The sequence below is a fragment of the Fibrella aquatilis genome (genome assembly GCF_017353255.1).
In the GTDB taxonomy this organism is placed as follows: Bacteria; Bacteroidota; Bacteroidia; order Cytophagales; family Spirosomataceae; genus Fibrella; species Fibrella aquatilis.
On record NZ_JAFMYU010000001.1, the window covers coordinates 459,872 to 517,542 of the forward strand.

The 57,671-nt window shown below is 54.7% G+C and carries 52 protein-coding genes and 1 other RNA gene; 33 read left to right on the forward strand and 20 right to left on the reverse strand.

From position 1 onward, the window contains the following. The first annotated feature begins 53 nt into the window (after positions 1-53). Together J2I48_RS01965 and J2I48_RS01970 are read left to right on the forward strand one after the other, a co-directional pair. Entirely contained in the window at positions 54-971 is a 918-nt protein-coding gene (locus J2I48_RS01965) for an SMP-30/gluconolactonase/LRE family protein (protein WP_207333686.1), read from the forward strand. Positions 972-996: 25 nt separating this feature from the next. Continuing rightward, the gene (locus J2I48_RS01970) at positions 997-1,779 is read left to right on the forward strand and encodes a glycoside hydrolase family 16 protein (protein ID WP_207333687.1); all 783 of its coding nucleotides are present in this window, start codon (positions 997-999) and stop codon (positions 1,777-1,779) included. 159 nt (positions 1,780-1,938) lie between these two features. On the opposite strand, the gene J2I48_RS01975 is transcribed toward J2I48_RS01970, so the two are convergent. After that, positions 1,939-3,489, reverse strand: coding sequence for a S8/S53 family peptidase (locus tag J2I48_RS01975; RefSeq protein ID WP_207333688.1), 1,551 nt, complete (start codon positions 3,487-3,489; stop codon positions 1,939-1,941). A 92-nt stretch (positions 3,490-3,581) separates the two neighbouring features. Between J2I48_RS01975 and J2I48_RS01980 the strand changes: the two genes are divergently transcribed. The 5 genes from J2I48_RS01980 (at position 3,582) to J2I48_RS02000 (ending at position 7,637) form a co-directional block, all read left to right on the forward strand. Further along, a complete protein-coding gene (locus J2I48_RS01980; RefSeq protein ID WP_207333689.1) occupies positions 3,582-4,361 on the forward strand; it encodes a hypothetical protein in 780 nt (259 codons plus the stop codon). Positions 4,362-4,403: 42 nt separating this feature from the next. Continuing rightward, complete coding sequence (locus tag J2I48_RS01985; RefSeq protein WP_207333690.1) at positions 4,404-5,069, forward strand: hypothetical protein; 666 nt, start codon at positions 4,404-4,406, stop codon at positions 5,067-5,069. A 167-nt stretch (positions 5,070-5,236) separates the two neighbouring features. Continuing rightward, entirely contained in the window at positions 5,237-6,175 is a 939-nt protein-coding gene (locus J2I48_RS01990; protein WP_207333691.1) for a sensor histidine kinase, read from the forward strand. Positions 6,176-6,297: 122 nt separating this feature from the next. After that, positions 6,298-6,921, forward strand: a complete 624-nt coding sequence (locus tag J2I48_RS01995; RefSeq protein ID WP_207333692.1) for a response regulator — start codon at positions 6,298-6,300, stop codon at positions 6,919-6,921. A 116-nt stretch (positions 6,922-7,037) separates the two neighbouring features. Then, positions 7,038-7,637, forward strand: coding sequence for a DUF4082 domain-containing protein (locus tag J2I48_RS02000; RefSeq protein ID WP_229375720.1), 600 nt, complete (start codon positions 7,038-7,040; stop codon positions 7,635-7,637). 3 nt (positions 7,638-7,640) lie between these two features. Here J2I48_RS02000 and J2I48_RS02005 read toward each other — a convergent pair whose 3' ends face one another. From J2I48_RS02005 to J2I48_RS02015, 3 genes are all read right to left on the reverse strand, one after another. Next, positions 7,641-9,038, reverse strand: coding sequence for a sensor histidine kinase (locus tag J2I48_RS02005; protein ID WP_207333693.1), 1,398 nt, complete (start codon positions 9,036-9,038; stop codon positions 7,641-7,643). Between the two features lie 154 nt (positions 9,039-9,192). Continuing rightward, on the reverse strand, positions 9,193-9,819 hold the full coding sequence (locus tag J2I48_RS02010; protein WP_207333694.1) for a response regulator transcription factor: 627 nt from the start codon (positions 9,817-9,819) through the stop codon (positions 9,193-9,195). Between the two features lie 13 nt (positions 9,820-9,832). Beyond that, a complete protein-coding gene (locus tag J2I48_RS02015; RefSeq protein WP_207333695.1) occupies positions 9,833-11,749 on the reverse strand; it encodes a histidine kinase in 1,917 nt (638 codons plus the stop codon). Positions 11,750-11,971: 222 nt separating this feature from the next. Between J2I48_RS02015 and J2I48_RS02020 the strand changes: the two genes are divergently transcribed. From J2I48_RS02020 to J2I48_RS02060, 9 genes are all read left to right on the forward strand, one after another. Further along, entirely contained in the window at positions 11,972-12,616 is a 645-nt protein-coding gene (locus J2I48_RS02020; RefSeq protein ID WP_207333696.1) for a hypothetical protein, read from the forward strand. A gap of 14 nt (positions 12,617-12,630) precedes the next feature. After that, complete coding sequence (locus J2I48_RS02025) at positions 12,631-13,308, forward strand: hypothetical protein (protein ID WP_207333697.1); 678 nt, start codon at positions 12,631-12,633, stop codon at positions 13,306-13,308. Positions 13,309-13,352: 44 nt separating this feature from the next. Beyond that, positions 13,353-13,784: a hypothetical protein gene (locus tag J2I48_RS02030; RefSeq protein WP_207333698.1), complete on the forward strand. Its 432-nt coding sequence runs from the start codon at positions 13,353-13,355 to the stop codon at positions 13,782-13,784. Between the two features lie 27 nt (positions 13,785-13,811). Then, on the forward strand, positions 13,812-14,201 hold the full coding sequence (locus tag J2I48_RS02035; protein ID WP_207333699.1) for a hypothetical protein: 390 nt from the start codon (positions 13,812-13,814) through the stop codon (positions 14,199-14,201). Positions 14,202-14,235: 34 nt separating this feature from the next. Continuing rightward, a complete protein-coding gene (locus tag J2I48_RS02040; RefSeq protein ID WP_207333700.1) occupies positions 14,236-14,928 on the forward strand; it encodes a hypothetical protein in 693 nt (230 codons plus the stop codon). 39 nt (positions 14,929-14,967) lie between these two features. Continuing rightward, positions 14,968-15,669, forward strand: coding sequence for a hypothetical protein (locus tag J2I48_RS02045; protein ID WP_207333701.1), 702 nt, complete (start codon positions 14,968-14,970; stop codon positions 15,667-15,669). A gap of 5 nt (positions 15,670-15,674) precedes the next feature. Continuing rightward, positions 15,675-15,995, forward strand: coding sequence for a hypothetical protein (locus tag J2I48_RS02050; RefSeq protein WP_207333702.1), 321 nt, complete (start codon positions 15,675-15,677; stop codon positions 15,993-15,995). Between the two features lie 74 nt (positions 15,996-16,069). Beyond that, positions 16,070-16,789 (forward strand): hypothetical protein, encoded by a 720-nt coding sequence (locus J2I48_RS02055; protein ID WP_207333703.1) that lies wholly within the window; start codon positions 16,070-16,072, stop codon positions 16,787-16,789. Between the two features lie 144 nt (positions 16,790-16,933). After that, complete coding sequence (locus tag J2I48_RS02060; protein WP_207333704.1) at positions 16,934-17,443, forward strand: hypothetical protein; 510 nt, start codon at positions 16,934-16,936, stop codon at positions 17,441-17,443. Here the strand turns inward: J2I48_RS02060 and J2I48_RS02065 are convergent. From J2I48_RS02065 to J2I48_RS02105, 9 genes are all read right to left on the reverse strand, one after another. Continuing rightward, positions 17,438-18,487 (reverse strand): aldehyde dehydrogenase family protein, encoded by a 1,050-nt coding sequence (locus tag J2I48_RS02065; RefSeq protein ID WP_207333705.1) that lies wholly within the window; start codon positions 18,485-18,487, stop codon positions 17,438-17,440. The two genes, J2I48_RS02060 and J2I48_RS02065, sit on opposite strands and share 6 nt — an antisense overlap. A 78-nt stretch (positions 18,488-18,565) precedes the next feature. Beyond that, positions 18,566-19,243 (reverse strand): tRNA (guanosine(37)-N1)-methyltransferase TrmD, encoded by a 678-nt coding sequence (gene trmD / locus J2I48_RS02070; RefSeq protein ID WP_207333706.1) that lies wholly within the window; start codon positions 19,241-19,243, stop codon positions 18,566-18,568. An 81-nt stretch (positions 19,244-19,324) separates the two neighbouring features. Continuing rightward, a complete protein-coding gene (rimM, locus tag J2I48_RS02075; RefSeq protein WP_207333707.1) occupies positions 19,325-19,891 on the reverse strand; it encodes a ribosome maturation factor RimM in 567 nt (188 codons plus the stop codon). A 191-nt stretch (positions 19,892-20,082) separates the two neighbouring features. After that, entirely contained in the window at positions 20,083-20,844 is a 762-nt protein-coding gene (locus tag J2I48_RS02080) for a 30S ribosomal protein S16 (protein ID WP_207333708.1), read from the reverse strand. A gap of 97 nt (positions 20,845-20,941) precedes the next feature. After that, an RNA gene (gene rnpB / locus J2I48_RS02085) (RNase P RNA component class A) lies at positions 20,942-21,451 on the reverse strand. A gap of 141 nt (positions 21,452-21,592) precedes the next feature. Further along, the gene (locus tag J2I48_RS02090) at positions 21,593-22,387 is read right to left on the reverse strand and encodes an alpha/beta fold hydrolase (protein ID WP_207333709.1); all 795 of its coding nucleotides are present in this window, start codon (positions 22,385-22,387) and stop codon (positions 21,593-21,595) included. 122 nt (positions 22,388-22,509) lie between these two features. Continuing rightward, positions 22,510-24,075, reverse strand: coding sequence for a DUF4403 family protein (locus J2I48_RS02095; RefSeq protein ID WP_207333710.1), 1,566 nt, complete (start codon positions 24,073-24,075; stop codon positions 22,510-22,512). Beyond that, the gene (locus J2I48_RS02100; protein WP_207333711.1) at positions 24,023-25,018 is read right to left on the reverse strand and encodes a DUF2027 domain-containing protein; all 996 of its coding nucleotides are present in this window, start codon (positions 25,016-25,018) and stop codon (positions 24,023-24,025) included. The genes J2I48_RS02095 and J2I48_RS02100 overlap by 53 nt, the downstream gene beginning before the upstream one ends. An 85-nt stretch (positions 25,019-25,103) precedes the next feature. Next, positions 25,104-27,194, reverse strand: coding sequence for a TonB-dependent receptor (locus J2I48_RS02105; protein WP_207333712.1), 2,091 nt, complete (start codon positions 27,192-27,194; stop codon positions 25,104-25,106). Positions 27,195-27,314: 120 nt separating this feature from the next. Between J2I48_RS02105 and J2I48_RS02110 the strand changes: the two genes are divergently transcribed. Further along, a complete protein-coding gene (locus J2I48_RS02110) occupies positions 27,315-28,115 on the forward strand; it encodes a penicillin-binding transpeptidase domain-containing protein (protein ID WP_207333713.1) in 801 nt (266 codons plus the stop codon). Between the two features lie 178 nt (positions 28,116-28,293). Further along, complete coding sequence (locus tag J2I48_RS02115; RefSeq protein ID WP_229375724.1) at positions 28,294-29,445, forward strand: spore photoproduct lyase family protein; 1,152 nt, start codon at positions 28,294-28,296, stop codon at positions 29,443-29,445. Between the two features lie 98 nt (positions 29,446-29,543). On the opposite strand, the gene J2I48_RS02120 is transcribed toward J2I48_RS02115, so the two are convergent. Beyond that, complete coding sequence (locus J2I48_RS02120) at positions 29,544-30,308, reverse strand: hypothetical protein (protein ID WP_207333714.1); 765 nt, start codon at positions 30,306-30,308, stop codon at positions 29,544-29,546. A 118-nt stretch (positions 30,309-30,426) separates the two neighbouring features. Between J2I48_RS02120 and J2I48_RS02125 the strand changes: the two genes are divergently transcribed. The 4 genes from J2I48_RS02125 to J2I48_RS02140 all read left to right on the forward strand — a co-directional run bounded on the left by J2I48_RS02125 (position 30,427) and on the right by J2I48_RS02140 (position 34,198). Next, entirely contained in the window at positions 30,427-31,515 is a 1,089-nt protein-coding gene (locus tag J2I48_RS02125) for a hypothetical protein (RefSeq protein WP_229375725.1), read from the forward strand. A 131-nt stretch (positions 31,516-31,646) separates the two neighbouring features. Continuing rightward, complete coding sequence (locus tag J2I48_RS02130) at positions 31,647-32,144, forward strand: hypothetical protein (protein WP_207333716.1); 498 nt, start codon at positions 31,647-31,649, stop codon at positions 32,142-32,144. A gap of 30 nt (positions 32,145-32,174) precedes the next feature. Beyond that, positions 32,175-32,687 carry a VOC family protein gene (locus J2I48_RS02135; protein WP_207333717.1) on the forward strand — a complete coding sequence of 171 codons (513 nt, stop codon included), beginning with the start codon at positions 32,175-32,177 and terminating at the stop codon, positions 32,685-32,687. Positions 32,688-32,866: 179 nt separating this feature from the next. Continuing rightward, positions 32,867-34,198 (forward strand): sensor histidine kinase, encoded by a 1,332-nt coding sequence (locus J2I48_RS02140; protein ID WP_207333718.1) that lies wholly within the window; start codon positions 32,867-32,869, stop codon positions 34,196-34,198. Positions 34,199-34,273: 75 nt separating this feature from the next. Here the strand turns inward: J2I48_RS02140 and J2I48_RS02145 are convergent, their stop codons facing one another. The 6 genes from J2I48_RS02145 to J2I48_RS02170 form a co-directional block, all read right to left on the reverse strand. Then, positions 34,274-35,080, reverse strand: a complete 807-nt coding sequence (locus tag J2I48_RS02145) for a LytR/AlgR family response regulator transcription factor (RefSeq protein ID WP_207333772.1) — start codon at positions 35,078-35,080, stop codon at positions 34,274-34,276. Between the two features lie 145 nt (positions 35,081-35,225). After that, complete coding sequence (locus tag J2I48_RS02150) at positions 35,226-36,323, reverse strand: sensor histidine kinase (protein WP_229375728.1); 1,098 nt, start codon at positions 36,321-36,323, stop codon at positions 35,226-35,228. A gap of 113 nt (positions 36,324-36,436) precedes the next feature. Further along, on the reverse strand, positions 36,437-37,669 hold the full coding sequence (locus J2I48_RS02155) for an MDR family MFS transporter (protein WP_207333719.1): 1,233 nt from the start codon (positions 37,667-37,669) through the stop codon (positions 36,437-36,439). 119 nt (positions 37,670-37,788) lie between these two features. Further along, positions 37,789-38,367: a PD-(D/E)XK nuclease family protein gene (locus tag J2I48_RS02160; RefSeq protein ID WP_207333720.1), complete on the reverse strand. Its 579-nt coding sequence runs from the start codon at positions 38,365-38,367 to the stop codon at positions 37,789-37,791. A 31-nt stretch (positions 38,368-38,398) separates the two neighbouring features. After that, the gene (locus tag J2I48_RS02165) at positions 38,399-39,232 is read right to left on the reverse strand and encodes an anti-sigma factor (RefSeq protein WP_207333721.1); all 834 of its coding nucleotides are present in this window, start codon (positions 39,230-39,232) and stop codon (positions 38,399-38,401) included. After that, the gene (locus J2I48_RS02170) at positions 39,229-39,783 is read right to left on the reverse strand and encodes a sigma factor (protein ID WP_207333722.1); all 555 of its coding nucleotides are present in this window, start codon (positions 39,781-39,783) and stop codon (positions 39,229-39,231) included. The genes J2I48_RS02165 and J2I48_RS02170 overlap by 4 nt, the downstream gene beginning before the upstream one ends. 139 nt (positions 39,784-39,922) lie before the next feature. On the opposite strand from J2I48_RS02170, the gene lysA reads away from it, so the two are divergent. The 11 genes from lysA (at position 39,923) to J2I48_RS02225 (ending at position 57,562) form a co-directional block, all read left to right on the forward strand. Continuing rightward, positions 39,923-41,188, forward strand: a complete 1,266-nt coding sequence (gene lysA, locus J2I48_RS02175) for a diaminopimelate decarboxylase (protein WP_207333723.1) — start codon at positions 39,923-39,925, stop codon at positions 41,186-41,188. Between the two features lie 110 nt (positions 41,189-41,298). Continuing rightward, positions 41,299-42,012: a YebC/PmpR family DNA-binding transcriptional regulator gene (locus tag J2I48_RS02180; protein ID WP_207333724.1), complete on the forward strand. Its 714-nt coding sequence runs from the start codon at positions 41,299-41,301 to the stop codon at positions 42,010-42,012. Between the two features lie 575 nt (positions 42,013-42,587). Then, the gene (locus J2I48_RS02185; RefSeq protein WP_207333725.1) at positions 42,588-43,511 is read left to right on the forward strand and encodes a peptidase associated/transthyretin-like domain-containing protein; all 924 of its coding nucleotides are present in this window, start codon (positions 42,588-42,590) and stop codon (positions 43,509-43,511) included. Between the two features lie 307 nt (positions 43,512-43,818). Then, the gene (locus tag J2I48_RS02190; protein ID WP_207333726.1) at positions 43,819-44,538 is read left to right on the forward strand and encodes a hypothetical protein; all 720 of its coding nucleotides are present in this window, start codon (positions 43,819-43,821) and stop codon (positions 44,536-44,538) included. A 308-nt stretch (positions 44,539-44,846) separates the two neighbouring features. Next, positions 44,847-48,041: a SusC/RagA family TonB-linked outer membrane protein gene (locus J2I48_RS02195; protein WP_207333774.1), complete on the forward strand. Its 3,195-nt coding sequence runs from the start codon at positions 44,847-44,849 to the stop codon at positions 48,039-48,041. Positions 48,042-48,054: 13 nt separating this feature from the next. After that, positions 48,055-49,773: a RagB/SusD family nutrient uptake outer membrane protein gene (locus tag J2I48_RS02200; protein WP_207333727.1), complete on the forward strand. Its 1,719-nt coding sequence runs from the start codon at positions 48,055-48,057 to the stop codon at positions 49,771-49,773. A gap of 380 nt (positions 49,774-50,153) precedes the next feature. Beyond that, positions 50,154-53,018: a TonB-dependent receptor gene (locus J2I48_RS02205; protein WP_207333728.1), complete on the forward strand. Its 2,865-nt coding sequence runs from the start codon at positions 50,154-50,156 to the stop codon at positions 53,016-53,018. A 65-nt stretch (positions 53,019-53,083) separates the two neighbouring features. Beyond that, positions 53,084-54,511 (forward strand): glycoside hydrolase family 1 protein, encoded by a 1,428-nt coding sequence (locus tag J2I48_RS02210; RefSeq protein WP_207333729.1) that lies wholly within the window; start codon positions 53,084-53,086, stop codon positions 54,509-54,511. Positions 54,512-54,545: 34 nt separating this feature from the next. Continuing rightward, a complete protein-coding gene (locus J2I48_RS02215) occupies positions 54,546-55,787 on the forward strand; it encodes an MFS transporter (RefSeq protein ID WP_207333730.1) in 1,242 nt (413 codons plus the stop codon). Continuing rightward, positions 55,784-56,512 carry an SDR family NAD(P)-dependent oxidoreductase gene (locus J2I48_RS02220; protein ID WP_207333731.1) on the forward strand — a complete coding sequence of 243 codons (729 nt, stop codon included), beginning with the start codon at positions 55,784-55,786 and terminating at the stop codon, positions 56,510-56,512. Before J2I48_RS02215 ends, J2I48_RS02220 begins: the two co-directional genes overlap by 4 nt. 147 nt (positions 56,513-56,659) lie before the next feature. After that, a complete protein-coding gene (locus J2I48_RS02225; protein ID WP_207333732.1) occupies positions 56,660-57,562 on the forward strand; it encodes a helix-turn-helix domain-containing protein in 903 nt (300 codons plus the stop codon). The last annotated feature ends 109 nt before the right edge of the window (positions 57,563-57,671 follow it).

The window sequence follows — 57,671 nt, forward strand, 5'->3', positions numbered from 1 at the left end:
TAAAGTAGGTTGGGTTGATGCCTTTTCCTACAGGATAGTACATTAACCCTTATATGCACCACAACATCAGCTACGGCCTGGTAGCGGGCATCCTGCTCGTTCAATTGCTCGGCAGCCAGCCAATACACAGTCAGTCAATGGATTCAATCAGGACAGTAAAACCTGGTGCCGCGCTGGTGCAGGTGTCGAACCAATTCAAATTTACCGAAGGTCCCGCCGTTGATAAACAGGGCGTTATCTATTTCACCGACCAGCCCAACGACAAGATCTGGACCTACGGCACCGACGGTAAGCTGACCGTTTTCATGGACAAAACGGGCCGCTCGAATGGCTTGTTTTTCGACAAAAAAGGCACGCTCTACGCCTGTGCCGATGAGCAAAACGAGATCTGGGCCATCAGCCCCAAGGGCAACCACACGGTGGTGCTTTCGGCGGTGCAGGGGCGCAAACTCAACGGCCCCAACGACCTCTGGCTAGACAAAAAAGGTGGCATCTATTTCACCGACCCCTACTACCAGCGCGACTATTGGACCCGGAAAAAGCCGGAGATGGACGGGCAGAAGGTCTACTTCCTGCCCAACCGCAAACAGGAACCTATTGTCGTTGATGGCGACCTGAAACAGCCCAACGGCATTGTAGGCACGCCCGACGGCAAGTACCTCTACGTGGCCGACATTGGTGCCAGCAAAACCTACAAATACCAGATCAGCCCCGACGGCACGCTCACCAACCGGCAGCTGTTTGTGAACCAGGGTTCCGACGGCATGACGCTCGACAACCAGGGTAACGTGTATTTGACGGGGCGGGGCGTGACCATCTATGACCCGGCGGGCACCAAAATCGGGACCATCCCCGTGCCGTCGCGGTGGGTGGGCAACATCTGTTTTGGCGGCAAAGACCGCAACACCCTGTTCATAACGGCCTCTGAATCAGTCTACACATTACAAATGCAGGTAACGGGCGTTGAATGAACCTCTTTGCCTGTAGCTTTCCGTTATGAAACTCCTCCTCCCCTGCCTGCTGCTCTGCACCCTGGCCCACGCCCAGACCACCCCCACCCGCAAGCTCGTCTGGGCCGACGAGTTCACCAGGCCCGGCCTGCCCGACTCCACCAAGTGGGGCTACGACGTGGGCGGCAGCGGCTGGGGCAACCACGAGCTACAATTTTATACGAAAAGCCGCCCCGAAAATGCCCGCGTCGAAAACGGCTACCTCATTATCGAGGCCCGGAAAGAGACATACCAGAGCAGCCAGTATACCTCGGCGCGGCTCCTGACCAAAAATACCGCCACCTGGACCTACGGCCGGTTTGAAGCCCGCCTGAAACTCCCCGACGGGCGCGGCACCTGGCCCGCCTTCTGGATGCTGGGGCAGCAGGTAGCGCAGGTGGGCTGGCCCCTGGGTGGCGAAATCGACATCATGGAGCACGTTGGTTTCGATCAGGGCGTGGTGCACGGCACGATTCACAGCAAGGCCTACAACCACAGCATCGGCACCCAGAAGGGCAAGCAGACGCGGGTGCCCACCGCCTCCAGCGACTTCCATGTCTACGCCATCGACTGGACCGCTGACCGGATCGATTTCTACGTCGACGACCTGAAGTTCAACTCTGTCAACCGCACCGAATTGGGCAGCACCGAGGCGCAGTGGCCGTTTACCAAACCGTTTTTCCTGCTGCTAAACCTGGCCGTAGGTGGCGACTGGGGCGGCCAGAAAGGCGTAGACGAGACTATCTGGCCCCGCCGCCTGGAGGTAGACTACGTGCGGGTGTATCAGTAAGCAGCGGCGGGAATTGGTGGTGTGGCGTATCCCCCTTTTATGGGATGCACCGCCGGGGGTGATTGTTGCACCTTTGGCCCACAAAAATGCCCGACACTACCGGCTCCTCTGCGATGACAACCAGCCCCGTTCCCTGCCAGCAACAACCCGCCTACCAGCTTAGAGGCCCGTAGTGAGCAACTGATCTACCCGCAGCAGAAAGTTGGCCAGCGTTGGGGCCTGCCTAACGGCCTGTCCGCTACTGGTTAGGGCTGTCGTTGATTCCATTAGGCATTTCTTTAACTGCGGCGGTGTCAGCAACGGTTTAAGTCTGCTTTTCGCCCGTCGTTGTGCCGCCAGCATCAATCCGGCTACGTAGGCCGTGGCCCCCGAACTACCATCCAGTTGCGGGCTTGTGGCATCAGACGGCACGGCAACAGGTGGGGCATAGCACGACACGACAGCGCCAAAATTACTACTGAAGGTTGCCCCTGACGCAGCGAGTGTAACTCCCCCAATGAGCAAACCAGGCAGGGGAACATCAGCAGGAAGGAACTGGCCAACCAGACCGCTAGTGAGGTCAGTGGCTTCCCCTGCACTGCCGCCACCAGCCGAAAACAATACCAGCACCCCCCGCTTCTCCAGCCAGGTAGCCACACTGTGTACAGCCAAATCGAACAACACGGGCAGCTTGCGGCTCGTCCCCGACACCATAAAGTCGACGGACTGACTGATAAAAATGATGTCGCCCGAACGTAATGCCGTGATAACCGGACTGCCGAAGGCCATGCCGAACCGAAACGTACCACTGGTCAGTTTGGCCACGGGTGTCAGGAAAGGGTAAAAGCTGCTAACGTAGCGTAGCGTGGCCCCTGGCACAACCGACTGCACAACGTCCATCGATTTTTTACCGTGATCGTCGATATGATTGGCTGGTAAGTTGCTGAGGAAGTCGAATATCGGTTTGGTTTTCGTGTCGTTGACGGGTGGTGGAAGCACGGCCGTGGCCAGTTGGGTCAGGCTCTGGTTATCGGGCTTAGAAATATGCACCAATGTGGGTTGGGAAGCCAGGGTAGCAGCAGTAAAAGGCGTGGCTATGGGGAGCACAACGGGAGAAGGGGCGTTGGCGGGCGTAAAAAACCGGGCAGCGGGTACTTCCACACGCGACGACCCTATTGCCGTTAATCGCCTGGCAGAAAGGCCGTTGGGCAGAAAAACGTGCCTCAGTTGGATGACCTCACGAAGGGATCTCAACTCGGCAAGGCGGTTGGGTGCAACTAGCTGACTCAATTCAACCCGAATTAATTTGTCAACAATATCTAACGTGACTAATCGCAGCGACCAGTCAGTTTGCTCAAGCACTTCCGGTATGTCTATAAATGACTCCCGGTTGCCCGATCCCGATTTACCTATTTTCAAACGGACAGTTGGGTGAACACCGCCAGGCGTTGTAACGGAGGTCATGCCGGTACCGACAAAGATGAACAAACTCAAAAAAACGGACCGGTCGCCGGTCATGGTTAGTAATTCCGGCGCACGGTCGGTGAAGATCCACAGCAGCGAATTTAGCCCAAACCCAGTTGGCGCCGCTACGGGCGGCGCAGCAGGCGCGGGCAGCATCGTCTGCAAGGTGGTATCTGCCCTGATTGCCCCCTGTTGAAGCAAGGTCCGAACCTGTTGAAGATCATTTAAAAAAACAAGGTCGCTCTGGTTGATTTGAGTGGCTGGCATGGTACGGTTTGGTTGATTTTTTACCGTAAGCTAGCCCATTTAGTGTATCACTTACTTTCTTTTTACTTTACGTAGTCTAAACACACTCCCCCATGCAAGCCGTTGACAACCAGTTAGCCCAGGAGGCTTTCGACTTTTTCCTCAACTACCCCAACAACCCCGCCGCGCAGGCCAAAAAGATGGCCGAACTACAGCGCGGCCCTACCAACCTGACTGATTTTGAACAGCGGCTGATCGACTTTACGCAGGCGCGTTCTACCACCTTTACGCCACGGGTGCTGCCCAATGAGGAAAGATCAGTGGTGCAATATGTGGTCCCCAAAGCAACCATGCTCTGGATTGCCGATCATTTTGAGCAACTCCACTGCGTATGCCTGAAACTGTGTTTCGGACTAGATGCCAACCTCAACACCCACGTCATTGTGTCGGGGGGCTTCTATTGCCCCAATGGCAAGCCCACCATCGACCGGCTCGACGAACCCTACCGCCACCCCAGCGCATCGGGCAAGGGGCAGGGTGACTATTTTCTGGATTTCAACAAGCTGATCACACCTAAAGAAGCACAGGCGCAATTGGGCCGCTACCAGGAAACCGCCCCGCTGAGCGATCTGCACGGCTACGTAATGGACATTGTCACGTTCAAAAAGCTGCTTAACGATCCGGCAGTACTGGGTGGCAGTACACTAATCCGGCTTCGCTTCGGCATGAACAACACCGGCGACCACCCCGAAACGGCTATTTCGGGCCGGGCACAAAACCTGATGCTGGAACTTGCCCCCGCTGGTACGCCCATCTACTTCTGCTCCTCAGCCATCAAGAACGACGGCGACGCCTTCGATTGTCCACCTCGGCAACCCTGCAACGCACGATAATAGTTACGGTTGAACAAACATGATGATTAGCACGAATATGCTATGACTTTCTACGACGTCATCGATATTTTGTTCATGATTTTTTTTGGCGTAATCCTATGGCCAGTTGCTGTGGGGTTACGCCAATGGATGCATATAGGTAAAGCAAATCAGCTACTGACAATTTTTTTAGTGCTATTAATGTGTTTGGAAATCTACGCGTACGTTCTCGCAATATTTAAAATTCGCAACCATTATATTCATTATTTAAATACGCTTCTCATAATTTGGTTTACTGTTTTTTTCTATTCAATTGGCAAGAAGAATGTCTATCCATCATACCTATTAGCTGCAATTGTTAGTATATGTATTCCAGTGGAGATAATTGTCTTAGTTGGATACAATAATATTAATACAGTGACCGAGTTTGTAGCCCGAATGATACTAGTCGTCTATGCATTTAATGCTCTTAAATCTATAATAAAAGATTTGAACGACAGTCAAATACATCAAAACTCAAATCTATATATTCAACTTGGATTGTTCATTTATGGTTTCTTTTCGGCCATAACATCAATGTTTAAAAAATACTTCATTGAGACGGCCCTCGATCTTTATTTTTTCTGCGATACGCTTTCTTTTGTTATGGGGGCCGTAGCTTTTTGTCTGTTTGCTATAGGGCTGCGGCTCAGCACCAGTAAAAAAATTAATACATACGCCTCTTTATGAAACTGACGCTTTTTTTTGGCAGCTATCTATTTTGCTTAACGTTCTGCCAGGCACAGCGTATAGTTGTCAGTAGCATAGAGAGCAGACCACGGCTAAATGTAAATGAAAAAGCACTGCACTTTTCGCCACAGGATACCCTGATTAGGTTACCGTATAGGCAAAACAGTTTGCTCATTCACTTTAAATCACCCGGTAAATTGCCCGTATACGCCTACGGTGTTCGGTGGTTGCTAGCTGGCACAATCACTACACATGATAGTGTTCTGTTTCTACCAAACCTGCCCAACGGCGAGTTTATTATTAGCATAAGTGATCTGGCCAATCCGGCTGTTCAGTCGGCTCGGCTGCGTGTCATTGTAGAATCGCCATTATGGCTACGGTGGTGGTTTTTGCCGTTGATGTTCTTGTTCGGGTTGCTTTTTGTTAGTGCAGCGCTCTATCTTCTTTATCTGTACCGGCTGCGGCAGTTTCTACAGATGCAGCGGGTTAGAGACCGCATTGCCCGCGACCTGCACGACGACATGGGCAGCTACCTCAGCAGCATCAGCATCATGAGCCAGACCGCTCACCGCAATGCCCTCCGTAATCCCGAAAAAACACAACTGGCACTAGCCAGTATTGGTCAGACCGCCCGGCAGGTGATTGACCGCATGGGCGACATGGTCTGGAGTATCAACCCCGCCCACGACTCCATAAACGACGTGCTGACCCGCATGGCCGACGTGGGAAATAGCCTTTTCGGGACCACCGACGTGGTTTTCAATCTATCGGTAGCCGAGGCGGTGCGGCATGTGAGCCTGTCGGCCGAGGTGCGGCGCGAGTTTTTTCTGATTTATAAAGAGGCCGTCACTAACGTGGCTCGGTATGCCCAGGCCAGCAATGTTCGGGTAGCGGTTGAGGTCACGGGCAGCGGGCTGGTGCTCACCGTGCAGGACAACGGCTGTGGCTTCGACCCGGCCCAGCCCGACTATAAAAACCCCGGTGGGGGCAACGGCCTGCGCAACATGCAGGCCCGCGCCAAGCTCATCGGGGGTGAGCTGACCATCCAGTCAACAGCGGGTCAGGGCACTACTGTCAGGCTGATAGTTGGACAGGGAGGTGCATAGGCTGACGTATAGCCGCCCCGACCACTTACTCAACCGTTCGTTTATCCCATAAATATGGTAGTGTCAGACAGCCCAAAGCGGGTACCTTCGTTTACTAAACAACCAATAAAATTCACTTCACCATGGCCATCCGGGTAGCTATTTACGAAGACAATCAACCGTTGCGGGAGGCCCTCTCGGCCCTCATCACCGACGAAGACGACTACACTCTGGTAGGTGCCTTCGGCGACTGCCTTCATGCCAACGACCAGACCTACCGCCTTCAGCCCGACGTGATCCTGATGGACATCGACCTGCCGGGGCGCGACGGCATTCAGGCCGTAACGGGCCTCCACCGCGAGTTTCCCAACGTCGATATCCTTATGCTCACCGTTTTCGACGACGACGACCGTGTGTTTCGGGCACTTTGCGCCGGGGCTTCGGGCTACCTGCTCAAACAAACCACCCCCGACCAGATCCTGGAGGCCATCCAGTCGGTCTATGCCGGTGGCGCACCCATGACCCCCAGTATTGCCCGCAAGGTAATCCAGACTTTTCCTACCCGCATTGGCCATTCGGCCGACCTGGAACAACTCACCACCCGCGAAAGTCAGGTGCTCCAACACCTGGCCAAAGGCCTGAGCTACAAGCTGGTAGCCGCCGAACTGGGTATCAGCGTGGAGACCGTGCGGACCCATATCAAGCGCATTTACGAAAAGCTCCACGTCCACTCCGTTACCGAGGCCATTGCGAAGTATAGGGGCTGAGGGCAGGGAGCACGGAGCGGGGGTGGTTTTCACATCCCCTTTTTATGGGACGCGGCGGGGCAAAAAGCAGCGGAGCTTTACAGCGAATTAACTGGCTTTCCGCCGCTATCCCCATCATGAAAACCATCACTTCTTTCAGTAAGGCGCTTCAACTGAGTGTACTATCCCTCCTGATGCTGGCCTCGACAAGCTGCAAAAAAACCGCCGACGCCAACCCCGAAGAAACCCCCTTTACTAGTTTAGTTAAAGGCGATGCCACGCTGACATCCGGCGTCCGCACCTCAGGTCCGTGGGAGTTGGGCATCGTCTTCAACTCGTCGGTGGCAGGCAAGATTACCAAAGTGGGCAGCAAAATGCCCGAACCGGGTAGCTACCGCGTCATCATCTGGGACAACGACACCAAAGCGGTGCTACGCCAAAAGACAATCGAGCAGTCATCGCCCGACGTACTGACCATGGAGCCTATCGATGCCCTGACGGTTCCGGTAAACAAAAAGTACGTCATCAGCATCAATAGCCAGTCGGGCGGGACGAACAAGAAGTACGGCTATGTTTACAAGACGGGTGGCGGCGACTTCCTGCCTGTCAACAAGGGCAGTATTTTGGTGTTAAACTCGTGCTATCAGTCCGTCGCTACGGCCACGTTTCCCAGTGCTGCGCAGAATGTAAAGTACGAGTTCTACGGCTTTCCGGAATTTGCTTTTGTGGCTGACTAGTAATTAGTTAACACCCACAACTGATTGCTCCTGGTAGGCCTTCAGTTTAATGGGGCACGACAGCGTAAGCGTGGTGCCTTCGCCGGGGAAGGATCGGATGGACAGACTTCCGCCCAGATCGGCAGTCCGCTGGCGCAGGCTGGCCAGGCCATTGCTGCCTTCGGGTACTTCTTTTGGGTTGAACCCAACGCCGTCGTCGCTGACGGTGAGCCGCAGGTATTCGTCCAAGCAGGTCAGGCTAACCGACACGTGGCGGGCCGAGGCATGGCGGGCGGTGTTGTGCAGCATCTCTTTATAAATCAGATACACCGCCCGGTGCACTTCCGGGGCTAGTTCGGTGCAGGCATGGGCCGTGGGCAAGTCAAGCAGCAGTTCAACGGGCTGCCGGTCGAAAAGCGCGTAGGCGGTTTCGCGCAGGCGGTACACAAAATCTTCGCTGTTGGTGGGGCTGGCCGCCAGGCTCCAGACAATCTGCCGCATGGTAGACAGCACCTGCCGCGCCGATTCGCCAATGAGCCGGAGGGTGGCGCGGGCCTCGTCGGGCTGGCTCACCAACTGCCGGTCAGCCGCCTGACTCAGCATACTGATGCCGCTGAGGTCGCCGCCAATATCGTCGTGAAGGTCGCGGGCAATGTCGGCCCGGATGCGCTGAAGCTGCTGTTGTTTGCGTTCGTTTTCCTGCAACTGGGCAATCAGTTCGGCCTGCACAGCTACGCGCTCGCGCTCAGTTTGCCAGTTGCGCAACGACAGGCCCAGCGTGAAGCAAAGTACTTCCAGCACCACGCCAAGCTGCATAAAGCTGATGGGAAAGGTAAAGGCGCTATGCGGTTGTTTAGTAAACAGGGCAGGCACGTAATTACCCCAGAGAGCTATCAGGCAACCTGCCGTGAAGAAAAAAGACCCCACCACGAAGTAGATCATTACGGGTTGGCGCAACCGCAAAATGCGCGGCACTACCCACAAGGCAGCACTGGCCAGCACCAGCCGCGTGGCAATGTAAATGCCTGATCGTAACATCGGCGATCCGTTCATGAGGTATAATAGTGCCTCAATGATCATGTGACAACCCAGCAGCAGCAACATGGCCCGTAGCAGCCGGTCACTGGCGGGGTCGTTCTGTCGAAAGTCCATCAGGGCCATGGCAAACCGGATATACAGCGCAAAAGCAATACTTTCCGTCAAGGTGACCATATAACTGGCTCCGACCTGATAATCAGGATGTTCATACTCCAGATCGTCATACCTAAAGGTGATGGTCACACAGATGATATAGACGGCGTAATACGCGTAGACGGCCTTTTTTTGCTGCCAGTAGGACAGTGCTGCATAGACCGCCATCATCAGGAGCATCCCGTCGAAAAATAGCCGTAAGTGAGCGTACGTTACTGGCAAAATGGACATGGCATAGCGACGACCGGACGACGATTGGGTAGGGCACTTCGTTACAGAAACGGAAGATAGCTAACAACAGACTGCTAAACAAAAAATACCTAACTCGCGCAAGTATAAATACCTGTTTTCTTATGCGCTGTTGTAGCCTAAAACACGCTTCTGCTCAATACTTACCAAAAAATTTGTTTAGTGCCTCTACCTTATTATCGACGTGGAGTTTTTCATAGATATTGTAAATATGCTTTTTAAGCGTCTTCACGCTAATGAAAAGCTGATCGGCTACTTCATTGTAGGTCAGGCCCTTAGATAGCATCGTGAGCACGTCTACCTCACGGGGCGTGATGTGGTAGTCGGTGCGGGGCTGATCTTTGCGCTGCATCCGGGCCACAATCTTGCGGGCAATGTCGCTACTCATCGGCGACCCACCTTCAAACACCTCCCGGATGGCCGTCAGGAGCAGTTCGGGCTTGCTTTTCTTCAGTATGTACGAGTTGGCTCCGGCCTCCAGCGACTGAAATACTTTTTCATCTTCGTCGTAGATCGTGCACATGATAAACTCGACGTTGGGGCAGAGGGGCTTCAGTTTCCTGACGCAGTCGATGCCGCTGATATCGGGCAGGCCAATGTCCATCAACACCACGTCGGGCAGTAGTTCGGGAATTTTGCGCAGGGCTTCGCTACCCGTCGGGGCTACGCCTACGCAGGCATAGTCAGTGTCGCGGCTAACAATGGTTTGCAGCAGCAACTGAATATCGGGGTTGTCTTCAACGATGTATACGGTGATGGTCATTGGTCTTTGTGGCTTATATTCCCATCGGCGTCTGGATGCGCACCTGCGTGCCGTTGTCGGTGCTCCAGGTGATGCGGCCTTTGATGGCTTCGATGTTGCGGCGCATGTTGAGCAGGCCGTTGCTCCACTGGCGGGCAGGGGTACCCTCCATGCCTTTGCCGTTGTCGCGGATCAGGATGTGCAGTTCGTTCTCGACGGTAGCAATCACCAAATCTACCCGCGAGGCTCCGGCATGTTTCACCACGTTGTTAACGGCCTCTTTTACAGACTGGTACACGTTGCGTCGAATGATTCCCCTCAGTTCCCGCTGCGGTTCGGTGATGGTTTCGGTAAAGACCATCTGAATGCCCGCTTCGCCCAGAAACTCGGAACAGAATTTTCGGATATAGGCCACCAGGCTCTGCACGTTATCGTTGTTGACGTTGAGGCTCCAGACAATTTCGTTCATGCGCGTCGTCATCTCCGACGACGCTCTGGCGATGATCTGTACTTCGGCAGAATTGGGTTGGTCCTTCTGTTTCAGCAGTTCGCTGGCCAGCGAAATCGAGGTGAGAGCCGCCCCCAACTCGTCGTGAAGCTCCTGCGAAATTCGGCTGCGCTCTTCCTGCTGGGCTTCCATGCGGCCTTTCAGGGTGGCCCACTCGGCTTCCAGTGCCAATTTTGTCAGTTGCTCAGACGCCAGCATCTTGCGTTTTCGCCAGTACAGTACTCCTAACGTACCCAGCCCCGCCAGCAGCAGGCAGCCGGCAATCAGGGCGGCAATCAAGCTATTTTTCCGGTTGATAGCGTATTGATTATCAGCCAGTTGCTTCTCATGCGTCAGTTGCCTGACGCGTTCATGATAGGCCACCAGCTGCCGGTTTTTTTCGCCCTGATCAAACGCCAGCACGGCGGCGTTGTAACGTTCCAGGGCCGCCAGGGCTGCCGCCGGGCGGTTGGTTGCTTTCAGCAGGGCATACTGTGTCTGGTAAAATGACTGCCGCTCCAGCATCGGCAGCGAATCCGTATCGGTTAGTTTACTGGCAGCCACCAGATTACGCTCTGTTTCGGGTACGTTGCCCGCCTGCCAGTCGGTGCGGGCCAGCGAGATCAGGGGCATGGCGAGGTAGGCGGGCGGATACAGTTTTTTGGTCAGGTCATAGTAACGAACTACATATCGGCGGGCCTCGGCGGTCTGGTGTTTCGCCAGGAAATAGTCGCCCGCGTTTTTGAACAACTCCACCTGTTCCTGCCAGATTCGCGGTGGTTTACCAAGGGCCAGCCCTCTTCTGAGGTATGTGTAGGCCGTGGCGGTATCGCGCCGGGCCACTTCGTAACCGTACAGGTTCACATAGCCGCCAATGAGGTCGCCGGTGTCTCGGCGGGCCAGAGCGCGGCGCAATGATTTTAGCTGATAACTAACCGCCAGGTCATCGCGCTGCTGGTAGTGAAACAGGATGGCCAGGTTATTCTGGATCATCGGCAGGCGCGACGTGTCTTTTGTAAACGACTGATTGTCAATAGCTTTCAGATAATAGACAATGGCCGAATCGTTTTCTTCCTGGATCTGGTAGGCGATAGCCCGCGAAAAATACATTAGCATCCGAAACCGCTTTCGTGCAGGGTTCTGCACCAGGGCCAGCGCCGTGTCGCCCAGGCGATGAGCCAGCGCAAAATCACCTCGAAACGCAGCCCGGTTATACATTGCCTGGTTGTAGTAGTTAAACAATCCCTGCTCAAATCCAAGCTGCCGCGACAACTCACCCGCCTGCCGAATAAGCGCGTAGGCACTGTCGGGGCTGGTATTCTGCACTACATAGACCCGCTCAAACAGCCCGAACACCCGCGCCGAATCAGCTGCCGAGGTAACCTGCGCGGGGAAGTTGGGCTTCTCCCACTGGCAGGCGACCAAGCAACTGATGAGCAGGAGGAGACAGCTGAAGCGGTGCATAGGCAACACGTATAAACAGTTGTAAAAGTAAGCCTTCTGCCCTCGTCCCGGCTCGGTTGCTGCCTGCATATACTACAAAGGTAGTAGGCCCGTAAACCCACTGAGGATCAATATACTACTTTGGTAGTATGGTGACTGAGTAGACTACCGTTGACCTTTGTGCCGTACAAAAAAGAGCAACCCATGAAAAAAGTAGTCGGTCTTTTCGCTTCCATCCTCCTTATGAACACAGCCTCGCTTGCCCAGGACAACAAAGAACAGCTCGTCGACAAAATTGAGCAAAGCAACGTCTGGATGACCGGCTACGTGGTCGAGAAACTCTTTACCATCAACCTCTCCCCCACCATGTGGGAGGCCGTGCTGGCCGCACCCAGCCAGCCCCGTGGGCGCGACAGCTTCAAGCGCATGGCCCAGGCCATCGTCGATTTTTCGGACAAAGCAGGCTATACCTCGCTCGATGAGAAATGCGGTTTCAACGTGCAGACCGACAAAGCAAAGGAATACAAATCGACCTGTCAGGAACAGATTGACGGGCTGGCTAAGCGAATCACATTTAAGCTCGACGCCCCCAGCATTGCCAAAAACCCCGATTCGTTTAACCTCACCATGGGCTACCTGACCACCATTGCCGATTTCTTCGGATCGCGCAGTAAATACATTGCCGACGGCTGGCGGCCCAAAGGAGACAAACTCAACATCGTGCTGGCTCCCTTGGTCACGGCCACGGGCGTTAAGGTAGCCTGGAGCACCGACGGCCAAACCGTCACCGTGAGCGGCCCCGCCAACAAAGAAGTACCCGGCTGGAACGACGCCATCCTGAACGGATTAGCCAAGGGCGGGAAAGGCGGCGCGGCGGCGAAGAACTAACCAAATCTCACCCCATGAAAGTCAATTGGTTATTCCTATGCCTCGGTTTGGGGCTGCTGGCTTGCGGAAATGATACCACCAGCCGCACCGATACAACGGCGGAAGCAACGTCGGTCCAGGCAACGCCCGCCAACGAAGCTGAGGACACGGACAAGAACGTGTTGCACCAGATGCCGACCAGCAATCAGATCAACGAAGCCTACGAAGCCATTTTGGACAAAGCCGACGTGAAAGACCCCGAACTGATGGAGGTGCAGGTCAGCTTCAGCAAGAGCATCTCCAGTTCGGACCGGGACGATGCCAACCTGACCGTGAAAATGGTTTCCCCTCAGAACAAGAACAAGATTGTCTTTTATCGGTACGATTTCGACAAGCAGCAGGTTAGAGAACCCGTAGAGGTGACCCTCACAACGGGCATTGGCAGCACCGAAAAATTCATCGACACCTACGACGGCTTTAAGGCATCGCTCTTTAGAAAGTCGGACATTCTGGATTTCGACAAGGCCGACGATGTGTATAAGGATGCCATCGCTAAATCGGCGTATGGGGCCGATAAATGCTACGTAGATAATCTACAGTTCATGTACTTTCCCAATGGCCTTCACGGGCGCGTGGCGGTACAAAGCACCCGCAGTACTTCGGCCAGCAAGAGTTTCATCGTTGATAAAACCGGCCAAACCACACTTTACTAAGACAGCACATGAGTAGGCAGCGCATCATCATTACCGGGTTATTCATGGCCTTATTCAACGTATCAGGTTTCGCCCAGACAACCCAGAAAGAAACTCCCCGTCCGGAAATCGGCAAATATTGCAAGGTATACCGGGCGGGCGAAGGCCTGAAAGTGCTTTTGTTGCGGCTCGGTCCCGAAAGCAAAAACGAATCCATTGTGGCTCTCGACGGTTTTGACCACCCTTGGGATGGCAAATTTTTTAAAGCCAGCGTGGTCAAAGCCGACGGACGGCAGGAGTTTACGATCCAGAACAACGGGCGACCTTTTGTGGTCCTGGTGTTCCGCGAACGCTACGGGCAATCCACGCTTTTCGTGCCCAAATACGGCACCGAAGAAACCGAGCGGCCCATCGCCTATTCGGAAGATCTCTCGGCCGAATGCAAGCCCGACATTCTGCTGTCGCAGTATTTGAATCAGCAGGCGGGTAAAAAGTAATCGTCACCCATACATCAATCAACTCCCATGTTTGAGAACAAGTTACCAACCGCTGCCCTCTTGCTGACCCTGCTGGGTAGTACGCTTACTGGCTGTGGCACCAAAGACAAGACAACCACCACCACGCAGAAAACCACTGCCACCGCCGAGGGCCCCAGTAACAGCGCCAGTGCCAGCGGCGTTGATGCAGCCATTGACGACTACGAAAAAATGGCCGTCGAGTATAAAGACCTAATGGTGAACGTAAAAAAAGGCGATACGAAAGCCATGCAGCAAATGCAGACGTTTTCGCAGAAAATGATGGCGGCCAGCAAGAAGATTCAGGAGCAGGCACAGAGCCAGGGCATGACCCTAACCGCCGAACAACAGGCCCGCCTGAAAAAAGTAGGCGAATCGTTCAATCAGGCCGCTCAGTAGCGCACTTTGTCCGTTACTGCTGGCTTGGCAACTAATGAATGTGGGCATTCGTCGCTACACCAGGTACGTAGACTGGGTGCTCCTGCTGTTGGCGGTAGCTGGGGGCTGCTGGCTGAACGAGCGGACCGAACGGCAGTTCGATCTGGTCACGACGTATGCCCCACCCTGGGTCTATGGGGTTGGCCTCTTGGGGCCGCTGTTGCTAACGATCTTCTTTTCCTGGAAGTACCGGCTGTTCGACAGGGGCAGATTGGTTGGCTCATTGCCGGTGGTGGTCTTCCTGGTCGGGTTTTTGTTTTTGATGGACGCTTTACCTAGGTGCATTCTCTTGACCAACGTATCTGAAGCCACCTCAGCAACTGCATTGCAGGACATGGATGTGGTCTATGTAAACAAGCACTACGCCAGAACAACTTACATCGGGAGCACCATTGGTATTGAGCATGATGGTAAGGTGCTCCGGTTCGAGTCATCGCGCACCAACTTCTTTCTGTTACGCCACAAGCGGTGCATCAGGGCCGAAATCGGGCAGGTGGCTCCAAGTTTCTACTACATCCGCAACCTGCAACTCGGACCCGGCGAACGCAGACGGGCGCGAGTTGATTTTTGGGCCTTTTGGCTAAAGAAAGAAGGTACATTCTTGGTCTGGATAGCCGCGTTTGGACTGGTGGCGTGGGTAGTTAGTCTGTTATTTGGTAAGCATCTAAAAAAGATTCGGCTTCAATAGTAACGACCTATTTATGAGACTGTTACCCACTATGAGCACATGATCGTTCTGTTCATTAAATCCGACTTAATTCGGCATCAGTCACTGCCGGGTCATACCTGTCCGAACTGCCGGAAAACCGGCGAAATGGACCTGGAGCTGCGACAGCGGTACGCCGAGTTTGCAACCATGACGATGAACCCGAGGGGCGTATTTGGGTTGGCACACTGCCTCCACTGCGGCTACATACTCCCCGCCAGCCGTTGGGACGAAGATTTGCACCGTAGCTACAAAGCCCTGAAAGCGGGTTATAAAACACCCCTCAGGTATTGGCAAGGGGCCATTCGCACGGCTATTGGCTTTGTGGCAGGGCTTGTGCTGCTGGTCGGTGTATTATTTTTTATGGGGCAGTCGCAACGGGCCGATTTTGCCCGACGAGATGCCGTTTTCAGCGAGGTGCTGGCCCGGCCCAAACCGGGGACTACGTTGGTGGTGGTGGGCAACAACACAGGGATGGCGGTATGGCGCATCAGCCGGGTCGGAAACGGAACAGTCTGGCTCAACAACTACGTCGGTAACCGGGTTCTGGCCAATGTCTACACAGAAACAGGCTGGGCCACGCTGCCCGACAGCGATTTTTCGGCTGAAGCGGTAGGGTATTCTGCCCAAATTTTTGCCAAGAGAGGGCTGAAGCAAACCGCAGACATGGCCAACAAAACCAAACCCTACGACGGTACCGTCTTTGCCGTGCTCGACAACTAACCATCATGCATAATCCCGAAGATTACGAATACGACGGGCGGCAGTCGAAATATCCGCCCGTTTGGCAACTGCTGGGCTATTTCGGGCTGGGGATTGGTGGTGTCATCCTGAGTTTCGACCGGCTGGCGGAGTTCACCGCATTTGAAAAACCCGTGCTGATGAACCGGCTTCAACCGATGATTCGGGTGCATTGGTTCGAAAAAATACTGTACGAATTGGGCGGCAAATACCTCGTATTCGGCGTTTTTTTGGTGTTCAGCCTCGTTTTCGTTGGGTTTGGTATCTGGCGGCTGAGTAGTTGGTTCCGGCTCCGCAATAGTCGCTAGCCAGTTCATAAGAGGTACCTCACGATGGCTCAACAAACGAAATGACTTTTCCCAAAAACGCTATCCTAATTGCGATGCTGTCAACACTCCTTGGCCTCTTCGGTTGTGCCAAGAGGCAAACCATTCATACGGGTACGTTCAGCAACGAAACCTACGCGTTGAAGGCCATCGACATTCAGGGTTTCAGCACCAATTCAATTGAATATGAACTGGTATTGGGCCGCTGGAAACCGATCCACATCGATGCCATCACCACCAACTGGGGGGCACCCTACGCCGACGACCTCTATGGCGATACCCGCCGGGTATACATTAGTCCAACTCACATTGCTTACCGGAACGAACCAGACAACTTCGTGGACCACCAAGCCACGATGCTCTACCTCTCACCGTCCCGTTTTTCGTCAGACGCTTTTGCCCATATTGCCAGGTTCATGCAAACGGAATGGCCCACTATCGACCGGAAGTTTGCGAACGAACGCTACAGTCGCTTCCCGCATATCATCGGGCTGGTGTACAGCGAATCCGACGCGTTCAGGCGGGTGTTCAAGGGACAGGGGACTGATGCCAACAAAGCCATCACGGTCGAGGTCGACGGGCGAGTACGCTACGGGGCCGTAGACCTGTCATTTGAAGAAGGGAGCGGGCTGTCGGATAAAGTACAAATGCCGGGTAAAATCATCTACGTCGCTACCGGCAAAAACGCGGGCCTGACCCTGGCGCAGGTACGTACCTACAAAGACAAAGCAGGTAAAACCTTGTTCGATTATTTTCAACTACAGGAAAAGCCATAATCCTCATGCCCAAACGTTTTTACAGCAATGATGTACTGTTATTTACTTTTATTTCAGCACTTATGCATTGGATATCGGTATATTTTACGGGCTTCGAAAATTATGTAACTTAGCTGGCAATTAACTCTAATAGATAAATTTACGATGGGCTTATTCGACTTTTTGAAAAGCAAGAAAAAAGGGCAGACATCTTTTACCAATGGCTCCTATCTTGACCCCGGCCTCAGTGATGCAGCCCTATTTTCGCTGGTTCGTGCTGCTATTCTCATCTTTCAACAGCATACCGACCTGGATCAGGATGGCATTATTGGCTTAATTAAGGCGCGTTGTACCGATGAGAAAATTGCCGTAGCTCTGTATCGTTTTATACCAATTGCTTATACGAGACTTTTTCTACCCGAAGTAGTTTATTCCGACAAATACATTCTATTTAAATCGAAAGCCGATGAGACTGCGTTTTACTTTTCAAAAGACAAACTATATCAAACCATAGCTGCCGAATGCCAGCGTCAGTTTAATCAATCTATCAGCTCAGAGACCATCATGCCTATTCTATACCATAGTGCTGAATTTAAAGCAATAAATTCAGCACTACTTGACGGATCCGATCTTAAAAATTTGATAAGCTCACCTGCCTATTTTTTGGTGTCATAACTGAGCCAGAAATGCCATGGTATCTACCCCGTCAGCGTAGTCAGTAAGACCAGGCCGTTGGGTAGTACCGAAGGGGATTGAGCCTTGATACCAGCCCTCAGCAGAGGTAACAACCTGAATTTTTTCAGCGTTTAGGGTCAATAACTCGCGCAGGTGGTCGAGGCTGGCGTAGGTCTGGTAATACACCACCGAGATGGGCGACACCAGGTTGCCGGGCGTACTGTCGGGCGTGGGGGTGACCATCAGAAAGCCGTTATCCAGGTGCTCAACGCGGTTTACGAGGTAAATCGACTTGTTGTAGTCGTAGTTGTTCTGGTACTTGTGCAGGTTCAGGTACTGGTTCATGCGTGGTTCCAGCGTACGCAGGAGGGGCACAAAATCGAACGGTTTTCCGTCGATTTCGTCCGGCACAAACAGGGTCGATACGTTGCGGCAGCCCAAGCCGTAGTAGGTCAGAATATCGTTGCCGAGAAGTTCCAGTTGTGCCTCATCTTCCACTCCAGTAAGCACCCCCACCGACGTGCGGTTTTTGCGGATGACGTGGGGCTTCCTGGCAAAATAATACTCGAAATAACGGGCCGTGTTATCACTACCAGTAGCAATGAAAGCATCGGCGGCATTGAGCCGGTCGGCAATCTCGATGTAGTCACCAAAGGCAGGTTCAACCGCAATAAGTTCGTTGATCAGATAACGCATCAGCATCTCGTCCTGACTGCTGAGCTTGGCCATAATGGAATGACCGCTAATGAGCACACAGAGCAGGTCGTTGAACCCCACCGCCGGTATATTACCCGCCATGACGACACCTACTTTTTTCGGCGTGGCAGGTTCGGCGGGATACTGCGCCAGCCAGCTGGTAAGCGCCTCAGCAGCAAGCATCTGCGACGCAATAGCATCGAGCGCCAGCAGGCAGTTAGGTACCGTAAACCAGTTATTTTTCGAGTTGGCACGGTAGGCGGCCTCCTCCCGTTCGGCCAGCCGCGCCGGGTCGCGCAGGCGTTCGCCAAGGTGTATGAATGCGTTGAGTCGTTGTTGACGGGTCATAGGAAGGAGTTTTCAGTTTTCAGTTGGCTGACGCAAGAGTACGCGAGCGTCAGCCAACTGAAAACTCTAAACTCTAAACTATTCATTTAAAAGATCCGGCCTTCTGGCTCTCGTTCTGGCCAGGGCCTGTTCGTGGCGCCAGTTATCTACGTTGGCTTCATGGCCCGACAGCAGGATATCGGGAACAGTCCAACCCTCGAAGTTGGCAGGGCGGGTGTAGATGGGCGGGGCCAGCAGATCGTCCTGAAACGAGTCGGTCAGGGCCGACGTTTCATCACCCAATACACCCGGAATCAGACGAATGAGGGCATCGGATAGTACCGCCGCCGCCAGTTCACCCCCAGAGAGTACGTAGTCGCCGATACTAATTTCGCGGGTAATGAAATGCTCGCGCACGCGTTCGTCCACGCCTTTGTAGTGCCCGCAAAGGATAATCAGGTTTTGCGAGAGCGACAGTCGGTTCACCAGGGATTGAGCCAGCCGTTCGCCGTCGGGTGTCATGTAGATCACGTCGTCGTAGGTGCGTTCGGCCTGTAGCTTGCGGATGCAGTTGGCAATGGGTTCAATCTGCATCACCATGCCTGCGCCGCCACCAAAGGGGTAATCGTCTACCCGGCGGTGTTTGTCGGCGGTGTAGTCGCGGAGGTCATGCACCAGCACCTCGGCATGACCCGCCTGCTGCGCCCGTTGCAGAATGGAGTGGCCGAAAAACGAGTCAAGCAGCTTCGGCAGGCAGGTAATGATGTCAATCCTCATAATGTTGGACGTTGGATACTGGACGCTGGACAGTAGATTTCCCCCAATCGGAGGTCCAGTATCCAACGTCCAACATCCTGCTTATTGTTCTTCGTCGGCATCATCAGGCGTTTCTTTCGCGTCTGAGAGGTACACGGCAAGCAGGCCTTCGGGCAGGATGACGTTCAGTGTTTTGGCTTCACGATCCACGGTTTTCACTATGGCGCTGTTGATGGGGATCAGCATTTCCTGACCCTTATACTCCATGTTGATCAGGTCCTGCGTAGCCATTGTCACTACCGATGCCACCGTTCCCAACGGACCGTCAGTTTCGTCAATCACCTGGTAGCCAATGATTTCATGGTAATAGAACCGGTCGGGATCGGTGATCTCCTCCAGGTTGTCGAGGGGCATCCAGAGTGTGCAGTTGATGAGCTTTTTGCCTTCATCAATCGTGTCAACACCTTCCAGGGCTACAATAGCCCGGTCGCGGTTGATGGAGATCGATTCGATAAAATACGGGAGCAGTTCACCCCGCACCTCAATCAAAATCGACTCCAGGTCGTCGTAGGCTTCGGGTTCGTCAACGTCCAGAAAAAACACCACTTCGCCATGCAGGCCGTGGGTTTTGGTAATATGGCCTAACTGAAAACAATCGTCTTTGGTCATAGTGAGAAAAGAAGCAAGAGGTAAGAAACGAGAAGCAAGAAGTCAGAAATAGGCTGTTGATATGTACGGATTATCTTCCCTTACTTCTTATTTCTTGCTTCTCACTTCTTGTCTCATACTTCATCTTATTTTGATACACAAAGAGCCTGCTCGGAAGAACAGGCTCTTTGCACTACCGGTATTGGAATGAATTAAGCAGCGGGCTTTTCGTCAGTCGACGTAGCTTCCGCAGCAGGTGCCTCTTCGGCTTCAGCTGCGGGGGCGTCTGGAGCAGCTTCGGCAGCAGGCGCCTCAGCAGCGGGAGCAACTTCCTCAACGGTGGGGGCTTCAGCTTCTACTGATGGCACACCGGCTACCATTTCTGGGGCCTCCGGGGCTTCAGCGGCCACGGCAGCAGGCGCATCGGCATGAGCGTCAACGTCGGCGGCGGGGGCTTCGTTGGCAACAGGGGCCTCGGCTACTGGCTCAGGAGCCACTTCGGCCACAGGCTCTTCCACTTTGTATTTCACGGCAATGGCTTCGGCACGGGCGGCGCTTACTTTCTGTTCAGCAGCCAATCGGTCCTGACGAGCCTTGTCTTTGCTTTGTACTTTCGTATCAGCGGTAGTCGCTACACGATTGGCCTTGTCGTCTTTCCAGGCCGTGAACTTCTCGTCGGCCTGCTCCTGCGTGATGGCGCCCTTTACCACACCTACTTGCAGGTGTTTCTTGAGCATGATGCCTTCGTGCGAGAAAATAGACCGGGTAGTGTCAGATGGCTGAGCACCCACCATGAGCCAGTATACGGCGCGGTCGGCATCAAGGACAATACGGGCGGGGTCATTATTGGGGTTGTACGAACCGATTTTCTCGATGTACTTACCATCACGGGGTGAACGTGATTCGGCTACTACGATATCATAGATAGCCATGCGTTTGCGTCCACGACGCGTCAAGCGAATTTTAACTGCCATTTTCTGGAGTTTTTTCCCGACAGGACCGAATCCTGCCGAAGGGGGATCTCGTCCCCCGGGTTAAACATGGCCGCAAAGGTACAAAAAAAAAGCGCAACAACGACCTGAATCTATAAGCCGGATTCTGTCGACAAGGCCGTACCCGTGGGCGTGCCTCACCGTCTTATCATTTATCTGGGAGGGCCGTCACCGACCCCCTCTATCGACCTACCCGCACCGGCAACCACCCGAAAGTGATGTGGAGACGAGCCGCCCCGCATCCGGTACTGTTTGGCCTTTCAGCCCCTAAGGTTTATCCTGCCCCGCATGTCGCCATCCGGGCGGTGGTCTCTTACACCCCCTTTTCACCCTTACCTGAGTGAATGAGCGAATGAGTGAATGAGTGAATGAGTGAATAGGCTGACGCGCGGGTTTGCTCTAGCGTCAGCCTATTCACTCATTCACTCATTCACTCATTCACTCATTAACCCCGGCGGTATATTTTCTGTGACACTGGCTGTCGAACGGTGGTTACCCGCCGCCCGCCTTCCCGTTAGGAAGTAGGGTGCCCTATGCTGTCCGGACTTTCCTCCCTGCCCTGCGGCAAGGCGATAAGACGATCCATGCCGTTGTTGCGCAGGGGCAAAGGTAGGCCGATTTACGAATTGCGATGTACGAATTACGATTTGTTGCTGTCGCATGGGTTTGCTCTACGGCAAAGGAGTGCGACAGCAACAAATCGTAACCGCGGCGGCGGACCGCTCGTAAATCACTTCAGAAACGCCACTACCCGTTGCGCGAAAGTAACTGTGCTCATGGTGGTGTTATGGGTGCCAGGCACGGTGGCGAGGGTGGCGTGGGGGAAGGCGGCGGCTAGCTCGGAAGCCTGCCCGTTGTCTTCGTCTTTATCGCCCGAAATGACCAGGATAGGCTGTTGAACGCGTTTTAGCTCGGCTATGGTGGTAACGGGCTGAAACTGCTGCATGTATTTAAGTGCTACTGTGTCGGCACCTGACTTGATGGCGTAGTCGACGGCGGGTTGCAGGTCGGGGTGGCTGCCGGGGCGGGCAAGGGCTTCGTAGAAATTACGTCGGCGGAACCAGTTGGGGTCGGTGAAGCCGGTACCCATACCACCCAGTACGGCCTTGCGGATGGTGTTTTTGGGCGCAATGGACAGCATCTTCGCCGCAACGATCGACCCGCGCGAATAGCCCACCACGTCGAAATTACGATGGCCAAGCTGCTTCATCAGAGCGAGCACGTCTTTCGCTTCCACGTCGTTCATGTACGCCTTCGCCTCATGCGGACGGTCTGATCGACCATTACCCCGCAGGTCAAGCGTGACTACCGCGAACCCACTGTCGACGAGCATCTGAGTGACTGCCGCCCGTTTCCAAGATTCACTATTGACAATGAACCCGTGAAGCAGCACCACCGCCGGGCCGCGCCCCATGGTGTCGTAATGAAGCTTTGTCCCATCGGCAGCTGTAAACAGTGGCTCACGAGTAATCTGTGCCTGAGCAAGTTGGGACAGGAGAAGGAGGGTTAGGAGAAGGGGTTTCATGGTAGTTTTGATGTACAATGAATAATGTACAATCGGTCCGCCGATGCGGTACAATGGCGCTTGCTCAGCAGGATTACTCATGCGCAACTGTCATTGTACATTATTCATTGTACATTAAAACCTCACAAACCCGCCACTTTCACATCTACCTTTCCATTGGCATACACCACGGCGACCATGGCGGTGGGGGTTAGGTAGACCTGATCGGGGCGCATGTCGTTGATTTTGCCTTTGAGCGTTACGCCTTTGGCCAGCGGGTAGTTGCTGATCCGCTCCTGCACCGACTGCTTAATGGCGTCGATCTGCTCGCCAATGGGGAAGGACATATTCTTCTCCATCGTCTTGGCTAAGGTGCTCTGTAACAGCCAGCTAGCGGCCCGTTGGAGCAGGTTTTTGGTATCCAGATCGTAGGTCAGGTTTTTCAGCGATACCGACTTGGTTTGGGGATCATAGTAGGGTTGACCGCGCAGGTAGATATCGCCGTTGACGCTGCCAGTGATGCCCGCCTTGATGATGAGGTTATCGTTTTGGCCGTAGAGGTCGATATCCGTCAATGAGACAGTATAGGCTCCATTTTTGAACGAAAACGATTTACCAACGAGTTGTTTCTTAGCCAGTTCGGCCACTTCGGGGTAGGTTGCCTCGCTGATGATGCCCACCCGAAAATCATCTTTTACGGTTGATACGACTGTGAGATCGGGCAGGGTGGTAGCGGGGCGGATGGCTGGTTTGGGGCCGATGTTGGTGAGCGTGTGCCCTTCCAGCCCGATGGTGGTCCGAATCTCGCCCTGCTCGAACCGAAGGGGTGTGATGAGTACCCGGCGTGGCACCACCGTAAGCCAGGTGCGGTATTCGTCCGACACGTTATAGGGCTCCCGAACCAGGTTCCAGGTACGCAAAACGGGCGTTTTCAGGTCAATATTGGCCTTCACCTGCTTATCGAGTGCCTGGGTGATCGTGCCCAGGTTATTGTCAATGGCCTTTCTCACCAGTCCCGTAATGGGAATGTCGAACCCCACGAGCCGGACGGTAGGCGTGGTCACGAAGTCGTAGCCCTCCGCCTTAGTCTGGGTGCTCACGCTCCAGTCGGGGTCGATGGAAAACCGGGTCGCAAATTTCAGGTCGATTTCAAACGTGGTTTCCCCCGACTGCATGAAGCCGAGCACTTTTTTGCCTGCTTTCGCCCAAATTTTCAGCGGCACCTGAAAATAAAACAGGCTGTCGCCCTTCACCACACCCGCCGAAACCCGGATGGGTGCCCGTTTCCAGACATTGGTCATAAACGGCGTGCCGTCGCCATCATTATCGAACGAGTTGTCTTCGTAAATCAGCCCGTTCACCTGCGTGTTGATCTGCCGCTCTACGTCGGCCAGGGCAATGGATACGGGAATATTGACCGTCGATAGCAGCGATTCGTTATGTACGTCCATGTTGGTAGCCTTGTAGTTGGCAGTGGGTGCCGCCGGGTTCAACCGCCCGGTGTTGGAGGTGCAGGCAGCAAGGAGCAGGCAGTAGGCAGTGGGCAGCAGGGAGTAAGCTCCCGCCTGATACACCTGCGTCAGCAAACTACCTACTGCCCCGACACCGCACCGGCGGACCGGTCGGACCGCTGCCCACTGCCTACCCCTTGCCCACTCACTTAAGCGTAACCTTGGTGGCACCGTAGCCGAATTTTTGTTTCTGGGCATCTTCGAAAAAGCGAACGTTGGGGTGGCGACTCAGGTGGCGGTGGAGTTCCTGCCGGAGTTTGCCCGTACCCACGCCGTGAATAAACGTAATCTCGCCCATACCCGACGCAATGGCGTTCTCTAAATTTTTCTCGAAGGCCCGCAACTGCACCTCCACCAGTTCGTCGGGTTTGCGTCCCGCCCCACCCGCGGGCAGCAGCTTCTCGATGTGCAGATCTACTACCGATGCCGGGCGGTCTACGCTTACTACGGGTGTGGTCTCGTTGGGTGTCAGCATCGCCGATTTCAGACCCTCGGCAGTGGGTGGAGCCATGCTGGCGTTGGTCGTTTCATCGTCGAGCTGGAAGACGTGACCGGGCTGACCCAGTACGGGCACGGTCTGCTTGTTTTTGTAGAACGCCTGGGCGCGGGGCTTCAGCCGCTTCACCAGCGGCATCCGGGCGGGTTGCCCACCGCCGGGCCGGAAATATAGCGCCTGTGCCAGCAACGTAGGCCACTGCTCAAATTTGGCCAGGGCGTATAACTCGTTGATTTTCAATTGCGTCTTCGCCTTCAACGTGCCGCTTTGAATGCCCCGATAGCCTCCTTCCCGCTCTTCGGCCAGGGTAAAGAGCACCTCCCAGTCGGTGTTGTTCACGAGGTAAAGAGCCACGTCGCGGTCGTTTTGGGGCACGTAGGCGAGGTAGAAACCCACGCTTGCCAGCACCTGCCCCGGTTGCCCCAGCGGGCGTTGCGGCGCAAAGGCCTCGCGCACGTCAGCCGCCTGCCCCGACGCCTTGAACCGCTCAGCCTCCATGGGTGACACGACCACCAATTCCGATTGCATGACGGGGATTCTAAACCCATCTTCAATCTCAATTTCAACCTGGTTGCCCGACAAGAACCGCGTCACCACGCCCTGTTCTTTTGCCCGCAACATCCGTACTTTATCGCCGATGTTCATATATACTGGATCTTGGATACTGGATATTGGACGATAGACAAAAGAACAGTCGGGTCTAGCGTCCAGTATCCAAAGTCCAATGTCTTCATTTAATTCCCAACCGTAACCCTACCGTAAAGTTCCGGCGGGGGGCAGCGTTGTAGTAGCGGTTGCCTACCGCGTTGAGGTCGTAGCCGAGGCTGTAGGTCTGGTCGAGGAGGTTATCGCCGCCCGCGTAAAGATCAGCCGTTATATGCCTACCTATCAGCTGCTTATACCCTATCGTGGCTTGTAGCAACCGCGTGGGGTCGGCGGTGGCGGTGTTGGCGTCGTTGAGAGCAAACGGGGTCAGAAACTGGTAGGTAACGTGGGCGTAAAGACCCATAGGCAACGCCGCATCCAGCCCCCAGACGCCCGTGAACGGTGCCACGCCTGGCACTTTATTGCCCGACAAATCGACCGCCAACTGTTGGTAGCTTAGGTAGGTATAGTTGGTTAGGGTCAGGCTTTGCCACACTTTCAGGATGGGTCCGTTGACAGCATTACTGGCGGGCAGCAGGTCATAGCCGAGGTAGCTTTCCAGGCCCAGTTGCTGCGTACGGCCCGCGTTGACAAAATACTCAGCCCCGTTGGCCAGTGACCGCCGCACAATGGTGTTGCGAAGCCCCAGCGAATACCCGACCACATCGAACTGAAGCCGGTCGAACAGCCGTCCGCGCAGGCCCAATTCAGCCTGAACACCCCGTTCCGGCTCCAGGTCGGCGTTGAAAAAACCTGCCGACGACAGCACTTCCTGGCTCGTGGGGACCGAATAGCCCGAACTGACGTTAAAAAACAACGCTGCCTGCTGCCCCAGCGATTTCGACACCGCCACCCGCAACAAACCCACCGGCGTGAAGCTCCGATTCTGTTGACCGGGGCCGGGTTTGCTGGCAACAGAAAAGCGCGTAAACTGATACTGCGTCTGGTTATAGCTCAGGCCCAGCGTCCCTACGATGCCATAAGGCAGTTGCAACTCGTCCTGTATGAATAGGTTGTACTGTTGCGCCCGAAGTTCATCATCGGTTTGCAGGGTGTCGATCTGTCCTTTGCGGTTGCCGAAGTTCCGTGAGCCGGTGCGGTTGGTTTGCCACTCGCCGCCAATTGTCAACGTATATAGTCCCCCGGTGGGGCTAAACCGTGTTACACTCCGTCCGCCAAGACCCTGATCGGTACGGCGTTCGTAGTTGGTGATGAACGGGTTGTTGAACTCCGTTGCCGACGTAAAGAGCACGTTGGTCGTCTGCCAGCGGGGGTTCCATACGTAGCGGTGCGATGCCCCCAGGTAAGCCACTTTCTGGTTGATGGCCGCGCCCTGTTCGGCACTGCCGGGGAGGGTCCGGGTGGCAGGGCGCGAGGCGGCGGGGTTGGCCCGGAACTGCGCTTCGGTGAGGCCACCGGGAGTTTCGTAGTACAGGTCCGAGTAGATAAACAAGCCTGTCAGCGACTGCTTTTCGCTCAGGCTAACCGTACCCGTAATGGCCACATTGTCGCGCACCGACTGGCTGTGGTCGCGGTAGCCATCGGCCTGTAAGTGGTTTACGCTGAGCATTATGTTCGACGATTCTCCCGCCGACTGAGCCAGCGCGCTGTAGCCCTGCTGCCCGTAGCTACCGGCCAGATAGCCCACCTCAACCTGGTTGGTACCCGCCGTGGTGGCAGGACCACTGAGCAGCACCGTGCCGCCCGTATTCGAGCCGTAGAGACTGCCCGACGGCCCTTTGATGACCTCTACCCGGCCAAGCATTCTAACATCAAGCGCATTGATGGGTGTATTGCCCGACGCGTCGGTGAGGGGCATGTCCTGGTAATAAACCCGCACGTTGCGCACCCCAAACGGCGACCGGATCAGGCTTCCCCGAATCGAGAGCCGGTAGCTCCCCGGCGACCGTTCGTCCATACGGACACCCGGCAGTGTGTTCATGGCCGACACCAGCGTGGGCGTGGCAAACCGCTGGGTAAGCTCGCGGCGGGAGAGCAGCCCCACCGAGGCCGCCGTGCTGAGCAGTGTCCGGTTCGATTCGTAGGCCCGCACCACCACTTCGTTTAGCGGTCGGGCGGTGAGCGTATCAGCCGTTAACTCCGTAGATTGCGCCAACAACTGGCAGGGCACGAGGCAGGCAGCGAAGTAACAAGCGTTATATAAACTAGTTTTCATGTAAAAAAGTAATACAGGCACAAGGTTTGTACTAGTGAAGCGTACCCTCCGTACAACTTATCTCCGTTCGTTTTCGTCATGTTCCGGCTTAGTTTATTCGCAATCTTTATCCTGACCACCTTGGCCAGGAGTTCTCTGCTGGCCCAGACAATAACCGAACGAGCTGATTTACAGGCAATATTCGACAGCCTTCAGGTAAAAGGCAGCTTCCTGCTTTACGATGCAACGGAGGGCCAATGTACGGCTTATCGGCCCGACGACTGTCGACGGGGCACGTTACCGGGGTCAACGTTCGAGATTGTCAACACGCTCATTGGCTTAGAGACGGGCAACCTTAGCGGCCCCGAAACCGTCATTGCCTGGGATGGCATACGGCGGCCTGTGCTGGACTGGAACCGCCCGCAGACGCTTGAATCGGCCTTCCGGGGGTCGACAGTGCCGTTTTATCAGGAATTGACCCGCCGCATCGGGGTGACTGACATGCGCGGTTTCCTGAGCAAGCTCCACTACGGCCACCTGGTTGTGAGCCGTGCTACGCTCGACAATTTCTGGCTGCAAGGCCCCTCTGCCATATCTCTTTTCGACCAGGTGCTGTTCCTGCGCGAACTGCTGACCGGCTGCGTACCCTTCTCGCCCGACAACCGGGCCGTGCTGCGTTTTCTGATGCGTACTGAGGCTACCCCGGCCTATAAACTCTTTGCCAAAACGGGTTGGGTGGGGTTCGGCCGCGACGAAGGCCTTCCCGCGCCGTCGACGTATATAGACTATGGTTGGTACGTTGGCTACCTCGAACGCGCCGACGGACACCAATTCATTTTCGCTACCCGCCTGGAAAGCCCCGCCCCAGTGCCCGACCATTGGCCCGCCGCCCGAAAGGCAGTGACCCTGGGCTGTCTGCGAAAACTTGGCGTGATCAAGTAGGAGTCTTTTAAGGGGAGTTTTCAGTTTAAAGGGAGTTTTCAGTTTGTAGTTTTCAGTTGCTTCGCATGCTCCGTACTATAGCGCGAAGCAACTGAAAACTACAAACTGAAAACTCCCTTTAAACTGAAAACTCCCCTTAAAATGGAGCCATTAAGGCCGTTTCGGTGTTTTCTATTCGATGGAAGATGTGCTGTTGAATCGTGTAGAAGAAAGCCCTAAGGTCGACCAGCGGTCGGCGCGGGTGTGGATGCCGAAGCGGGTGCTGTTTACGCCCGACGCCCTGAATGAGGCCTATGGCCAGCAGATTTACGAGCGGGTGTCGGCCCTGAAGTTGCCTATCGAGGTGATGAAGAACAACCGGCTCACTGGCCTGCGTGGGGCCGACGACCGCGAGACTTACCGCATTGCCAAAAACACGCTGGCCATTGTCAACGCGCCACCCAGCGCCATGCGCCTACAACCCATTCCGCCCTCGGCCGACTGGCAGATGAACCTGGCCGAAGGCTGCCCCGCCCACTGCCAGTACTGCTACCTGGCGGGGAGTCTGGCAGGACCACCCGTGGTGCGCGTGTATGCCAACCTGCCCACCATGCTGGCCAACACCGCCAACTACGAAGGCACCTACCCACCCAACGCCACCTGGCAAAACGTAGACGGCAAACCCGGTCAGCGCCCTACTTCCTTTGAAGTGAGCTGCTACACCGACGTATTGGGCATTGAGCACCTGACGGGTGGCCTGGCCGAGTGCATTCGGTATTACGGGCAGCGCGAAAACGGGCAGCTGCGGTTTGTGACAAAATACGACCAGGTAGACAGCCTGCTGACCCTGCCCCATAACGGTCATACCCGCGCCCGCGTGAGCCTTAATACCGAGTCTATTGCCCGCAAGCTGGAAGGGGGCACTGCCTCTGTGGAAGCCCGGTTGCAGGCACTCCGCAAGCTGGCCTTGCCAACAGAACTGGGCGGTGGTGGCTACCCTGTGGGCATCATTCTGGCCCCAATTATGCCCATTCCGTACTGGCAGGAGGAATACAGCCACCTACTCGACCGGATTTATGATGCACTGGATTATAGCCAGTTAGGCAGCCAGCTAGACCTGAACGTAGAGATGATCAGCCACCGGTTTACCCCCGGCTCGAAAGATGTGCTGATGCAGTGGTACCCCAACACGTCGCTGGATATGGACGAGGCGGGCCGGTCGGCGAAGCGTAACAAATTCGGGGGCACCAAATATGTCTACCAACCCACCGACATGCAGGCGATGAAGCGGTTCTTCTACGCCGAGTGGACCAAACGCTTCCCCAACGCGCCAATTTTGTATTGGACGTAGGGATTTACGAGGTACGAATTACGATTTGTTGCTTACACTGGAGGATGAGTACTCTGGCGTAAGCAACAAATCGTAATTCGTAAATCGTACCTCGTAAATCAAAACACTCTATTCCTTGCCCGGAACTGAATGGTTAGTCCGGCAGAGAGGGTGGCGGTAGTGAGGGTCTTTTGGCTGTTGTAGGTTAGTTGCTGCGTGAGGTTCCCGTAGCGCGATTCCAGGGGCACGTTGGCGAAGGTGAAGCGGGCGGAGCTGTAATCGCCGTTTACGTGCACGGCCACCGTGGGGCTAACCCGGAAACGGAGGCTCATACCCGCGCCGCTGGCCAGGGCTTTGGCTTCGCGGTTGTCGGTACGAATGAGCGTTTCGGTCTGGTTGATCTTGCCCTGCACGCAGGTTTCGGGGCAGGTGGCCCATGCCTGACCAGCCAGCGCACGGAGGTCCAGCGCAAACCGGCCCAGGGGAATGGTAATGAACGGCCCCGCCATGAGGCTGCGGCTCTGCCAGCGACCCGATTTGCCCGCTGGTGTGCTAGCCTGAAGATTGTCGCCCGGCGATTTAATATAAGCGTTGACCATGGCGGCGGCATCATAACCGTTCTGGGTTTCTTCATAGCGGCCCATCAGGCCCAGCGGCCCGGCCAGGCGGTAGCCTGCCATCACGCTCCAGGTTTGTCCACGCAGGGCAAGGCCGTTTTCTTCAGCATCGGTGGTGCGATTGCCGAAATTGCCCAGTGGCTGACTAGTGCCCAGCGAGACGGAAACAAACCCATTTTTTTGTTGACTATTGAAGATAAACGCTTTCTGCGCCCAGCTGCTATGAGCGGCAGCAAGCAGGAGCAGAATCAGGCACAAGCGATACATGGATACAGTGGCTAAGTGGATTAATAGGTCGTTGGTAGGTGCAGCCACAAAACCAGTGCCACAATTCCGGCCAACCACGTATTTTTGACCCATGCCGTCGCCAAGCCCACGCTTACTTTTGCAACAAATTACTGACGATCAGTTAGTTGACTCCCATCTCTTCCCTGAAGGATTACTGGCGGCTTACCGGCATAATCCGTATTGGGGCTATGAGCGGCCCGACCCGAACCTGTTTTTTACGACCGTTAGCGTTTTCACCCTTCAGGGGCTTCTCCCCCGCCTCGCTCCTGCCGAACAGACCCTTGTCCGGCAGATCATAGATCGCGCCCTGCCCTCCTACGATGCCTTTAAAAACAAGGACGGCCTGCTTACCTACAACTTCTACGCTACCCGGCCGTCGCGGCATTTTCCGTATGGTTTGCTCATGCACCGGTTCCGTCATTTCCAGCTTCCCGACGATATCGACGATACGGCCATGGTGTACCTCACCCGCTACGGCAGCCCGGCCCAACCCAGCCCCGACGATCTGCTTTTTTTGCATGAAAAGCTCGCGCACCATGCCAACGGCACCCGGCTCTGGGTGCGAAATACCTTCCCGGAATATCGTTCGTTACAGGCTTATTCAACCTGGTTTGGGAAGAACATGCCCGTCGAATTCGATGCCTGCGCGCTGGCCAATATGCTCTGCTGCGTGTATACGTACAACCTGCCTCTGGACGTACACGCGCTGGACAGCCTGACCCTCCTGGCCGATCTGATCCGCACCGACCGCTACCGTACCGATTCCTTCCGGGCGGCGCACAACTACGCCCGTCCGTCTTTGATTGCCTACCACGTAGCCCGGCTCATGGCCCACCACGACCCCGAAATCCTCCGCCCCATCCGCGCCAAATTCGTGGCCGACATGCGCCAGGAACTGGCCCTTACTATGCAACCCATGGAGCAAATTCTCTGGGCCACGTCGCTGCTCCGCCTGGGTGAAAAAATCCCGGCCGTGCCACTGGAAGGCATAGAGGCCACTTTCCCCGATTTCTCCTTCTTCATAGCGGGTATGTTGTCGGCCTATGAACAGCCGGGGCTCTACCGCTGGGCACACCGCCCCTTCTGGCACATCCGCTGGCGCTGCCCCGCCCACTGCCGGGTGCTGGTGCTGGAGTATCTTTCACTCTCTCTTTCGCTCACTTCATCTGGCCGAAATAACGGTTGATACGGGTTGTGGATGGCCTTGCGGGGGGTAGGGGGCAACTTTGTGGTGTCGGAAGGGGCTGCCAGGTCGCTTCCGGCTGCCTTCCTCTTTTCAACCAAACGCCCCGCTCAGAACGGGAAACAACAAATCCGATGAACCGTTTAGTCACCTTCCTCCTGCCCATTGTGCTTGGGCTGTTGACAACGCTTAGCGCCTGCAAAAAAGACCAGCAGGCCGTTACCCCCGACACCCCCGGCGATTTTGTAGCCTCGTTTGTGGGCGTGCGCTGGCAGATGGCCAGCTTTGAACTTACCCCGCCACAGGACCTCGACGGCGACGGCAGACCCGACAGCAACCTGCTCCAGTTTATGCGCCCCTGCGACCTTGACAACACCCTGATTTTTGAACGCAACGGCAGCCTGACCGGCGACAACGGCAAGCTCAGCTGCGACGATGATGCGGCCACCAACAAACCCGGTACATGGACCTACGACAACGCGTCGAAGAAAATGACGGTGGTAGACGGCGACGACGGCAGCGTGTCGAACTGGACGGTGGAAGAGGCCTCGGCCCGCTACCTTAAAGTAAAGACCACCATCACTGAAGATGGCCATACCTACGCCGCTGTTATCACCTGGAAAGCCGTCTAAATACACACCACCCATAGACCAGCCTTTGCCATGAAAATCACCCGCCTGGAGCTGGCCGTTAACGATCTGATGGCCACGCAACAATTCTACGCTCACCGGTTATGCCTGCCTATGGTCAACGCTACCTACTGGAGCGCTACGTTTCGGGTGGGGTGGACCGAACTGATCTTCACCCAGACGCAACGCCCGGTGGCCTCTTACCGCTTTGCGCTGAACATACCCATCTACAGCCTGGAACAATACCAGCTCTGGTTCGACCTGCCCTACCTGAGCCTCGATGAACGGGGTTGTCGAATCGCTCAATTTCCGAATTGGCAGGCACGCGCAGTCTGTTTTCTAGACCCCAACGGCAATATCGTCGAGTTCATCGAGCGGCAGGATGCCGTCTGTACCGAGCCGGGAGCCTATTTCCAGGGCGTCAGTGAAGTGGGTGGGCCGTTTACCACCTACCTATCTGACTCACAGCCAGTATGCAGCCCAAAGCCCCACATCTGTACCTGCGGTAAACGTGCCGATGTAGGCGCCCTGCTGGCACAGGCTTAATCGTAGACCTTGGCCATTAACCATTAGACAAGCCCCCCCTGAAGCCATCCGGTTCAACCACCGAAATAGTGGTTTCATAGGCGTTTTGTGTTGGCTTGTCGACGTTTAAGTAGGGGTGTTGCTTATTCTGAGGGTACTTTGTATCCTATTTTCGAGGCTTCATCACGCAGACGCATTGTATGGATTTCGCTACCTGGAATGACCTGTTCGTGGGCATGGTTACGTCGATCCTGCTGCTGAACGTTGTTCAATGGTTTATCTACCGAGAGCGTATTTATGGGCTATATACCCTCTACATGCTGGTATGGCTGGTCTACTACGGATCTCGCATGCCCTTGTTTATCAACGATATACCCGATAAGACCTACGATTTTATCCGGGCTGGGCTGCCCTCTATCGCCTATTTTATCTACTTCGATTTTGCCAACGCTTTTCTGAACGTTCGGCAGCAGCAACCCCGGCTGTACAGGGTATTTCAGTTCGGCAAGGCGCTGGTTATTCCCTACGTGCTGTTGCTGATCTGGCTTTGCTTTGTAGACCCGGTCTGGCACCCAGTGCTGTTCAACACCACCCATACCGTCTTGCGGATCACCTGGGCGCTGATAGCCATTTACAGCATCAGCCAGTTGTTTCGGTTTCGCCATCTGGAGGCCCGCTACTTCACCGTCGGGTCTACGTGCCTGGCCGTGGGCGGACTGCTATCGATGGTGCTCACGTTCATCTACCCCAGGCTCCCCGCCGACCTCCCCTTTTGGCAGGCCCCCATTGCCTATTTCCAGCTCGGTATTTTGGGCGAACTGCTCTGCTTTTCGCTGGGCCTGAGCTATCGGCAGCGGCGGGCGGCGGTAATAAATGCCGTTGTTGAGCAAGAATTAGTTCAGGAGCGCGAAAAACGACACCGCGAACAACTCGAAAGTGATCTGTCGGTGCAGAAGCTTCGGCAGGAAATGTCGGAGGTGCAGATGCGGGCGTTGCAGGCGCACCTGAACCCACACTTTCTGTTCAACAGCCTCAACACGCTCTCGTCGCTCATTGCCGATGAACCAATCCGGGCCGAGCAGTTTGTCGACGAAATGGCCAGCGTGTACCGGTACGTGTTGCAGACCAACGCCCAGGAACTTACCACGCTGGAACGCGAACTAGCCTTTATCGACTCGTATTTTCACCTGCTCGAAACGCGCTACGGCCGGGGTATCAGCCTCCACAATCAGGTAGACAACAGCTATCTGAACTACCTCATTCCGCCGCTGACGTTGCAACTGTTGGTAGAAAATGCGGTGAAACACAATATCATCTTAGCTACCAGCCCACTCACAATCAGCATTTTAACCAATAGAAACGGTCAGTTAATTGTGCATAATAACCTGCAACGTAAAAGCGTTAGGGTGGCCTCTAACGGCGTGGGGCTGAGCAACATCCTGACCAAATACCAGATGCTGGGCCAGCCAGCCCCCACCATCGAAGAAACCCAGGAAACCTTTGTTGTCACGCTACCGCTGGTGAAAGGGTGAAAGAGTGAAAGAGTGAAAGAGTGTGGTCCGGCACTCTTTCACTCTTTCGCTCTTTCACTCTTTCACCCTTTCACTCTACTTCCCCATCCACTTCTTGAAGTCTGTGGCGCGCTCACGGCTTACAATGACCTCGTCGGTGGGGGCGGGTTTGATTGTGAGCTTTAATTTGTTGTTGAAATAGGGGTGAATCTGCTGCACCGAATTGATGTCGATAATGAACTGGCGGTTGGCCCGGAAAAACTGCGTCGGGTCCAGCATAGCTTCAAGTTCGTCGAGAGTGTAATCGAGGGAGAACTTCTGGTTATTGTTGGTACGGAACAGGCTCACGCCGTCTTCCGAGTAGAAATAGGCCACGTCGGCCACCTCAATGGGCACCCACTGTTGCAGGTGACGCACCAAAAACCGTTTGCGGTAGTCGGCGGGCTGAATCTGCTGCCGGAGTTGCTGCACCAGCACGTCGATGGCCACGCGCCCGGCGTCGAGATCGGGGGTTTGCACGGCGGTGTTCTGACTACGCAGCCGGTAGTGTTTCTCCAGGCTGGCCTCCAGCTCGCGCCGTTTGATGGGCTTCAGCAGATAATCTATACTGTTGACTTTGAATGCCTTAAGCGCATATTCGTCATACGACGTCGTGAAGATTACCGGCGACTCAACGGGGGTTTGCTCGAAAATATCAAAGCTCTGTCCGTCGGCCAGTTCAATGTCCATCAGAATCAGGTCGGGGGCGGGTTGCCCGCTGTTGCGGTTCTGTTCCAGCCAACTTACCGACGCCCGAACGCTGGCTGCCGTACCCACAATCTCGATGGTGGGATCAACCTCCTGAAGCAATTTGGTCAGCTTACGGACAGCCAGTTCTTCATCTTCGACAATAAATACGTTCAGCATAGTTCAGGCGGTGTTTAGACAGGGGATGTATGAGTAATTGTTCCAAAGTAACAGCAGGAGGCTTTCGAGGCAATCGGGTAGTCTGATGAAGTGCAAAAAAAGGGGGTTAAACCCGTGATAAGGCCTGCTAAAGCGTAGGCCTCTACAACCCCGAACGGGCCACAGGCAGCGTGGCGGGCGTGTTGGCAACGGTTGGCGTGAGTAGGGGCAGCGTAACCACAAATGATTCGCCGTCGTCGCGGATATCAACGCCGGCGGTACCCAGCAGCCGGTATTTGGCAGCAATATTGACCAGGCCAACCCCGTCTGCGGGGACGCTTGCCTGCTTCCGTTGCAGGTTGTTTCGCACAATCAGGTGCCCGTCGCGGGCCAGAATCTCGATCTGTAAGGGTTGTTCGGGCAGCATGATGTTATGTTTCACCGCGTTTTCTACCAGCATCTGAAGCGTCAGCGGGGGCAGCAACAGGCCCTGCTCCTGTTCGGGCGCAAACACATATAGCTCAATACCAGCCGTATAGCGCGTCTTAAGCAGGTGAAAGTACGAATCGATAAAGGCCAGTTCGTTGCGCAGGGTGGTCAGGTCAACCTCATTGGAGCGTAGCAGGTAACGGTACACGCTGCTTATCTCGTCGACAAACGCCTCGGCCTGTCTGGGGTTTTCGCCAATGAGTGAGGACAGCGAATTGAGGCTGTTAAACAAAAAATGCGGACTGATCTGCGTCTTCAGCGAGTCGAGCTGGCTTTGCATATTGGTTTTCACCAGCGCTTCTTTTTCCACGTAGGTTTGCCGCCACTGCCGCAACAGATAGCCCCCCTCATAGATCACCATGTAGACGCAATGGTAAAAGAACTGAATGCCCAGCGATGAGGTATAGTCAACGGGGTGGGGCCAGAACCACCCTTTCTGGTCGATCAGCGTGTGGGCTACCTTCCGAATCAGCCAGCCGAAGTTGGCTAGCACCGGCAGAGCGAGCAACAGCCAACGCAGGCGAATTCGGGTTTGAGTGTGGCTGGGGTAGCGCCGTTGCAGGTAAACTACTACGCGCCGGGTTAGCTCCCAACAGGTGTAGCCCGCCAAGATCGCAATCAGATCGGTTTTAATAATCTGGTAGGGCGAAAATTCGAAGTACCAGTTCAGCCGAAAAAAGAAGGTGCCGAATAAAAACAGCGCCAATGGGCCAAAAAGCCTGATTTTTATGTCGGTCGATAGCTTCACGAGTGCGTTGGCAACAATCGTCAAGGTCGCAAAAAGGAAGAGATTGCCCAACCCGAACCCGGATGAAACAACACAACCCGTCGGCGAAGCAGCCCAAAACAGGGATCAACCGTCAGTGGGCAGCTTACCGGATTCCGTTACTGGACGGCAGCCTGCTGAGCGGGCTTATAGCTCAATTTCTGGACCTTGTTTACCCAAAACAACCCCACCGCCGACAGCACGGCCAGGCTGGCAAGCAGCCACCAGAGCGGCGTGAACCCCACCCGCTCTACCACCTGCGAACACATCAGGGGACTGCATACCTGCGCCAGCGCCCACGACATGGTATATAGCCCGATATACTGTCCCCGGTTGCGGTCGTTGGCGCGGTTGGCCGTAAAGGTCTGCATAAACGGCATTGCCAGCATTTCGCCCACGGTCATCAGCAGGATCGTGATCAGCGCCACGCCTGCCCACTGCGTGAGCGCCAGGGCCAGAAAGCTCAGGCCCGTCACCAGCACGCCCACCGCCGAAATGCCCAACCGACGCTGGAAACGGCGTTCGAGGGTATAGACCAATGCCATTTCAACCACTACAATCAGCAGCCCGTTCATGGTCGACAGCAAGCCAATACCGGCCTCGTCGATACCCAACTCCTCTTTGAAATAGAGCGGAATAAAACTAAAAAACGGCACGAAGGCAGTCTTGTAGAGTAAACAACAGCCCACGAAAATAAGGTACAGGCCATCGTGATACGGCGACCGCGTAGCTACCTGGTCAGTCAATGCTGTGTCGGCATCGGCAGGTGTGGCCCGAACCGGGCGGGGTAGGGCATAAAGCAGAAAAAAGGCCGCAGCGAGGCAGGTAAGGCCATCGACCCAAAACAGCAGCCGGTAGTCGACACTGGCCAGCAGCCCGCCTAGCCCGCCGCCAACGGCCCAACCCAGGTTGACAGCCAGCCGGTTGAGCGAATAGGCACGGGTACGTGTGTCGGGGGTGCTGTAGTAAGCAATAGCCGCCGAGTTGGCCGGACGAAAGGCATCACCGAGGGCGGTGAACACAAACACCATGGCACACAGCCCCCAGAACGACTGCACAAACTGGAGGCCAATGAGCATAAGCCCGCCAAAGAGCAGGCTGTAGAGTTGGATGGCGTAGAACCCCAGCCTGTCGGTGAGTTGCCCACCCAAAAAAGTGCCCAGTAACGACCCCAGCCCAAACGCCGCCAGCACCGCCCCCGCCTCTTCAACCGAAAAGTGCAGGTGCTGGGTCATGTAGAGCGACAGGTAAGGCAGCACCATGGTGCCACAGCGGTTGATAAGCATCACCCCCGCCAGCAGCCACATCCGCCTCGGCAAGCCAGTGTATACAGTTCGGTAAAGAGTAAGCATAAGAAGATAACGGTGAGTGATGAGTGCGGTCCGACGAGTCGGTAAGCGGTAAGTTTGCTGCCGCCCGATTAACCGCGCTGGCGACAGCAAACTTACCGCTTACCACTCATCACTCACCACTAATCTTGTGCCACTATTTTCTTGTCGGTGATCAACGCCCGGTTGGCCCTGATAAATGCCTTGAATTGTTGGATCTCTTCGAGTTGCCGGTCAATGGGGTGCGTGAGGGAATAGCTTTCTACATACACATCGGTGAAGTCAGTGATGAGGTATTCCATGAGCTTGATGCCCCTTTTTTTCAGCGCGTGGAGGTATAGGTTCTGGTGGTTGAATAAATACCGCCCCGGCTGGTACGACCCCGTCGTTTTGATGTCGACAGCCTTGTAGTTGCCAATCAGGTCGACGTAGCCATAGAAGAGCACATCGTCGATCTGCCACTGGCAATACACCTGCGTCTCCACGATGGGGCGGGGCAGCAGTTTGCGTACTTTCTTCAGAATATCGGGGTCGAATCGCTCTTCGTCAACGCCTTTAATCAGCGTTTCTTCAAACGAAGTACCCCGTTGCTGCGCCGCCGTGGTAGGCTGCGGCACCCGGTTGATGGCATCGAGCAGGGCCTGTTCAGACAGGTTGCCGCCATGCAGGTAGCGCGAGAAGGTGTTGAGCAGGGTTGGGTAAAACCGGTAGTTGATGTCCATACCTGCTCAACACGGCAACCCGCGCCACAGTTTAGCCCACCTTACCCATGGCCAGTAGGGTAGACAAGGTAGGCGTTGGGCTACCACCCACTTTTTCAATGGTCACGGCAAAGGCCTCGGCGGCGGCAATGGTCCGGGCGGTGCGTTGCAACTGCTGCCGGTCAGTACTGAACACGCCCGCATCGACGGGCTTGCCCCCCACTAGTGCCCACAACTGATACTGCTTGTCGGCGGGCAGGGCGGGCAGCGATTCTACCTGTAGCGTCACCTGCTTGTCGGCCTTGTTCCAGTACACGATCAGGTCGGCCTGCGCACCAGCCGGGTTTGCTTTGGCCAGCCGAACTGTTTCTACGCCGGGCGTTTGCAACAGACTGATTAGCTGCGTGTTATACTGTTGCTGTTGCTTTAACTGCCCTACTTCGGTTTGTATCCGCGAATTGGTCTGCGCCAGTTCGTCGGCGTAGGCCTGCTTGGTTTTAAGCTGGTTGATCAGAAAATAGGCAAAGGCAATGAGCACCAGGCCAACGGCTGCAGCGGCCACCCAGGCTACCTGAAACGTTGGTACTTCGCGGTGAAGCGGCACTACTTTGGCACCCTTGTCGGCGGCGGGCTCGTCGTTTGTGGTGGGCTGAGCGGGCGCACCCATGGTAAGCCGGTTCCGAATGCGGTCCTGCAAATCGGGTGGTGGCTCGGTGCTGTGCAGGAGCGCGTAGTTTTCCAGCGCCAGCGTCAACTTATCCAACTCCTGGCGTACTTCTGGATAGATGGCAGACAAACACTGCACCTCGCGCCGTTCCTGGTCGCTGACGGCTCCCAGCGCATACGATTCCAAAATGCCGGAATCTATGTATTCGGGTATGTTCATCGGCTAAATACGTGTTTAAGTTCCTGAAGGGTGGCCTGTAGCAACCTCCTCAGTTTCTGTGGCGGCAACTGAATAGATGCAGCCAACTGGTCGGCAGTCTGCCCGCAGAAATAAAGTTTATGTAACAAAATACGGTGTTCGTCGGCCATTAGATTGTCTACTTCCGTAGAATCTTTACTATTTCCTGGCAATTGATCTGCCTCCTGCTGGTTTATACTGGCATGTGCAGCCAGCCGGGCGCGGTTCAATAACCAGGTTAAAAAACTACCCTGGCGGGGCACATACGTGTCAAAGTCAGCCCATGCAGCCACAAAAACGTCTTCTACTACCTGCGCCGCCGTGTTTGGTTTCTCAACAATAACGAGAACTACCCCATATAATACATAGGCATACTGATCGTATAACCATTGAAACGCCTGCTCGTCTCGTTTGGCCAACTTTTGTAGCAACTGGCTTTCGGGCACTAAAAAAAGCGGCTGTTTCACGGAATGCGTGGTGACAAATAGCGGTACGACGGCACAGTAGGTGGCAATCTTTTGAGTGAGCGGCAAAATACAGCAACGTTGTTAATAGTTGGCTATGGTCATCTCATGAAATAGTAAATGGCACTGTACCAACTACTACAAGGCCCGATCATCCATTTGCCCTCTGGAGGCCAATTTTGTATATTCGCGGCCTATTTTGCACCGTATGCCAGCACCGTACCAACTCCAGGGTATTCCCACCACCACCATCGCCGACGAGTTTGGCCTGCCCCTCTACGTCTATGACGCCGACAAGATCATTGACCAGATCAACCGGTTTCGGGCGGCATTTTCCGGCTCGCCGGGCCGTGAGATAAACCTCCGGATAAAGTACGCTACCAAGGCCCTCACCAACCTGTCTATTCTGAAACTGATGCGGATGCAGGGCGTGGAGGTCGACGTGGTGTCGGTGAACGAAGCGCGGCTGGCCCTACTGGCGGGCTACACGCCAGAGCAGATCATGTATACCCCCAGCGGCAACGCCTGGCCCGAAATTCAGGAAGCCATCCAGATGGGCCTGCGCCTGAACGTTGATAGCCTGCCCCTGCTCGAGCAGGTGGGAAACACCTATGGCCATACCGTGCCCGTTTGCCTGCGTATTAATCCTAGCGTGGCCGACGGCGGCAACCTGAAGATCCAGACCGGCCATGCCGACTCGAAGTTTGGTATTCCCCACGCCCTCCGCGCCGATATTGCCCGCATGGTGGTCCACTACGGTATCGTGGTGGAAGGGCTGCACGTGCATACCGGCTCCGATTTCAAGTCGGCCCGGACGTTTTTGCAGGGTGCCGAGGTGCTGTTTGATCTGGCTGGTGATTACCCCGACCTCAAGTTCATCGACTTTGGCAGTGGCTTTAAAGTAGCCTACCGCGAAGGCGACCACGTGACCGACATGGCCGAGTTGGGCACCGCCATTACCGACGCCTTCAGCGCGTTTTGTGACCGTTACGGCCGGGCGCTGGAGCTTTGGTTCGAGCCAGGTAAGTTTCTGGTGAGCGAGGCGGGGCACCTGCTGGTGGGCGTGAACGTGGTGAAGCAGCACCCCACCCGCACCTTCGTGCAGGTCGATTCGGGCCTGAACCACCTGATCCGGCCCATGATGTACGACGCCTACCACGAGATTGTGAACCTGAGCAACCCCATGGGTACGCCAACCACCTACGACGTGGTGGGCTATATCTGCGAGACGGATACCTTCGCCACCAACCGCGACCTGCCCGAAGTGCGGCCCGGCGACGTGCTGTCGATAGAAAACGCCGGGGCCTACGGCTTCAGCATGGCCTCGACCTATAACCTCCGCCCCCGCCCCGCCGAAGTACTCGTCTACGAAGGCACCCCCCACCTGATCCGTCAGCGCGACACGTTTGAGGACCTGACAAGGGGGATGGTGGACGTCGCTATGCTCAATGAAGAATTAATAATTAAGAATTAAATTGACTAAGCTGAATTAAGGGTGCATAGGTTAAGTCGTCAATGATCCGGCTGTGGCTCTCCAGCGGGACAATTCTTAATTCTTAACTCTTAATTCTTAATTCAAAAAAAATGGGACGCGCATTTGAATACCGGAAAGCCCGAAAAATGAAACGCTGGGGGCAGATGGCCAAGACCTTCACCCGCATCGGAAAAGACATTGTGATTGCCGTGAAAGCGGCCGGCCCCGACCCCGACACCAACGGGCGGCTGCGGGCTATTATTCAGAACGCCAAGGCCGCCAACATGCCCAAAGAGAATGTGGAGCGGGCTATCAAGAAGGCGTCGTCGAAAGAGCAGGAAGACTACAAGGAGATCGTGTATGAGGGCTACGCCCCCCACGGCATTGGGCTGGTGATCGAAACCGCTACGGATAACCTGAATCGCACCGTGGCCAACATCCGCAGCTACCTTAACAAGCTGGGCGGCAGCCTGGGTACGCAGGGCATGCTCGATTTCATGTTCACCCGCAAGTCGGTGTTCCGCATTCCCGCCGAGGGCGTAGATATGGAAGATTTGGAACTGGAACTCATCGACCTCGGTGCCGACGAGCTGGAACTGGACGAGGAGACGAACCAAATCGTGATCTACGGCGATTTCACGGCCTTTGGTGCGTTGCAGAAATACCTCGAAGAAAAAGGCTATGAGCTGAAAGGTGCTGAATTTGAGCGCATTCCCACCGACTACAAAGAACTCACCGACGATCAAATGGCCGACGTGGAGAAGCTCATCGAGCGCATCGAAGAAGACGACGACGTGCAGATGGTGTACCACAACATGAAGTAAACGCGGTACCAACGCAGCAACATAGTTCAGGGTGAAACCCACCCTCGTGTAGCTTCTTGTCCCATCGGGACAGCACAGCGTAGCGTCGGTAGAAAAATAGCGCTGAATCGCTCCTGCGTGCCGTAGGTACGCGACCGACTAGCTGTTTGTGGCGTACCTACGGTACGCTGGTGGGTAAAAATCCAACCCCACAGCTACCGACGCTACGCTGTTAAATCCCTACGGGATAAGTAGCCACAGAACCCAGGCCTGTGTCCCCACAGGCCTGCGCTCGCGTCAGCCAAGGTCCGCCATCCGGTCGCGTAGGCCCGTGGAGACACAGCCTAGGGTGAGAAGAAACTGTTATTGCGCATCAGTATGCTTACGGAAATACGTGTGTTGAAGTTGTAAGTGTAAAAACTTACGCCTTTGGATTTTTAATTTCTGAAAGGGTGGATCAGAGACCATATGAATGTAACCCGAATTAATTTGTAAAATCCCAATAGCTGTTAATTTCAAAGTTAACAGCTATTGGGATTTTAATTCTAACATATATACAATATGTTTTTTGTTATACCCTAAACTTATTATAGCTTATGAAGCTCGATAAAATTTTGATATTACTAGTACCGTTTTCACAAATAGCTTACGCCCAACAAAAATGCTTTCAAGTCGTAAGCAAGGATAATAATCAACCAGTACCTTATGCAACAGCTACTTGTACTAAATGTAGCTATGGTTCATATAGTGATGAAAATGGATATCTTTGTTTTGATACTTCAAAAACTGACACAATAATTATAACATCGATAGGTTTTATCAAGTTAGAGGTGTGGGTAAACGATCTTAGAAAAGATTCGATATTTTATATGATACCTCAACCTGTTCAACTAAATGAAGTTAAAATCAAGAAGCGAATTTTGCGCGACCAAGAGGTTGGCCCTATCAAGAATCGTAGGTTCTCCTTGTCTAGTCATTCTTATTGCCCTAACTCTGCTGCACAACTGGGAGTATTTATCTCAAATACCATTGATGATGATTGTACCATATCCAGCCTAATATATAACACAGAGGTTAAAAAATCTGACTTCGTAAAAGCTTTCAAATGTAAAGCATCGGTATTTAGCGATGACCTACAGAAGCCTGGTAAAAACTTGCTTTGTGTTGAGAAGGTTTTTGATGTTTTGCCAGAACAACGTAAAATAATAGTTGATGTTAAAGAATGCAATGTAATCTTCCCAAAAAATGGGGTATGGATTTGTATTGAAACTATAGGCTATACCGATAAAAATGATACTTATTACGCAATTCAACAAAATAGCGTTGGGGTTTCTTGGGGTCAAAATAGAATGGGAAACCGTCGTAGCCAAATAAAAACAGTAAGTCCTTATTACAGTTTGGTGACATTAAAAGATGGAGATATCGCTAAAGAAAAGTTCTGGACGCTGCCTTGGAAAGACGTAAGCTCAATTAAATATGGCAAAAGAGTATTAGAGTTTGGCATGGAGATTGTTTATTGAACCAGTTACTATACTTAATATATTTTTAATCTTATCGTACTTTTATCTAATGTGAATCTTCAATGGTGCGTAAGCTGCTATTGTTGCCGAATAAAACCAAATGATGATCGGCAAGCAGACAATCACCCTGACGTAATTTATCAAGTGGTCGGTTTAACATATAAGGGCTTGTCAATTAGTGATTTAGGTAGCGCCCTACTTAGTCAATAGGCTGCTATTGGTGCGGGGTGGGGTGGTGAATTGAGTAAACGGTACACGGGTTAGGCGCAGGATTTTGTTACTTCCTGCTCCACAACCCGGTTTTCTCGTGCTCACCATCACCCTAAAACCTGCCCAGGATCTGAAGGCTCATGAGCTTACGGCACTCTACAGCCTGGCTCGTCGTACGGGTTTTCCGTTGGCCAATAACTACATCGAGTCGGCGCATTTTGTCTATAACCCGACCGTGGTGATGGCGCATAGTGGCGATCAACTACTTGGTTTCCAATCGTATAACACCTACCGGTTGCGTACGCCCTTCTTCCGTGGCGAGGTGCCGTTTATCTATGGCGGGCTGGCGTTTCAGGACTATGCCCTGGCCGGGCGGGGGCTGGGCTACCGGCTGAGCCGCTACTACATGCGGCAAACGCTGGGGCGGCTGTTTTTTCTGCGTCCGTACGCCTTCGCCATCCGTACGCCCACGCCCCGGCTCATGCAGATCCTGGCCGTGCAACACCAACTGGTTCACTTTAAAAATGGCCTGCTCACGCCCGACGTCCTTCAGTTTGCCCTGCATTTCGTGCGTAACGTCCGCCGGTTCGAGTACCCCATCGATGACCGGCTCGTGGTGCGGGGCGAACCCGTCCACGCCGACATCTCCGAGCAGTGGTCGCGGCTGTTTGGGGCGTCGGAGGCGGCGTATAATCAACTGGCTTACGAGGCTGATCTGGTGCGCGTTGAGGGCGGGAGTCATTTTCTAACCGGTAATTACCTGCTGCTATTGGGCCACTCGTCGTGGCGAAAATTATGGGGTTCACTTTGGACGTGATTAAGCGAACGAATAAATCATTAAAAAAATGATAATAATGCCATTTGACTAGCATAAAATTATCACAGTCAATTAGTTATGTAAGTCGCCATTTGCGTATTTTTTCTAAGTATTAAGCTGTCTGTTTAAAAAAGAAGAGTATTTTTAAATCAAGCCTGATTTATTACTCAGTACAAAAATCAGGCTGTAGCCAATGCCATTTTTTAGTGCCATATCGTAATCACAACCACTCTAAAACTCTACTACTCATGCATCACGCTTACCGGTACACAGTGCGCAACCCGCGTTGGTTGCTGTTGGGTTGGCTCATGTGCCTTTGCCTTATGGCGCAGGCGCAGGACCGGCGAATTTCAGGTCGGGTAACCGAAAGCGGCGGCAACACACCGCTGCCCGGCGTCAATATTGTGGTGAAGGGCACGGCCACCGGTATGGCTACCGACGCCAACGGGGCCTACACCCTCACCGTACCCGCCAACCAGAACACGCTCGTCTTTTCGGCCATTGGCTACATCACGCAGGAGGTGACCATCGGTAATCGGACCGAAGTGAACCTGTCGCTCGATACCGACGTGCGAAACCTGAGCGAAGTAGTCGTAACGGGCTATGGCGCCCAGTCGAAGCGCGACATTACGGGGGCCGTGGCCACGGTCGACACCAAGCAATTATTGTCTGTACCGGCCACCAACGTGGGGCAGGCCTTGCAGGGTCGCGTGGCGGGCGTCACGGTGGGCAACGAGAACTCACCGGGTGGGGGCGTGATGGTGCGTATCCGGGGTTTCGGTACGATCAACGACAACTCGCCGCTCTATGTAATCGATGGTGTACCCACCAAAGGCAACCTCAACACCTTGAACCTGAACGATATAGAAAGTCTTCAGGTGCTGAAAGATGCCTCGGCAGCGTCGATCTACGGCTCGCGGGCGGGTAATGGCGTGGTGATTATCACGACTAAGAAAGGTAAAGCAGGCAAGCCCAAATTCACGTATGATGCTTACTACGGTGTGCAGCAACACGGCAAGCTGCTCGACATGCTCAACACCAACGAGTACGCCCGCCTGACCTGGGAATCGCGAATCAACTCAGGGGTGGTGGGGGCCAATGGCAATCCTAACCACTCGCAGTTTGGCAACGGTCCAACGCCCGTCATTCCCGAATACATACTACCCAGCGGCGCGGCGGCAACAGACCCACGGGTAGCCCAAAATCCCGATGGTTCGTACGTGAATTACAACAACGACATCAACTCGTCGAAGTTTCTGCTCATCACGCGGGCCAACAAAATTGGCACCAACTGGCTCGATGAAATCCTAAACCCCGCCCCCATCCAGAACCACCAGATCGGCGTATCGGGTGGTAACGAGGGCGGACGCTACGCGCTGTCGCTCAACTACTTCGACCAGGATGGCATCATGAAATACACGAGCTACAAGCGCTATTCGTTGCGGGCCAACACCGAGTTTAATGTGACCAAGCGGGTGCGCGTGGGGCAGAATTTTCAGGTGGCCTACGGCGAACGAATAGGACAACCCAACGGTAATAACGCCGAGAGCAACCCCATCTCGTTTGCCTACCGGATTCAGCCTATCATTCCGGTCTACGACGTGGCGGGCAACTTTGCCGGTACCCGTGGTGGCGACCTCGACAATGCCAACAGCCCCATGGCCCAGCTTTTCCGTAACAAGGAAAATATTCAGAAAGAGGTACGGCTGTTTGGCAACGCCTTCGCCGAAGTCGACATTATTCCCAACCTGACGGCCCGCACCAGTTTCGGGATCGACTACAACCTGTTCAATTTCCGTAACTACACCATCCGCGACATCGAATCGGCGGAGGCACGGGGATCTAACAGCTTGACGACCAACAACAACTACGAGTATACCTGGACCTGGTACAACACGCTGACCTACAACCTGAGCCTTGGTGACCGGCATCGGATCAACGTGATTGCGGGTACGGAAGCCATCAAAAACTATTTCGAGTTCTACGATGCCAGCCGCACCAACTTCGCCAGCGACGACCCCGAAAACCGCTACCTGAGCGCGGGCACGGGCGTGCAGACCAACAATGGCGGCGCCTCCAACTGGCGGCTGGCGTCGGAATTTGCCAAGATCAACTACGGCCTCGACGATAAATACCTCATCGACCTCACGGTGCGCCGCGACCGGTCGTCGCGGTTTGCGCCGGAGTTCCGGTCGGCGGTGTTTCCGGCGGCGAGCGTTGGCTGGCGGGTGTCGAAAGAAGGATTCATGAGCGGAGCCAGAATCGTTGACGACTTCAAGATTCGGGCGGGGTACGGGCAAACGGGCAACCAGGAAATTGGTAACTACAACTCGTTTACGCAGTTCAGCACCAACCCCATTACATCCTTCTACGACATCAACGGGTCGCGCACCTCGTCGCTGCCCGGCTATGAGCTAACCCAGTTTGGCAACGCCAAAGCCAAGTGGGAAACCACCACCAGCCTCAACATCGGTTTCGACGCCTCGCTGCTGAAAAACCGCCTGGGCATCGGCTTCGACTGGTATACGCGCACCACCTCAGACATGCTCTTTCCCGTGGCGCCCCCCCTCACGCAGGGCGTGGCTACCAACCCGTTCCAGAACATCGGTTCGATGCGCAACACAGGCATTGATCTGATGATCAACTACGGCGATAAAATCGGCTCCGGTGGCCTTACCTACAACGTGGGGGCCAACTTCAGCACCTACCGTAACGTGGTGACCAAAACTACCGGCGACGCGGGCACGCAGTACTTTGGCATCAACGATGAGCGGATTCAGAACTTCGTAGTCACGCAGCAGGACTACCCCATCTCGTCGTTCTACGGCTACACCATCGACGGTATTTTCCAGACCAACGAAGAAGGCAAAGCGCACCCGGTACAGTTTGGCAACGCCGCCACCGAGAACATTGCGGGCCGGTTTAAATTCCGCGACGTGAACGGCGACGGGGTCATCAACACCAAAGACCTCAGTATTATTGGCAACCCCCACCCTGCCTTTACATATGGCCTGAATCTGAGCCTGAACTATAAGAATTTTGGCCTCACGGTATTTGGCCAGGGCGTGCAGGGTAACCAGATTTTCAACTACGTGAAATACTGGACCGACTTCCCCACGTTTGCCGGCAACCGCAGCACCCGCATGCTCTACCAGTCGTGGCGGCCGGGCAGCACCGGGGCCATCCTGCCGCAACTCAGGTCGAGCGATCAGGTCAGCATTCAGCCGTCTACGTATTACCTGGAAAGTGGGTCGTATTTCCGCATGAAAAATATCCAGCTGACCTACAAACTGCCGCAGGGCCTGCTGTCGTCGTTGCGGCTGAGCAACGCGTCGGTATATGTACAGGGGCAAAACCTGCTCACCGTGACAAACTATTCGGGTATGGACCCGGAGATCAACCTGCGCAGCTACACGGCGGGTAACGACCGGCAAATTGGCGTCGACGGTGGGTCGTATCCCGTGGCAAAAACCCTGCTGGTAGGCCTGAACCTAAGTTTCTAACCTGACATCATCCATGAAAAAGATACTGCTTTCTCTTCTCTGTCTGTTGGTGGCTACGGCCTGTTCCGACAAGTTTTTAGACGTGCAGCCCAAAGCCGCCCTGGCGGTGAGTACCCTGCAAAACAAAGCGGGCGTGAATGCCCTGCTCATTGGGGCCTACGCCCTGCTCGACGGCTGGGCCACGCCCGAAGGCGCCTACCGGTCGTATCAGGTCGGGGCCGACAACTGGGTCTACGGCAGCGTGGCCTCCGATGATGCCTACAAGGGCACAATTGCGGGCGACCAACCGCCCATTTCGCTGATCGAGCAGGGCAATATCCAGTCGGACAATATTTATTTCCGGGGCAAATGGCGGGGCATGTACGACGGCATTGCCCGTTCCAACGACGTGTTGCAGACCCTGGCCCTGGCCACCGACATGACCGACGCCGAGAAGGCGCAGGTGGTAGCCGAAGCCCGGTTCCTGCGCGGCCACTACCATTTTGAGCTGACGAAGATGTACAAAAAGGTACCCTACATCGATGAGAAGGTGTATAACCCCAACGACCTGGAAAGCACCAAGCTCACCAACACCGCCGACATCTGGCCCAATATTGTGGCCGACCTGAAAGCGGCCTACGACGTGCTGCCCGCCAAGCAAAGTCAGCCCGGACGGCCCACCAAATGGGCGGCAGCAGCCACGCTGGCCAAAGCGTATCTGTTTCAGGCTAAGTATGCCGACGCCAAACCGCTGCTGGAGGCTATCGTGGCCAGCGGGCAGTATAAGCTCATGGACCGGTATCACGACAACTTCCGGGCCACGACCAACAACAACGCCGAGTCGATTTTCGAGGTGCAGTATTCAGTCAACGACGGGGCATCGGGTGGCGAAAACGGCAACGCGGGTTCTACGCTCAACTACCCCTACGGTGGTGGCGGCGTGACCACCTGCTGCGGCTTTTTCCAGCCCTCGCAGAACCTGGTCAACGCCTTCAAAACCACCAACGGCCTGCCCCTGCTCGACACGTTCAACGCCAGCGACGTAGACTCTGACCAGAACATTGAATCGACGGCACCGTTTACGCCCTATGCCGGTGCGGTTGACCCCCGGTTGGACTGGACGGTAGGTCGGCGGGGTATTCAGTACCTCGACTGGGGCGTGCATCCCGGCAAAGCCTACGTGCGCGATCAGGCCTACGGTGGGCCGTATTCGCCCAAAAAGCACGTCATGTACAAGTCAGACGTGGGCACGAACACCTTTGCGGGCAACCCGCGCCTCAACGCCAACAACTACCGCATGATCCGCTATAGCCACGTGCTGCTCTGGCTGGCTGAGGTTGAAACCGAAATCGGCGACCTCGACAAGGCCCGTGCATACGTGAATCAGGTCCGTAAACGGGCCGCCAACCCTGACGGATTCGTGAAATCGGGCGACGGCAAACCCGCCGCTAACTATGTGATCAACACCTACGATGCCCCCTGGACCGACAAGGCTGTAGCCCGCAAGGCGGTGCAGTTTGAAGAGCGCTTGGAGTTTGCCATGGAAGGCCACCGCCGGTTCGACCTGGTGCGCTGGGGCATTGCCGATCAGACCCTCAACGCCTATTACGCCGCCGAAGCGAGCAAACGGACCTACCTGAAGGGCGTGACGTTCGTGAAAGGCAAGCACGAGTATTTCCCCATCCCCCTTCAGGAGATCTTGAACAGCAAAAAAGGGAGCACAGAGACGCTAACACAGAATCCGGGATATTAAAAGGGAGTCTTCTGTTGCTTCGCGCTGGTACTGCTGCGTGCGCGAAGCAACAGAAGACAGTAAACAGAAAACTCTAAACTAAAAAAAGCCCCTTAGTGGGCTTTTTTTTATGCGTTGACCGCAACGGCAGGCTTGCAGCATTTTTGGATCGCGGTTACTTCTATTCGGGCAGACTGTTGGAAAACAAGCCTATATAACCTTATACAGGCCAAATATTGACGGATTTTGCATAGTAATAGCCGTTTTATGCAAACTAAGGCGTTCATCAGCTTATCAAATTTGTCCTACAATTCCTGTCAATGATACCACTCATTAGGTAAGCTGACTGTGCGTGTCGGGCCGGGATTAGACTGCCGTACTTCTCTAAACTCCCACTGAACATGCAACACTGGCTACGCAACGCGGCGGCAGCATTTCTTGCGCTGTTATTTCTGACCATAACAGCCCTGGCCCAGACAGGCAACATATCGGGCACTGTAACTGATGCCAAAGGCGAAGCCGTGGCGGGCGCGTCGGCGGTGATCAAAGGCAGCACCAAAGGAGCTACTTCCAACGCCAACGGTCAGTTCACCATCGATAACCTCGCCAACGGCGACTACACCGTGGTGGTTTCTTCTATCGGTTTCACGGCGCGTGAACTGAAGGCCAGCGTGCCGGGGGGCGGGGTGCTGCGGGTGCAACTGACCGAAACGGCTGCCAACTTAGACGAAGTCGTCGTGACGGGGCTGTTCGACCAACGAACCCGCCTGGAAGCTTCAGTGGCCATTAGCACCCTTAATACCCAGCAAATAGAGCGCGTGGCTGCCACCAGCGCCGCCGACCTGCTCAAAAATATTCCGGGTGTATACGTCAATCAGGCACGGGGCGAAATCTGGAACACGGTCTACTCGCGCGGCATCTCGGCGGGGTCTATCGACAACGCATCGGGCTACTACTATGTGTCGCTACAGGAGGATGGCCTGCCCGTAACAAACCTGAACAGCGGGGTGGACAGCTACCTGCGGGTAGATGCCTCTACGGCGCGGGTGGAGGCCGTGCGCGGTGGTACGGCCTCTATTCTGGGGGCCAACGCGCCGGGTGGCATTTTCAACTACGTATCGAAAACGGGCGGCAAAACCCTGCAAGGTGAGGTACGGGCAAAATATGGCCTCGAAGGCGACGGCAAAAACCCCTACTACCGGGCCGATGTCAACGTGGGCGGTCCGCTGAATGCGGCCAAAGACCTGACGTTTAACGTGGGTGGATTCTACCGCACCTCAAACGGGGCGCGGTATCCGGGCTACGCCATGAACAACGGCGGACAGCTTCGGGCCAACATCCTGAAGACATACGCTACGGGTTCGCTGAAAGTGTACGCCAAGTTTTTGGACGACCGCAACGCCGTGAGTGAATTTATCCCGACGCAGGGGTGGGACAACCCCCAGATTCCCGCCGGTTTTTCCACCACCGATTCGTACTACCTGCCCGACGTGACGCTGCAACTGCCCATCAACGGGTCAGGGGCTGAGACGTTCCAGTCGAAAGATAAGTTTCATGCCACCGAACTAACGGCCGGCTTAAGCTGGGTGCAGGACCTGGGCCGTGGTTTTACGCTTAAAAACGACGGTCGTTTATCGAGCAAAAACTTCACCCAAAGCGTACCGGCCGTGGTAACGCCCTTTGCCGTCGATGGGCTGCTGTTCTACGCCATTCCGCATAACCTCGGTAAGTTTGGCACCTACACCTTTACCGACCGGGTAACGGGCCAAACGCTGGGTACGGTTACGCAGCTGCCCAATATCATCAACGGCAATTTTGCGGGGTTTAAATTTATTCCGGGCGAAAAAAACAGCTTCCCCGGTGCCAACGTGCAGAACAACTCGCTGTTTTTCCTGCCGCTGTTTTTCTCTAAAAATGACCGCAGTGAGTTCACCGACCAGTTTTCGGTCACGAAGAAACTCGATAAGATGAGTTTCACGGCGGGCGCTTTCCTCAGCAGCTCACACATCGACATTGTAGGGTCGGGGCAGGATTTTGGTATTGGCGTGGGCACCCTACAAGACCGCCCCCACCTGACCGATATTAAACTGACCGGGCTTGATGGCAAGGTTTATCAGGTAACGGACCCCAACGGTTTCATGGACGTGGGGCGCGATGGCACCAACCTGGCCAGCCACACCCAGAATCAGCTGGCGTTATTTTTGGGCCACGACTGGCTCATCACGCCCGCCCTGAACCTCGACTGGGGCATCCGCTACGAGCGCGTTGGCTTTAAAGGCTTCAACGCGCAGGCTGTGCCTAACCCCAAACGCAACGACCCCACCAACGGCGGGCGCGATGGCAACCCCCTGACACTCTATGATAACGGGGGCGGTACCGAAGGTCCCCACCTCGATTATGATCAGCGCCTCAGCACCCTATCTTTTTCAGGCGGGCTGAACTACCGCTTCTCTGACAAACAGGCGGTGTACGTGCGCTATTCAAACGGTAACAAATCGCCGGATGTGAATTTCTTCACCGGCCTGACCACGCCCTATACGCTGGCCAACACCCCCGTTACGGCGCAGAATGTGGAGCAGGTCGAGGCCGCCTACAAGGTTAGCACACAGCGACTTAAGCTGTTTGTTACGCCGTTCTACAGCGTATTGAGCAACGTGCCCAACAACCAGACCTTTACCAACGCCAACGGCTCGAACTATAACCCCGGCACCCAGTTTGCCAAATACACCACCACGGGCGTAGAACTGGAAGCCAGCTACAACGTGACGAGGCAGTTTGCCGTCCGGGCGGGGGCTACGGTGCAGGGGTCAACGGCTACCAGCTACAAAGCCTACCTCGAAAATGGCCCCGGCCCGCAGGATGACGTGCTGCTCGACTATTCGGGCAACGAGACCGACAACAACGCCCGGTTGATTTTCAATATCAACCCAACCTACAGCGGTACCAGGTTTTTTGCCTCCCTCAACTACACCTACCTCGGTGCGCGGCAGGCCAACGTACCCAATGCGTTTCAGCTCCCCGCGTTTGGCACGGCCGACCTGTCGGCGGGATATACCGTCACGCCGAAACTAACGCTACAGGCCAACATCAATAACCTCTTCAATACGTATGGTATTCTGGGGTGGTCGGGTCCAGGCGGTTTTCCGGCGGCACTAAACCGGCAGGGATTCACCAAAGCCTACGTGGCCGCCAACCCCAACGCCATTTATGCCACGCAGGGTTCTATGCCCCGTGCCTACTTCCTGACGGCCAGCTACAAGTTTTAACAGTTGATGCCCCCCTAGCCGACCCGTCGGACCGCCCCGAAGGGGGCCTTATTTTCTTATCTATCATGAAAAACAGCCTTTTACTTTTTGGCTTATTGACTTGCGCCACTCTCACTGCCCAGGCTCAGAAGAAAAAACCTTTTTTCTGGGGTGTTGCCACCGCTGCCTATCAGGTAGAAGGCGCGTATCAGACCGACGGCAAGGGCGAATCGAAATGGGATTTTCTGACCAATAAAGTTGGCATTACCCAATTCACAATTGGTGAAAAACAAACGGCCAATGTGTCGATCAACATGTATGACCGTACGCAGTACCTAAAAGACATTCAGTTAATGAAACAGCTGGGCGTAAATGCCTATCGCTTTTCGTTAGACTGGAGCCGCATTATTCCCGATGGCAGCGGCGCTGCTAATGAAAAAGCCCTGGCGCATTATGATGTATTGATCGATGATTTATTGGCCGCCGGTATCGAGCCTTTCGTGACCATCTATCATTTCGATTATCCGGCGGTGTTGCTGCAAAAAGGGGGGTGGGGTAATCCAGACATGCCAAACTGGTATATAAACTATGCCACAACGGTCATTAAACGATATGGCCATAAGGTGAAGCATTTTATCACGTTCAATGAGCCATATATCGAGTTTTTTCTGGTTGAGAACATGCTCAATGCGCAGGATACTAAATTACCTCCCAAAGAATACTACATGAGTCAGATGCAGAAAGCCCACCGCCAGTTGATGACCAATGCACGGATTATAAAACTATACCACGACCTGCACCTGAAGGGCGAGATTGGCCTGGTACTCAACCTGAACCCGGCCGCCCCCTGGGACACCGCAAAGGCTGCTGACAGACGAGCCGCCCACTTTCAGGATGTGCTGATCAACGATTTATTCCTCGACCCGATATACAAAGGCCACTACCCGAAAATGGCCTTGGACTCGCTTAAAAAATACAATCCTGATTTTGTTGCCCCGGCGCAGGATATGGCCTTTATTCGGCAGCATAAGCCTGATTTTCTGGGTGTTAATTTCTATGCACCCGCCATTGTAAAAGGAGAAGACACGCCCATGTCGCTGAAATGGCTGGATAATAATCCCGACTCCGTAAAATCGAACGTTGGCCCCGTCAGGCCTGTCTATTTATACAAGATATTGATGCGCCTGAAAACCGAATACGGAAATCCGACTGTTTTTATCACTGAAAATGGTACCGGTTTTAAATCGGAAGACGTAAAAGTTGGTACTAAAATTAATGACCCTATGCGGTCGGATTACATAAGGCGGCATATTGATTATACGCTGAAAGCCAAAAAAGAAGGCGCCAATGTACATGGGTACATGGTGTGGAGCGGCTGGGATAACTTCGAGTGGGTGTCGGGCTACACAAAACGCCTTGGATTAATCTACGTCGATTTCGCTACGCAGGAGCGCACTCCAAAACAGAGTTTTTACGACTACCAGAAAATTATTCAGACGCATAAAAATTTATAGTAGCCTTATTTAGTGATCACAAACACCCCTGACCATGAAGAAGCTATTTTCCTACGAAAACGCCCTGGTAGGGCTAATGGCCCTCACGTTTGGGTGCCTGTTTTTCGACCGGCTGGCCCTGAATTTTCTGATGCCCTACGTGGCCAAAGACCTCGCCCTGAGCAACACCCAAATCGGGTTGCTGGCGGGGGCGCTGTCGCTGGCCTGGGCAGTATCGAGCTATTTTTCGACGGCTTGGGCCGAGGCCAATGATCGTAAGAAAGTGGTTTTTATCGTGGCCGTTTTCCTTTTTTCCATCTGCTCGTTCGGGTCGGGGTTGGCCACGTCGTTTGTTACGTTGCTGCTGGCGCGTTTGCTAATGGGCTTTGCCGAAGGACCGGTGATTCCGTTGGCGCAGAATTTCGTGGAGCGTGAATCGTCGCCGAATCGGTTGGGGCTGAACGCGGGCATCTTACAGGCGTTTGGGTCGGCCTTGTTTGGGTCTATTCTGGCGCCGGTGGTGCTGGTGCAGATTGCCGGGAACGTGGGCTGGCGTAACGCCTTTTTTGTGGCCGGGGCACCGGGCCTGCTGTTTGGTTTGCTGGCCTGGCAGGTGATCAGAAAATCGACCGCCGCGAGCGCGGGTAAACGTGACCAGTCGGCCTTGAACGTGGGCGAACTGCTCGGCTATACCAACATCCGGTGGGGTGTTCTGACGGCCTGCTGCGTGTTTGGCTGGTGGTTTGCTACGCTACCGTTTATCACCAACTATTTCGTGACGGCGCAGGGCATGACCGCCGACCAAATGGGTAAAACAATGGGCCTGCTGGGCGTGTCGGGCCTATTATCGTCCATTATTGTGCCCGCCCTGTCAGACCGGATTGGCCGGAAGCCGGTGGTGCTGCTGTTTTGCGGGGTGGGTGCGCTGTATCCGTTGGCGGTTTATTTTCTGGCGGGGTCAGGTGTGCAACTACCCGCCATGTGCCTAACCTATTTCATGATGGGCCTGCTGCCCATCGTGGCCGCCGTGATTCCCTCCGAGTCGGTACCTGATTCGCTGAAAGCCAAAGCCCTCGGTTTCACAACGGCAGTTGGCGAAATCGTGGGTGGGGTCATGGTGCCCGCATTGGCGGGGGTGTTGTCCGACACCGTTGCGCCAGCTGCCTTCTTATGGGTATCGTCTACAATGGCCCTGCTGGGGTTGTTGTGTGCGAGCCAATTAGTGGAAACGGCCCCTGTGAAAACTGGGCATCTGGCATTGGCGGACCAACCCAATCCGACATCCGAAGTCGTATGATTGCGCTCGTAACGGGTGGGGCGGGCGGCATTGGGTCGGCCATTTGTCGGCAACTGGCTCAGGCCGGGGCCACGGTCATCATCACCTACAACAGCAACCCCCAAAAAGCCGGGGAACTGCTCCAGACGTTGCCGGGCGTGGGCCACGCTGTCTTCCACGCCCCCAACACCGACCCCGACCGGCTGGCCCTGCTGACCCAATTCCTGACCGACCATTACGGTAAACTCGACATCCTGGTCAACAACGCGGGTATCACCACGCCCGTACCCCACGACGACCTCGACGCCTTGACCGACGAGTGGATAGATCGTATCTTTCAAACCAACTGGCGTGGCGCCTTTGCCATGATCCGGGCGTGTAAGTTGTTGTTACTGAGTGGCGAAGGCGGGTTGGTGGTGAATATTTCGTCGGTGGCGGGGCAAACGGGCATTGGCAGCAACGTGGCCTATTGCGCCTCTAAAGCCGCCATGGATTCCATGACGCGCTCACTGGCGCGGGCGTTGGCACCAGCCGTTCGGGTGGTGTCGGTGTCGCCCGGCTGGGTGCTTGGCGACTACGCCCGGCAGTTCGATCCGGCGTATATTCAGGCCCAAACCGACCTGACACCCCTGGGTCGCCTGGCCACCCCCGACGACGTAGCCAATGCCGTACTAGCCCTTGCCACCACGCTCACCTTCACAACAGGCAGTATTATCCCCGTTGATGGAGGAAGAACATTGAAATGATTTCGGATTGGGGATTGTAAGGATTTACGATGTACGATGTACGAATTACGATTTTTGCTGACGCACGAATAAGCTAGGGCAAGCGTACTTGTGCGTCAGCAAAAATCGTAATTCGTACATCGTACATCGTAAATCCTTACAATCCCCATGGTTCGCACCCTACGTCCGTTTGAGCTGAACGACCACCACTTTCGGGATTCCGACTGGCAGGTGGAACGCACGGCGGTACATGACCTTTTCCATATTAACCGGATCGAGGCCATCCGCCCAAAGCTTCAGTTTCCCATTTTACCCCACCGCAAAACGCTGTTCGATTTCCTGTTGCTGACCAGGGGAAGCTCCAGGCGCAGCAAGGGCCTGACCGACTACGCCTTTGAAGCCAATACGCTCTTTTTCCTGCCCGCCTACCAAATATCGGCCCACGAGTGGATGAGCGACAACGCGCAGGGCTACTTCTGCCACTTCGACTGGGGCCTGATCGAGCAGCTCTTTCCCCACACGCCGCTGTTTGGCGAATGTGCCTTTCTACAGCCCGAAGGCAACCCGCTGGTGTCGGTCGATGCGGCCGCCATGCCCACGCTAACTTACCTGCTCAACCGGCTGGAACAGGAATATGCTCAACAGGACAACGTCGACTTGTCGATTATAGCGGTGTACCTGACCACGTTTTTTGTCGAACTCAAGCAGATGGCGCGCACCCCCGTTACCGCCCCCCGCAACGCGGCGCATCGTATTACCCAGGCCTATAAGCACGTCCTCTCACAGCACATTTACAAAAAACAGAACGTTACTGACTACGCCGAACTGCTATCTGTCACGCCCGACCACCTGAACAAATGTGTTCGGATGACCACGTCCAAGTCGGCGCAGGATCTGCTGCTGGAGATGCTGATGCTCGAGGCCAAAGTGCTGCTGGCACAAACTCAGCTATCTATCGGCGACATTGCCTACAAGCTAACCGAAAAGACCCCCAGCGATTTTAGCCGCCTGTTTAAAGCCAAGACCGGATTTACGCCCAGGCAGTACAAGCAATTGACGACCAGCATATAGATCCAACAAGCACCATAACCCCATACATAGCCGCATTGGTTGACTGACATCTGGACAATTGCCGGATTTTGCATAGTTTCTGCCGCCTATGGCCTACATCGACTACTAA

Coding starts and splice junctions, on each gene's coding strand:
- J2I48_RS01965 (WP_207333686.1), top strand. CDS start 54: ATGCACCACAACATCAGCTACGGCCTGGTAGCGGGCATCCTGCTCGTT.
- J2I48_RS01970 (WP_207333687.1), top strand. CDS start 997: ATGAAACTCCTCCTCCCCTGCCTGCTGCTCTGCACCCTGGCCCACGCC.
- J2I48_RS01975 (WP_207333688.1), bottom strand. CDS start 3,489: ATGCCAGCCACTCAAATCAACCAGAGCGACCTTGTTTTTTTAAATGAT.
- J2I48_RS01980 (WP_207333689.1), top strand. CDS start 3,582: ATGCAAGCCGTTGACAACCAGTTAGCCCAGGAGGCTTTCGACTTTTTC.
- J2I48_RS01985 (WP_207333690.1), top strand. CDS start 4,404: ATGACTTTCTACGACGTCATCGATATTTTGTTCATGATTTTTTTTGGC.
- J2I48_RS01995 (WP_207333692.1), top strand. CDS start 6,298: ATGGCCATCCGGGTAGCTATTTACGAAGACAATCAACCGTTGCGGGAG.
- J2I48_RS02000 (WP_229375720.1), top strand. CDS start 7,038: ATGAAAACCATCACTTCTTTCAGTAAGGCGCTTCAACTGAGTGTACTA.
- J2I48_RS02005 (WP_207333693.1), bottom strand. CDS start 9,038: ATGTCCATTTTGCCAGTAACGTACGCTCACTTACGGCTATTTTTCGAC.
- J2I48_RS02010 (WP_207333694.1), bottom strand. CDS start 9,819: ATGACCATCACCGTATACATCGTTGAAGACAACCCCGATATTCAGTTG.
- J2I48_RS02015 (WP_207333695.1), bottom strand. CDS start 11,749: ATGCACCGCTTCAGCTGTCTCCTCCTGCTCATCAGTTGCTTGGTCGCC.
- J2I48_RS02020 (WP_207333696.1), top strand. CDS start 11,972: ATGAACACAGCCTCGCTTGCCCAGGACAACAAAGAACAGCTCGTCGAC.
- J2I48_RS02025 (WP_207333697.1), top strand. CDS start 12,631: ATGAAAGTCAATTGGTTATTCCTATGCCTCGGTTTGGGGCTGCTGGCT.
- J2I48_RS02030 (WP_207333698.1), top strand. CDS start 13,353: ATGGCCTTATTCAACGTATCAGGTTTCGCCCAGACAACCCAGAAAGAA.
- J2I48_RS02035 (WP_207333699.1), top strand. CDS start 13,812: ATGTTTGAGAACAAGTTACCAACCGCTGCCCTCTTGCTGACCCTGCTG.
- J2I48_RS02040 (WP_207333700.1), top strand. CDS start 14,236: ATGAATGTGGGCATTCGTCGCTACACCAGGTACGTAGACTGGGTGCTC.
- J2I48_RS02045 (WP_207333701.1), top strand. CDS start 14,968: ATGATCGTTCTGTTCATTAAATCCGACTTAATTCGGCATCAGTCACTG.
- J2I48_RS02050 (WP_207333702.1), top strand. CDS start 15,675: ATGCATAATCCCGAAGATTACGAATACGACGGGCGGCAGTCGAAATAT.
- J2I48_RS02055 (WP_207333703.1), top strand. CDS start 16,070: ATGCTGTCAACACTCCTTGGCCTCTTCGGTTGTGCCAAGAGGCAAACC.
- J2I48_RS02060 (WP_207333704.1), top strand. CDS start 16,934: ATGGGCTTATTCGACTTTTTGAAAAGCAAGAAAAAAGGGCAGACATCT.
- J2I48_RS02065 (WP_207333705.1), bottom strand. CDS start 18,487: ATGACCCGTCAACAACGACTCAACGCATTCATACACCTTGGCGAACGC.
- trmD (WP_207333706.1), bottom strand. CDS start 19,243: ATGAGGATTGACATCATTACCTGCCTGCCGAAGCTGCTTGACTCGTTT.
- rimM (WP_207333707.1), bottom strand. CDS start 19,891: ATGACCAAAGACGATTGTTTTCAGTTAGGCCATATTACCAAAACCCAC.
- J2I48_RS02080 (WP_207333708.1), bottom strand. CDS start 20,844: ATGGCAGTTAAAATTCGCTTGACGCGTCGTGGACGCAAACGCATGGCT.
- J2I48_RS02090 (WP_207333709.1), bottom strand. CDS start 22,387: ATGAAACCCCTTCTCCTAACCCTCCTTCTCCTGTCCCAACTTGCTCAG.
- J2I48_RS02095 (WP_207333710.1), bottom strand. CDS start 24,075: ATGCCCAGAAACAAAAATTCGGCTACGGTGCCACCAAGGTTACGCTTA.
- J2I48_RS02100 (WP_207333711.1), bottom strand. CDS start 25,018: ATGAACATCGGCGATAAAGTACGGATGTTGCGGGCAAAAGAACAGGGC.
- J2I48_RS02105 (WP_207333712.1), bottom strand. CDS start 27,194: ATGAAAACTAGTTTATATAACGCTTGTTACTTCGCTGCCTGCCTCGTG.
- J2I48_RS02115 (WP_229375724.1), top strand. CDS start 28,294: ATGGAAGATGTGCTGTTGAATCGTGTAGAAGAAAGCCCTAAGGTCGAC.
- J2I48_RS02120 (WP_207333714.1), bottom strand. CDS start 30,308: ATGTATCGCTTGTGCCTGATTCTGCTCCTGCTTGCTGCCGCTCATAGC.
- J2I48_RS02130 (WP_207333716.1), top strand. CDS start 31,647: ATGAACCGTTTAGTCACCTTCCTCCTGCCCATTGTGCTTGGGCTGTTG.
- J2I48_RS02135 (WP_207333717.1), top strand. CDS start 32,175: ATGAAAATCACCCGCCTGGAGCTGGCCGTTAACGATCTGATGGCCACG.
- J2I48_RS02140 (WP_207333718.1), top strand. CDS start 32,867: ATGGATTTCGCTACCTGGAATGACCTGTTCGTGGGCATGGTTACGTCG.
- J2I48_RS02155 (WP_207333719.1), bottom strand. CDS start 37,669: ATGCTTACTCTTTACCGAACTGTATACACTGGCTTGCCGAGGCGGATG.
- J2I48_RS02160 (WP_207333720.1), bottom strand. CDS start 38,367: ATGGACATCAACTACCGGTTTTACCCAACCCTGCTCAACACCTTCTCG.
- J2I48_RS02165 (WP_207333721.1), bottom strand. CDS start 39,232: ATGAACATACCCGAATACATAGATTCCGGCATTTTGGAATCGTATGCG.
- lysA (WP_207333723.1), top strand. CDS start 39,923: ATGCCAGCACCGTACCAACTCCAGGGTATTCCCACCACCACCATCGCC.
- J2I48_RS02180 (WP_207333724.1), top strand. CDS start 41,299: ATGGGACGCGCATTTGAATACCGGAAAGCCCGAAAAATGAAACGCTGG.
- J2I48_RS02185 (WP_207333725.1), top strand. CDS start 42,588: ATGAAGCTCGATAAAATTTTGATATTACTAGTACCGTTTTCACAAATA.
- J2I48_RS02195 (WP_207333774.1), top strand. CDS start 44,847: ATGTGCCTTTGCCTTATGGCGCAGGCGCAGGACCGGCGAATTTCAGGT.
- J2I48_RS02200 (WP_207333727.1), top strand. CDS start 48,055: ATGAAAAAGATACTGCTTTCTCTTCTCTGTCTGTTGGTGGCTACGGCC.
- J2I48_RS02205 (WP_207333728.1), top strand. CDS start 50,154: ATGCAACACTGGCTACGCAACGCGGCGGCAGCATTTCTTGCGCTGTTA.
- J2I48_RS02210 (WP_207333729.1), top strand. CDS start 53,084: ATGAAAAACAGCCTTTTACTTTTTGGCTTATTGACTTGCGCCACTCTC.
- J2I48_RS02215 (WP_207333730.1), top strand. CDS start 54,546: ATGAAGAAGCTATTTTCCTACGAAAACGCCCTGGTAGGGCTAATGGCC.
- J2I48_RS02220 (WP_207333731.1), top strand. CDS start 55,784: ATGATTGCGCTCGTAACGGGTGGGGCGGGCGGCATTGGGTCGGCCATT.
- J2I48_RS02225 (WP_207333732.1), top strand. CDS start 56,660: ATGGTTCGCACCCTACGTCCGTTTGAGCTGAACGACCACCACTTTCGG.